At 40.7% G+C, this 44810-nt stretch carries 42 protein-coding genes, 1 pseudogene and 2 riboswitches; of the genes and pseudogenes, 32 read left to right on the forward strand and 11 right to left on the reverse strand.

Annotated elements, in window-relative coordinates; genetic code table 11:
- The first annotated feature begins 240 nt into the window (after window positions 1-240).
- Genes tsaE through tsaD form a run of 4 tightly spaced genes read left to right on the forward strand, consistent with a single transcriptional unit; the run spans window position 241 to window position 2862 of the window.
- Window positions 241-696, forward strand: coding sequence for a tRNA (adenosine(37)-N6)-threonylcarbamoyltransferase complex ATPase subunit type 1 TsaE (gene tsaE / locus Q1B03_RS21535; RefSeq protein ID WP_299746769.1), 456 nt, complete (start codon window positions 241-243; stop codon window positions 694-696).
- Window positions 693-1388 carry a tRNA (adenosine(37)-N6)-threonylcarbamoyltransferase complex dimerization subunit type 1 TsaB gene (tsaB, locus tag Q1B03_RS21540; protein ID WP_299746771.1) on the forward strand — a complete coding sequence of 232 codons (696 nt, stop codon included), beginning with the start codon at window positions 693-695 and terminating at the stop codon, window positions 1386-1388. The genes tsaE and tsaB overlap by 4 nt, the downstream gene beginning before the upstream one ends.
- 23 nt (window positions 1389-1411) lie before the next feature.
- Complete coding sequence (rimI, locus tag Q1B03_RS21545; RefSeq protein WP_299746774.1) at window positions 1412-1849, forward strand: ribosomal protein S18-alanine N-acetyltransferase; 438 nt, start codon at window positions 1412-1414, stop codon at window positions 1847-1849.
- The gene (gene tsaD / locus Q1B03_RS21550) at window positions 1846-2862 is read left to right on the forward strand and encodes a tRNA (adenosine(37)-N6)-threonylcarbamoyltransferase complex transferase subunit TsaD (protein ID WP_299746777.1); all 1017 of its coding nucleotides are present in this window, start codon (window positions 1846-1848) and stop codon (window positions 2860-2862) included. The genes rimI and tsaD overlap by 4 nt, the downstream gene beginning before the upstream one ends.
- A 398-nt stretch (window positions 2863-3260) precedes the next feature.
- Here the strand turns inward: tsaD and Q1B03_RS21555 are convergent, their stop codons facing one another.
- Complete coding sequence (locus tag Q1B03_RS21555) at window positions 3261-5204, reverse strand: ABC-F family ATP-binding cassette domain-containing protein (RefSeq protein ID WP_299746780.1); 1944 nt, start codon at window positions 5202-5204, stop codon at window positions 3261-3263.
- Window positions 5205-5393: 189 nt separating this feature from the next.
- On the opposite strand from Q1B03_RS21555, the gene Q1B03_RS21560 reads away from it, so the two are divergent.
- The 3 genes from Q1B03_RS21560 to tatC are packed head-to-tail and all read left to right on the forward strand — an operon-like array spanning window position 5394 to window position 7085.
- On the forward strand, window positions 5394-6071 hold the full coding sequence (locus Q1B03_RS21560; RefSeq protein WP_299746783.1) for a redox-sensing transcriptional repressor Rex: 678 nt from the start codon (window positions 5394-5396) through the stop codon (window positions 6069-6071).
- Window positions 6072-6125: 54 nt separating this feature from the next.
- Window positions 6126-6296, forward strand: a complete 171-nt coding sequence (locus tag Q1B03_RS21565) for a twin-arginine translocase TatA/TatE family subunit (RefSeq protein ID WP_044340658.1) — start codon at window positions 6126-6128, stop codon at window positions 6294-6296.
- Between the two features lie 15 nt (window positions 6297-6311).
- Window positions 6312-7085 (forward strand): twin-arginine translocase subunit TatC, encoded by a 774-nt coding sequence (gene tatC / locus Q1B03_RS21570; protein ID WP_299746788.1) that lies wholly within the window; start codon window positions 6312-6314, stop codon window positions 7083-7085.
- A 15-nt stretch (window positions 7086-7100) separates the two neighbouring features.
- Here tatC and Q1B03_RS21575 read toward each other — a convergent pair whose 3' ends face one another.
- Complete coding sequence (locus Q1B03_RS21575) at window positions 7101-7307, reverse strand: YdiK family protein (protein ID WP_044340660.1); 207 nt, start codon at window positions 7305-7307, stop codon at window positions 7101-7103.
- On the reverse strand, window positions 7304-8047 hold the full coding sequence (locus Q1B03_RS21580; RefSeq protein ID WP_299746793.1) for a CPBP family intramembrane glutamic endopeptidase: 744 nt from the start codon (window positions 8045-8047) through the stop codon (window positions 7304-7306). Before Q1B03_RS21580 ends, Q1B03_RS21575 begins: the two co-directional genes overlap by 4 nt.
- A gap of 327 nt (window positions 8048-8374) precedes the next feature.
- On the opposite strand from Q1B03_RS21580, the gene groES reads away from it, so the two are divergent.
- Window positions 8375-8662: a co-chaperone GroES gene (gene groES, locus Q1B03_RS21585; RefSeq protein ID WP_034766060.1), complete on the forward strand. Its 288-nt coding sequence runs from the start codon at window positions 8375-8377 to the stop codon at window positions 8660-8662.
- Window positions 8663-8715: 53 nt separating this feature from the next.
- Window positions 8716-10350 (forward strand): chaperonin GroEL, encoded by a 1635-nt coding sequence (gene groL, locus Q1B03_RS21590; protein ID WP_034766062.1) that lies wholly within the window; start codon window positions 8716-8718, stop codon window positions 10348-10350.
- An 82-nt stretch (window positions 10351-10432) separates the two neighbouring features.
- Here the strand turns inward: groL and Q1B03_RS21595 are convergent, their stop codons facing one another.
- A complete protein-coding gene (locus tag Q1B03_RS21595) occupies window positions 10433-10663 on the reverse strand; it encodes a tyrosine-type recombinase/integrase (protein WP_341357257.1) in 231 nt (76 codons plus the stop codon).
- A gap of 235 nt (window positions 10664-10898) precedes the next feature.
- Here Q1B03_RS21595 and Q1B03_RS21600 point away from each other — a divergent pair, with 235 nt between their 5' ends.
- A complete protein-coding gene (locus tag Q1B03_RS21600; protein WP_299746803.1) occupies window positions 10899-11054 on the forward strand; it encodes a hypothetical protein in 156 nt (51 codons plus the stop codon).
- The gene (locus Q1B03_RS21605) at window positions 11047-11430 is read left to right on the forward strand and encodes a Mu transposase domain-containing protein (RefSeq protein WP_299746806.1); all 384 of its coding nucleotides are present in this window, start codon (window positions 11047-11049) and stop codon (window positions 11428-11430) included. The genes Q1B03_RS21600 and Q1B03_RS21605 overlap by 8 nt, the downstream gene beginning before the upstream one ends.
- Window positions 11431-12067: 637 nt before the next feature.
- Here Q1B03_RS21605 and Q1B03_RS22210 read toward each other — a convergent pair.
- Window positions 12068-12192, reverse strand: a pseudogene (locus Q1B03_RS22210) (site-specific integrase); the annotation flags it as partial.
- 535 nt (window positions 12193-12727) lie between these two features.
- On the opposite strand from Q1B03_RS22210, the gene Q1B03_RS21610 reads away from it, so the two are divergent.
- Both Q1B03_RS21610 and Q1B03_RS21615 read left to right on the forward strand, forming a co-directional pair.
- Entirely contained in the window at window positions 12728-13156 is a 429-nt protein-coding gene (locus Q1B03_RS21610; RefSeq protein ID WP_250800583.1) for a 2-oxoglutarate dehydrogenase E1, read from the forward strand.
- Window positions 13157-14418: 1262 nt separating this feature from the next.
- Window positions 14419-14928, forward strand: a complete 510-nt coding sequence (locus Q1B03_RS21615; protein ID WP_299746815.1) for a CBO0543 family protein — start codon at window positions 14419-14421, stop codon at window positions 14926-14928.
- Window positions 14929-15483: 555 nt separating this feature from the next.
- On the opposite strand, the gene Q1B03_RS21620 is transcribed toward Q1B03_RS21615, so the two are convergent.
- Together Q1B03_RS21620 and Q1B03_RS21625 are read right to left on the reverse strand one after the other, a co-directional pair.
- Window positions 15484-16512: a zinc-binding alcohol dehydrogenase family protein gene (locus Q1B03_RS21620; protein WP_299746818.1), complete on the reverse strand. Its 1029-nt coding sequence runs from the start codon at window positions 16510-16512 to the stop codon at window positions 15484-15486.
- 269 nt (window positions 16513-16781) lie between these two features.
- Complete coding sequence (locus tag Q1B03_RS21625) at window positions 16782-17171, reverse strand: helix-turn-helix domain-containing protein (RefSeq protein ID WP_031537027.1); 390 nt, start codon at window positions 17169-17171, stop codon at window positions 16782-16784.
- A 148-nt stretch (window positions 17172-17319) separates the two neighbouring features.
- On the opposite strand from Q1B03_RS21625, the gene Q1B03_RS21630 reads away from it, so the two are divergent.
- The 8 genes from Q1B03_RS21630 to Q1B03_RS21665 all read left to right on the forward strand — a co-directional run bounded on the left by Q1B03_RS21630 (window position 17320) and on the right by Q1B03_RS21665 (window position 23041).
- Window positions 17320-17838, forward strand: coding sequence for a DJ-1/PfpI family protein (locus Q1B03_RS21630; RefSeq protein ID WP_299746833.1), 519 nt, complete (start codon window positions 17320-17322; stop codon window positions 17836-17838).
- A gap of 369 nt (window positions 17839-18207) precedes the next feature.
- Window positions 18208-18555, forward strand: coding sequence for a helix-turn-helix transcriptional regulator (locus Q1B03_RS21635; RefSeq protein ID WP_299746905.1), 348 nt, complete (start codon window positions 18208-18210; stop codon window positions 18553-18555).
- Between the two features lie 104 nt (window positions 18556-18659).
- Window positions 18660-18782 carry a hypothetical protein gene (locus tag Q1B03_RS21640; RefSeq protein WP_299746836.1) on the forward strand — a complete coding sequence of 41 codons (123 nt, stop codon included), beginning with the start codon at window positions 18660-18662 and terminating at the stop codon, window positions 18780-18782.
- 335 nt (window positions 18783-19117) lie between these two features.
- Entirely contained in the window at window positions 19118-20140 is a 1023-nt protein-coding gene (locus Q1B03_RS21645) for an LLM class flavin-dependent oxidoreductase (protein WP_299746839.1), read from the forward strand.
- 143 nt (window positions 20141-20283) lie between these two features.
- The gene (locus tag Q1B03_RS21650; RefSeq protein WP_299746842.1) at window positions 20284-20583 is read left to right on the forward strand and encodes an iron-sulfur cluster assembly accessory protein; all 300 of its coding nucleotides are present in this window, start codon (window positions 20284-20286) and stop codon (window positions 20581-20583) included.
- An 82-nt stretch (window positions 20584-20665) separates the two neighbouring features.
- Window positions 20666-21178, forward strand: coding sequence for a type 1 glutamine amidotransferase domain-containing protein (locus Q1B03_RS21655; RefSeq protein WP_025727351.1), 513 nt, complete (start codon window positions 20666-20668; stop codon window positions 21176-21178).
- Between the two features lie 71 nt (window positions 21179-21249).
- Window positions 21250-21966: an SDR family oxidoreductase gene (locus tag Q1B03_RS21660; RefSeq protein ID WP_299746850.1), complete on the forward strand. Its 717-nt coding sequence runs from the start codon at window positions 21250-21252 to the stop codon at window positions 21964-21966.
- 175 nt (window positions 21967-22141) lie between these two features.
- Window positions 22142-23041 (forward strand): aldo/keto reductase, encoded by a 900-nt coding sequence (locus Q1B03_RS21665; protein ID WP_299746852.1) that lies wholly within the window; start codon window positions 22142-22144, stop codon window positions 23039-23041.
- A 279-nt stretch (window positions 23042-23320) separates the two neighbouring features.
- Here the strand turns inward: Q1B03_RS21665 and Q1B03_RS21670 are convergent, their stop codons facing one another.
- The 4 genes from Q1B03_RS21670 to Q1B03_RS21685 form a co-directional block, all read right to left on the reverse strand.
- On the reverse strand, window positions 23321-24418 hold the full coding sequence (locus Q1B03_RS21670) for an L-dopachrome tautomerase-related protein (protein ID WP_299746855.1): 1098 nt from the start codon (window positions 24416-24418) through the stop codon (window positions 23321-23323).
- 634 nt (window positions 24419-25052) lie between these two features.
- A complete protein-coding gene (locus Q1B03_RS21675) occupies window positions 25053-25454 on the reverse strand; it encodes a hypothetical protein (protein ID WP_299746857.1) in 402 nt (133 codons plus the stop codon).
- 158 nt (window positions 25455-25612) lie between these two features.
- Window positions 25613-25789 (reverse strand): hypothetical protein, encoded by a 177-nt coding sequence (locus Q1B03_RS21680; protein WP_299746860.1) that lies wholly within the window; start codon window positions 25787-25789, stop codon window positions 25613-25615.
- Between the two features lie 503 nt (window positions 25790-26292).
- Window positions 26293-27411 carry a glycoside hydrolase domain-containing protein gene (locus tag Q1B03_RS21685; protein ID WP_299746863.1) on the reverse strand — a complete coding sequence of 373 codons (1119 nt, stop codon included), beginning with the start codon at window positions 27409-27411 and terminating at the stop codon, window positions 26293-26295.
- 201 nt (window positions 27412-27612) lie between these two features.
- Here Q1B03_RS21685 and Q1B03_RS21690 point away from each other — a divergent pair, with 201 nt between their 5' ends.
- The 11 genes from Q1B03_RS21690 (at window position 27613) to ptsG (ending at window position 44324) form a co-directional block, all read left to right on the forward strand.
- The gene (locus Q1B03_RS21690) at window positions 27613-27768 is read left to right on the forward strand and encodes a hypothetical protein (protein ID WP_299746865.1); all 156 of its coding nucleotides are present in this window, start codon (window positions 27613-27615) and stop codon (window positions 27766-27768) included.
- A gap of 64 nt (window positions 27769-27832) precedes the next feature.
- The gene (locus Q1B03_RS21695; RefSeq protein WP_299746868.1) at window positions 27833-29029 is read left to right on the forward strand and encodes a DHHA1 domain-containing protein; all 1197 of its coding nucleotides are present in this window, start codon (window positions 27833-27835) and stop codon (window positions 29027-29029) included.
- Between the two features lie 331 nt (window positions 29030-29360).
- Entirely contained in the window at window positions 29361-30830 is a 1470-nt protein-coding gene (locus Q1B03_RS21700; protein ID WP_299746871.1) for a nicotinate phosphoribosyltransferase, read from the forward strand.
- A gap of 730 nt (window positions 30831-31560) precedes the next feature.
- Entirely contained in the window at window positions 31561-32388 is an 828-nt protein-coding gene (gene nadE / locus Q1B03_RS21705) for an ammonia-dependent NAD(+) synthetase (RefSeq protein ID WP_299746874.1), read from the forward strand.
- Between the two features lie 193 nt (window positions 32389-32581).
- On the forward strand, window positions 32582-33538 hold the full coding sequence (locus Q1B03_RS21710) for a MoxR family ATPase (protein ID WP_299746876.1): 957 nt from the start codon (window positions 32582-32584) through the stop codon (window positions 33536-33538).
- A 1-nt stretch (window position 33539) separates the two neighbouring features.
- Window positions 33540-34757: a DUF58 domain-containing protein gene (locus Q1B03_RS21715; protein ID WP_299746878.1), complete on the forward strand. Its 1218-nt coding sequence runs from the start codon at window positions 33540-33542 to the stop codon at window positions 34755-34757.
- The gene (locus tag Q1B03_RS21720) at window positions 34754-36967 is read left to right on the forward strand and encodes a transglutaminaseTgpA domain-containing protein (RefSeq protein ID WP_299746880.1); all 2214 of its coding nucleotides are present in this window, start codon (window positions 34754-34756) and stop codon (window positions 36965-36967) included. Before Q1B03_RS21715 ends, Q1B03_RS21720 begins: the two co-directional genes overlap by 4 nt.
- A 40-nt stretch (window positions 36968-37007) precedes the next feature.
- Window positions 37008-37109: riboswitch (purine riboswitch) on the forward strand.
- Window positions 37110-37267: 158 nt separating this feature from the next.
- Window positions 37268-38821, forward strand: a complete 1554-nt coding sequence (guaA, locus tag Q1B03_RS21725; RefSeq protein WP_299746882.1) for a glutamine-hydrolyzing GMP synthase — start codon at window positions 37268-37270, stop codon at window positions 38819-38821.
- 197 nt (window positions 38822-39018) lie between these two features.
- Window positions 39019-39120: riboswitch (purine riboswitch) on the forward strand.
- A gap of 133 nt (window positions 39121-39253) precedes the next feature.
- Window positions 39254-40588, forward strand: a complete 1335-nt coding sequence (locus tag Q1B03_RS21730; protein WP_044340671.1) for an NCS2 family permease — start codon at window positions 39254-39256, stop codon at window positions 40586-40588.
- Window positions 40589-41224: 636 nt separating this feature from the next.
- Window positions 41225-42067 carry a glucose PTS transporter transcription antiterminator GlcT gene (locus Q1B03_RS21735; protein WP_299746892.1) on the forward strand — a complete coding sequence of 281 codons (843 nt, stop codon included), beginning with the start codon at window positions 41225-41227 and terminating at the stop codon, window positions 42065-42067.
- Between the two features lie 181 nt (window positions 42068-42248).
- Entirely contained in the window at window positions 42249-44324 is a 2076-nt protein-coding gene (gene ptsG, locus Q1B03_RS21740; RefSeq protein WP_299746899.1) for a glucose-specific PTS transporter subunit IIBC, read from the forward strand.
- Window positions 44325-44810 lie beyond the last annotated feature (486 nt).

The following is a 44810-nucleotide window of genomic DNA, read 5'->3' on the forward strand; positions in this document are numbered from 1 at the left end:
CGGTAGTTCAGTTGGTTAGAATGCCTGCCTGTCACGCAGGAGGTCGCGGGTTCGAGTCCCGTCCGGACCGCCAGATTTGTTTATTCAAACGAAACCTTTGTTTCGTTTTTTTTATTGCCTATTATCATTAACTTTACTCATATACCCTAAAAAGGGTAAACTACATATATACATTTTCCCTTAGGGTAACAAACGATCCTAAGGGTTTTTTATACTTTATTTACAATAGAGGAGATTAACATGAATCAGTATGAGTTAATAACCGCTAGTCCGGAAGAGACTGGAGCGTTTGCCGAGAAGCTGGCAGCATACCTCCAGCCTGGGGATGTGTTAACATTAGAAGGTGATCTTGGAGCGGGAAAAACGACGTTTACTAAGGGATTGGCAAAAGGCCTAGGTATTTCGAAGAACGTAAACAGTCCAACCTTCACAATCATAAAAGAATATCGGGGGCGTTTGCCTCTTTATCATATGGATGTTTATCGGCTGGATGATTCCTTTGAAGACTTGGGATTCGATGAATATTTTGAGGGGGAAGGTGTGACTGTCGTTGAGTGGGCTCACTTGATTCAAGATCAACTTCCGAAAGAAATATTGGGTTTATCGATTTTCCGGGAAGGTGATTCAGCAAGAAGAATCGTGTTGAAACCTTTTGGAGAAAGATATAGAGAGCTGTGTAAGGAGGTTGTTTCATGACGATATTATCCATCGATACCTCTAATTATCCTTTAGGTGTTGCCCTGATTGAAGAGGATAAGGTGATTGGAGAGTATATTACCTATATTAAAAAAAATCATTCTGTAAGGGCGATGCCGGCCATTGAACAATTAATGAAGGATTGTGGGATAGAGGCTAAGGACTTAACGAAGATTGTGGTAGCAAATGGCCCCGGTTCTTATACAGGTGTTCGCATTGGAGTTACGTTAGCAAAGACGCTGGCTTGGTCATTGAATATTCCTCTTATACCCGTTTCAAGTCTTGCGACACTGGCTTCGTCTGGACGATATTTTCCCGGTTATATTGTTCCTTTGTTTGATGCGAGAAGAGGACAGGTGTACACAGGACTGTATGAATTCCAGGACGATCAACTAACGTGTGTTGAGGAAGATTGTAATATAATGCTTGATAAGTGGGTCACTACGTTAAAAGAGTTAAATAAAGATATCTTGTTCGTAGGTAATGATGTAACGATTCACGAAAGCACCATTAAAGAGATACTAGGAGATCAAGCGAAGATTGCTCCGTTTGTCAGTCATAATCCACGTCCTTCTGAGCTCGCTTTCATAGGGGCAGGGTTCCCTGAGACTTCAGCTCATGAGGTACTCCCTAATTATATTCGAATGGCTGAAGCAGAAGTGAAATGGCTGGAATCTCAAAAAAATTCTTAATAGAGATAGAGGATCGTTAGAAAATGGACATTCGATTTATGACGGTGGATGATTTAGATGCTGTAATGGACATTGAAATGAAATCTTTTAGCATTCCTTGGAGTCGAGACGCTTTCTTGAATGAGATTGAACATAACCATCTATCTACTTACCTTGTTGTCGAGGATGGCGACCATGTCGCGGGATATTGTGGGGTGTGGCTTGTGGTGGATGAGGCTCATATCACCAATGTAGCAGTGCTTCCCGAATACCGGGGACAGGGACTGGGTGAAAGTCTTATGCGTAAGATCATGGGCATTGCCACCAAGTTTGGAGCTCGTGTGATGACTCTTGAAGTCAGAGTATCCAATTTAGCTGCGCAGCATTTATATAGAAAGCTTGGGTTTCAAGATGGCGGAATTCGGAAGCGGTATTATTCGGATAATCAAGAAGATGCTTTAGTAATGTGGGTGAATTTATGAATAAAGATATGTTTGTATTGGGAATTGAGACGAGCTGTGATGAAACAGCCGTTGCAATCATAAAAAATGGAACTGAGATTGTGACGAATGTGGTTTCCTCTCAGATTGAAAGTCATAAGCGATTCGGTGGAGTGGTACCTGAAATTGCTTCTCGTCATCACGTGGAGCAAGTTACGTATGTGTTAGAGGAAGCACTTCAACAAGCCGGGATGACGATGGTGGAGATTGATTGTGTGGCCGTGACGGAAGGTCCAGGTTTAGTAGGTGCTCTTCTGATTGGGGTAAACGCAGCAAAGGCACTTGCTTTTGCTCACAACAAACCTTTAGTGGGTGTCCATCATATTGCAGGGCATATCTATGCGAATCGACTAGTGAAAGAGATGAAGTTTCCTCTCCTTTCTTTGGTCGTATCCGGGGGACATACGGAGCTTGTGTTAATGAAAGAGCACGGTTCGTTTCAAGTAATTGGAGAAACACGGGACGACGCTGCCGGGGAGGCCTATGATAAGGTAGCTCGAACATTGAGTCTTCCTTATCCAGGTGGACCCCATATCGATCGGCTTGCTCAAGAAGGAGAAGCTACCCTTGATTTGCCAAGGGCATGGCTGGAAGAAGGTTCTTTTGATTTCAGCTTTAGTGGATTGAAATCTGCCGTTATTAACACGCTCCACAATGCTAAGCAAAAAGGAGTAACCATTCATCCACAAGACCTGGCAGCCAGTTTTCAGGCTAGTGTGATTGACGTGTTAGTAACCAAGACCATTAAAGCTGTGAAGGAATTTCAAGTCGAACAGGTTTTACTAGCTGGAGGTGTAGCGGCAAATAAAGGGTTGCGTGCGGCTCTACAAGAAGCGTTTGAGGGAGTGGACGCCGAGCTGGTCATCCCTCCGTTATCTCTTTGTACAGATAATGCCGCTATGATTGCAGCGGCAGGAACGGTTTTATTCGAACAAGGAAAAAGAGGCGGCATGGATATGAATGCACATCCTGGGCTTGATATAGAGAATTTCTAATAGTGAAAGCTTAAACGTTAACTTCGTTTAAGCTTTTTTCTCTTTTTAGCTCTGTTAATCGATGTCGTTAATAGACGGAGGAAAATGTGAATATCTTGTGGTTAACGTATACCAAATAAGGTAGCATGAAAGAAAAAAAGAACGAACATACGTTTTATCAACAGGTTGTGGATAATTTGTTAATAACTTTGTATAAGTTGTGTACACTATGTGAAAAAGACCTGGGATAAATAGCCTATTTTCTGGAATGGACTGTGGATAACCAAGAGTTTGAATGTGGATAATGTGGAAAAGTTGTGTGAATAACGATTGTTTAGGATTTTGAATGTGGATAATAATGTGGAATAAGAAAAGGGTGGGGAGCAAGTTAATCGAATACTTATCCCCAACCCTGTGGATTATTGTTCTCCTTGAAGAAGTTCTTCAAGTTCTGTCCATTCTTCCAATAGAGATTCAAGCTCTTCTTTTTCTTTTGTCAGTGCTTCATTGATGTCTTGGACTTTTTCATGATCTTGAAAGATCTCCGGGTCACAAAGGAGGTCTTCTTTTTCTTGAATGTTTTCTTCCAGAGTTTCCATTTTGTTTTCAATTTCTTCAACTCTTCGTTTTCGTTGACGCTCAAGTTTTTTTGCTTCTTTATCGATTTTATGAGATTGCTTTTGAGTAGTGACTTGTGAAACAGGCTCTCCTTGTTCCATCCGCTCGAGTGCGGCCAGTTCTTCCTGCTGTTGCAATTTCTCTACATAATAATCATAATCGCCAAGATATTCTGTTGAACCCTTTCTGGAAAGTTCAACAACCTTTGTGGCGATGCGATTGATGAAATAACGATCATGGGACACAAAGAGAATCGTTCCTGGATAGTCAATCAAGGCATTCTCCAACACTTCTTTACTGTCCAAGTCAAGATGGTTTGTCGGCTCGTCCAGGATGAGGACATTCCCTTTTTCCATCATAAGCTTGGACAGTGCCAGTCGGGCTTTCTCTCCGCCACTAAGTGTTGAAACCGGCTTTAAGACATCTTCCCCTGAGAATAAGAAGTTTCCGAGTACGGTTCGGATTTCTTTTTCCATCTTCATTGGGTACTCGTCCCACAGTTCGTTTAAGACGGTCTTATTAGAAGACAGTTCAGCTTGTTCTTGATCATAGTAACTAATCGAAACATTTGATCCAAATTTAATTGCTCCGTCAAGTGGTTGGAGTTTATTCACTAATGTTTTCAATAGGGTGGACTTACCAATGCCGTTAGGACCTACAAGGGCGATGCTGTCGCCTTTTTTAACAGCGAAGTCGATGTGAGATGAAATTCTTTCGCCTTTTCCATATCCGATGGTAAGATCTTGGACGTGAAGAACATCATTTCCGCTTGGACGATCAATTTGAAAAGCAAAGTTGGCGGATTTCTCATCACCCAGAGGTCTGTCCATTATATCCATTCGTTCTAATTTTTTTCTGCGGCTTTGGGCCATCTTGGTAGTAGAAGCCCGGGCTATATTTCGTTGGATAAAGTCTTCGAGTTTCGCGACCTCCTGTTGCTGGCGCTCGAACATCTTGAGATCCTTTTCGTAGTCTTCTGCTTTTTGTTCAAGGTATTTACTGTAGTTACCCAGGTATTTTTTGCTTCGATTTCGTGAAATTTCATACACTTGATTGACGACGCTATCCAAGAAGTAGCGGTCATGGGAAACGATCAAGACAGCTCCTTCATAGCTTTGAAGGTACGTCTCAAGCCACGACAAAGTCTCAATATCAAGATGGTTGGTAGGCTCATCCAGAATGAGGATGTCAGGCTTGGTCAATAGAAGCTTACCAAGAGCCAGACGGGTTTTCTGGCCACCGCTTAAAGTAGAGATCTTCGTTTCATAATCAAAGTCGGCAAAGTTCAATCCATGCAGGACTGAACGAATATCTGCTTCATATTGATAGCCGCCGGAATCTTTAAAACGTACTTGAAGTTCATCATATTCCTTTAATACGCGTTGGTATAAATCTTCTTGCTCATAAACAGAAGGATCGGCCATTTGTTTCTCAAGTTTTCTTAATTGTTTTTCTTGAGTTTGTAATTCTTCAAATACGGTCAGCATTTCTGACCAAATGGAAAGCTCAGATTCCAAGCCTGTATTTTGCGCGAGGTATCCAATGGAGACCCCTTTTGGCTTCGTGATATCTCCTGAATCATAAGAGAGATGACCTGCAATTATTTTTAAAAGAGTCGATTTTCCTGCCCCGTTGCGTCCGACGAGAGCCACGCGATCTCTTGTCTGTATTTCAAGCTTAATATTTGATAGGATATTATCGGCACCAAAGTTTTTCGTTAGTTGATTCACTTGTAATAGAATCATGACGTTTCACCTCTATTTCATAGTGCTAGTGTACCGTATTTGGGAGGGGAACGGCAATAAATCGACTATTAATCTTCGTACACTTAGGATAAAATATAGTGTATGATGGGTAGTAGAGTTTTAAATTCTGTCTGCTTTCTATTTTGGAAGCGGTATCAGAGGTTTTGAATAGATGTGGGGGAATACAATATGAACCAGGATACAACGAAAATTCCACAGGCAACGGCTAAGCGCCTTCCGCTATATTATCGCTTTATCAAGAATCTGTACTCATCGGGAAAGCAGAGGGTTTCATCGAAAGAATTGAGTGAAGCGGTGAAGGTTGATTCTGCCACGATACGCAGAGATTTTTCTTATTTTGGCGCGTTGGGTAAAAAGGGATATGGATATAATGTCAATTACCTTCTATCCTTTTTCCGTAAGACATTGGATCAGGATGCCATTACGAAGGTTGTGCTGATAGGTGTAGGGAATCTCGGTACAGCTTTTCTTCATTATAATTTTATAAAGAATAATAATACAAAGATTGAAATGGCTTTTGAAGTGGATGAAAAAAAGGTTGGGACACAAATCAGCGATGTACCCGTTTTTCATTTAAATGATTTAGAAGAGAGTCTTGAGGGGCATGATATTGAGGTGGCCATTCTGACAGTTCCGGCATCTTCTGCTCAAAATATCACAGACCGATTGGTTTCTTCTAATATTAAGGGGATCCTGAATTTCACTCCTGCGAGATTGACGGTGCCGGACCATATCCGCGTCCATCATATTGATTTGGCAGTTGAACTTCAGTCACTGGTCTACTTCTTAAAGCATTATTCAGGGGATGACACGGAAATGTCACAAGATGGAATCATATCCGAATAGAAAATGATTCGTATTTACGTTATGATAGAATGGTAAAAGAGGAGGTGTCTCATTATGTTAGGTGCAGGTAGTATCGTATTGATAACGGTTGTTGCTTTACTGATATTTGGACCAAAGAAATTGCCTGAGTTAGGAAAAGCAGCTGGGAATACATTACGTGAGTTTAAGAATGCAACAAAGGGCTTAGCAGATGATGAGGACGATAATAGTAAAAAAGCTAAGTAGGGTAGGATGAACGCCATGAGTCAAAGTCAAAGAGACATGACAGTCTATGAACATATAGGAGAATTGCAAAAACGACTCATGTTTGTAGTCGTTTTCTTCTTGTTAGCGGTAATTGTAAGCTTTTTTCTTGCGGAGCCGTTGATTCGATATTTGCAGCACGCGGATGAAGCGAAAGAATTAACCATGAACGCCTTTCGGATTACAGACCCTCTCAAAATCTATATGGAAATGATCATGTTTATTGCGATCATCATGACATCACCCATCATTCTATTTCAAGTATGGTCGTTCGTGAGTCCAGGCTTATATGAGAAAGAGAGAAAGGTAACGCTCAGTTACATACCTATTTCTGTCCTTCTTTTCTTAGGTGGATTGTCATTTTCATATTTTATTTTGTTTCCATATGTCGTGAAATTCATGATGGGTTTATCAACCAATCTGAATATCCAGCAAGTGATTGGAATTAATGAATACTTTCATTTCCTGTTTCAAATAACCATCCCATTTGGATTTCTATTTCAACTGCCGGTTATTATGCTGTTTCTGACACGTTTGGGGATTATTACGCCGATGTTATTGGCACAAATGAGAAAAGTGGCTTACTTCATATTGTTAGTCATAGCCGCTTTCATCACACCGCCGGACATCGTCTCGCATTTAATGGTAACCGTTCCTTTGCTCCTTCTTTATGAAATCAGCATTTGGATCTCTAAGATCGGATATAAGAAGGTTTTAGAAGCAGAACAAAAGCTTGAAATGGAACAGTTCGAGGATATAAATAAGGATTGATCAAAAGATCAATCCTTATTTTTTATTCTCTATTTTCTTTTTGATCTTGAAATGCAGCATCACCATCCGCAACCCGGAACCAAAATCAAGGGTTGCCAGAAAGACGAGCATATAAGTGAAAAATCCCCAACCATCATCCTGTACATTTTGCACAGCAAAGTATGTGAAGAGCACACCGAGAAGGAGATAAATCACGCCTGAAAATAGTGGTGATCTCCTCATAGAAATAATCCTCCAATAAATCCTTGTATTTGTTCAGCTTCGTTCATCATTTTTTCAATTTCATCCTTATAGATAGATTGCATTAGAACGACCGTTGTATTCATGGCAACGTGAGCAAATATTGGAACCAGTATCCGCTTCGTTTTGACATAAAGGAACGCAAAGGTAAAGCCCATTGCAGAGTACAAGATCACATGCTCAGGCTCAAAGTGCGCGAGAGCGAATATAACAGAGCTGATTAACGCGGCGAAGAAGAAATTCATCTTTTCATAAAGAACACCGAAGATAATCTTTCTGAATACAATCTCTTCTAAAATAGGGCCAATGATCGCAGCTACCATCATCGATAGAGGTACCTTTTCAATAATCCCAATAATCATCTGCGTATTTTCAGATCCCATTTGGATACCTAAGGCATACTCAATCTGTATCGCGATGGATTGAGCGATGAACGCCATGAAAATCCCGACTACAGCCCACACAATTGAACTTCCTGCATTCATAGGAGCGGACCGTTCAAGGTTGGTGCTTGTCTCGCTCTTTCTAAGAATGCCCCAGACGACGAGGAGAGTTAATGTAAAGCTAATCACAAGCCAGTATCCAGGAACAACATTTCGTACGGTCTGCTCTGGAATCGCAAGGACATCAACACCAATCTTAAATAAAAGGGGTATCCCGACAACACTGGAAAGCTGCATCACGATATAGGCAATTAAGATAAATCCGAAATGTTTTTTCAACGTTTGATCTCCTTTAACACCTGTTAGATGAAGAACGAATAGGATTCGTCCTGAACATACTCCTGTACAATTCTACTAAGAAAAGAGAAAGTGTTCAAATTTAAGGGGTTTGTAAGAATTGCCACTCTTCCATTGATTTAAGAATAAAGGCATATGGGGAGGCATAGGATAGGAGGGTGTGAAAAAAAGAGAAATATGACGAAAAAAATTTTAGGCAGGACTCTTGCAAAATGAAAACGAATTAATTAATATAATAGTTGTGTTAGCACTCACAATAAGCGAGTGCTAATAAATATCATTTACATAATTTCAAGGAGGTTGTTTCACTTGTTAAAACCACTAGGTGATCGCGTCGTTATCGAGCTAGTTGAGTCAGAAGAAAAAACAGCAAGCGGTATTGTGCTACCGGATTCCGCAAAGGAAAAGCCACAAGAAGGTAAAGTGATGGCTGTAGGTACTGGTCGCATTCTTGACAACGGTGAGCGCGTTGCTCTTGAGGTAGCTGTCGGCGATCGAATCATTTTCTCTAAATACGCTGGTACAGAAGTGAAATACCAAGGCACAGAATACCTGATCCTTCGTGATAGCGATATTCTGGCTGTAGTTGGCGAATAATCAAACTTCGTATATAAACAATACTTTACTTAAATAAGAGGAGGACTTTATCAATGGCTAAAGATATTAAATTCAGCGAAGAAGCACGCCGTTCCATGCTTCGCGGTGTAGATCAATTAGCAAATGCAGTAAAAGTAACTCTTGGACCAAAAGGACGTAACGTGGTACTTGAGAAAAAATTCGGTTCACCACTTATTACAAATGATGGTGTAACGATTGCAAAAGAAATTGAATTAGAAGATGCATTCGAAAACATGGGTGCAAAACTGGTTGCTGAAGTAGCAAGCAAAACAAACGAAATCGCCGGTGACGGTACAACGACTGCAACGGTCCTTGCTCAAGCGATGATCCGTGAAGGTCTTAAAAACGTAACAGCTGGCGCTAACCCTGTTGGCGTTCGTAAAGGTATCGAAAAAGCGGTTCAAGCTGCCATCGAAGAATTAAAAGTGATCTCTAAGCCGATCGAAGGCAAAGATTCCATCGCTCAAGTTGCGGCAATCTCAGCGGCTGACGAAGAAGTGGGTCAACTGATTGCAGAAGCAATGGAGCGCGTTGGGAACGACGGCGTTATCACCATTGAAGAATCGAAAGGTTTCACAACAGAGCTTGACGTGGTGGAAGGAATGCAATTCGACCGTGGATATGCGTCTCCATACATGGTGACAGATTCTGATAAGATGGAAGCTGTTCTTGAAAATCCATATATTTTAATCACTGACAAGAAAATCGGAAACATCCAGGAAGTACTTCCTGTTCTTGAGCAAGTTGTACAACAAGGTAAGCCACTATTAATGGTAGCTGAAGATGTTGAAGGTGAAGCTCTTGCAACACTTGTTGTGAACAAACTTCGCGGAACATTCAACGCTGTTGCTGTCAAAGCCCCTGGCTTCGGTGACCGTCGTAAAGCAATGCTTGAAGACTTAGCAGTACTTACTGGTGGAGAAGTGATCACAGAGGATCTTGGATTGGATCTTAAATCTGCGAACATCACTCAACTTGGCCGCGCAGCGAAAGTAGTCGTAACGAAAGAAAACACGACTGTCGTTGAAGGTTCTGGAGATCCGGAAAAAATCGCAGCCCGCGTAAACCAAATCCGTGCTCAATTAGAAGAGTCCACTTCTGAATTTGATAAAGAAAAATTACAAGAGCGCCTTGCAAAGCTTGCAGGTGGAGTAGCAGTCGTGAAAGTTGGAGCTGCAACTGAAACTGAGCTTAAAGAGCGTAAACTTCGCATCGAAGACGCATTGAACTCTACTCGTGCAGCAGTGGAAGAAGGTATCGTATCCGGTGGTGGTACGGCACTAGTGAACGTATACAACAAAGTAGCATCAATTGAAGCGGATGCAGATGTAGCAACAGGTATCAACATCGTGCTGCGTGCTCTTGAAGAGCCAATCCGTCAAATCGCTCACAACGCAGGACTCGAAGGTTCTATCATCGTAGAACGTCTGAAGAAGGAAGAAGTAGGTGTCGGTTTCAACGCAGCTACTGGTGAGTGGGTAAACATGATCGAAAAAGGTATCGTAGATCCAACGAAAGTAACTCGTTCTGCACTACAAAACGCAGCGTCTGTAGCAGCAATGTTCCTGACTACTGAAGCGGTAGTTGCTGACATTCCTGAAGAAGGCGGCGGCATGCCTGATATGTCTGGAATGGGCGGAATGGGTGGAATGGGCGGCATGATGTAATAAGCTGCCTCAACCCTTGATATGACTGGATTTGTTGGTAAGGTGAGAGTGGTTTGCTAACATTTTGCTAACATTGAGGTTTTTAACGGAGGCTTCTCATGAGTTCAGCGAACTTTTGAGAGGCTTCTTTTTTCATGTCTTCCGTGACATGGAGGTACACGTTTTTTGTAATTTGATCGTCTGTATGACCGAGGCGGTCCATGATTTGTTCGAGTGAGACACCTGCCTTCGCAAGAAGCGACGTATGAGTATGTCGCAAACTATGTGGAGTCAACTCTTCATTTAGACCTGCAATTTTAAGTAATCTTTTCATTCGATCTCGCACATTTTTAACCACGATGGGATAACCGTATTGTCTTTCCATTTTGGCCAAAAAAATCTTTGTTATAGTAATCTGGACCTATACGTTTATTGAGCCAGTCATTGCGGAGTAAAAAGCCATCCTTTGCGGAGTGCAGTACCACTATAAATAGAATAAAGAAAAGACTCCTGTATAATTATCCTTGCATGCCAGCAAGCATGACATTATTATACAGGAGGCTTTTTTTATGATTAATTACCGAAAGATTCTGGAACTTCACCTTGAAGAAGTCAGACAAAGAACGATTAGTTCTAGCACTGGACATTCAAGGAATACAGTTTCAGATATCGTTCAACGCGCCAAAAATCTTGGTGTGGGAAAGCTTGGACGACACCATGACTAATCCCTGGCTAGAATACCTTCAAGATTTAAATCAGAAAATCTTTGAAAACCTAGAAGAAATCAACACCACTGAATTTCAAAAGCGACCCGGTTCGCGCAAAAAGGTGTTTGAGGAAGAAGAGAAATCCTACCTTCAACAGCTTCCTCAAACAAGGTTTAAACTTGCGGAATGGAGAACAGCAAAAGTTCAACTGAACTACTACAACCAAGTTGAACGAATGTATTACTCCGTTCCATATGATTATGTCCGAGAGAATGTCGATATACGACTAACCACGGATTTAATTGAAGTTTACTTCAAAGAAGTACGAATTGCATCCCATAAACGATTGTATGGTGAAATTGGCCCTTGCCCTCGCACTCACTGGCTCAGATGACCGCAAATAGTGGCTCAATTTACCGCACTAATGGCTCAATCTGTTCGCAATACTCAATTCATAGAATGGAATTTCGTTTAATTTACAAATATATTGCTTTTCATAGTGATTACAGCCAACGAAATGTACCATTCTTGACATATTTCCTACCACTGAATGACAAAAAGTGTACCATAGAATGACAGACTGTTTACCACTTCAAAACTTCTGGTGATAATAGTTGTTATACAAATTTGATTGATTTTCAATAAGATTCTGCAAACGGGACATATTGTTGAAGATTGAATTTATTTATTGAGAGAAATTGCTATATCTATCTGCAACATATCTATTTATAAAAGTGGTATGTCAACACTAAACTAGACAATTTTTTTAAGGTGTTCTTTTTTATATTCTTGACAAACGAACTCAAAACAAACTAAAAAACGCGCGCCAATTGAATATCGGCACGCGCTAACTGAATAGTTTTTTTACATTGTCTACTTGATGGGAACAAGACCATTATTATTTTAAAGTGTTTTTTTATTTTACATCTACGTAGACTTGCTGGTGTCTTCTCAGAATGAACCTTATCATAAATTTTTAGATAGCCCGAAAACAAATGGTGTTAATTTGGATAAATAGTTTACTAATCTATCAAATTGGCATGTCCTAGCCGCTGTTGTATCTCTTTAATACCAACTCCAGCTTCAATCAATGAATAAATGAGTGTGGAGTAATGTTCTTATCTATTTCTGCTTTTTTCAGAAGCCTTTTAAGCCTGAACGAAGGTATTGTAGCAAGATATGAGGATGAAACAGAGCTAGATGTTTGGTATCACAATCTAAAGGCGACATATATATATCTGGAAGAGAAGGTAAAGCTGCCAAATACGCAGGAACCTGTTTTGAAAAGATGGAAATCTTGAAGCTTGGGAAAAAAATGTACTTAAACTTACTGAGCAGTTTAGTTTATAAGTGGAGTTAAATTCTTGTTTAACATTTCTATTAATAGATAAATTAGTTTAGGATTAATAGTGGTGAACCGTATCATAAATAACGGTAAACCCCAAGCATGTTTACTAATTATCCCTAGGACTATTCAAAGAAAAATCACATGCAGTTTTGTGTTACAGAATATAAAAAATTTTCTTAGGAGATTTCATACAATAGTTAGAAGGAAAATAAAACAAGTAAATCCTTTTTGTTATGAATTATAATTCTGGTTTCCGAATTCCAATTAAACCTTTTTGCTAATAATATTCTTCTCTATGGACACGATAAGAGAAACGAAACTTTATAGATTGGTGGCCGGGAGAATGAAGGTATTATCTATGATTCAGCCTTGGGCAAGTCTTTTTGTCCTTCGAGAGAATGAATTTGAAACAAGGTCATGGAAAACAAACTATCGCGGGCCGCTTGCCATTCATACAAGTAAAAAAATAGATAAGGCTGTCTGCAGGCATGTGGCCATCCGTTCGCTGCTCGGTAAGCATGGATATACAGAAGAGACCCTTCCGACCGGAATGATCATTGCTGTAGGCCGGCTTGAAAATTGTCTGAAGATAACTGAAAAAAATCAGACATCAGCAGTCCTGGAAAATGGACAAATCGTATCAGGAAATGATTATTTTTTAGGAGACTTTAATGTGGGAGGATATGCTTGGGAGGTTCAAGACATGAAGATCTTGAATGAACGTATTCCAGCAAAAGGCCAGCTTGGGTTATGGGAAACTGATTTATTATGAAAGGCGATGGAGATAAGCAGTATTTCACTTGTACATAGGAATAACAGATTAATTTTTATACTGAGGTGACTTTAATGGAGAGGGAGATTTAGTGATCTTTGGATTTTACAAAGACTTTCCGCCGAGTGAAGCGAGAAAGTTCGTGGAAGGCATAAATTTTAATAACTCAACTTTCGCACACTCAAATAGGCCGGTAGACTTTGTTTTAGTTAGGTAAGCCTACAATCCAGTGTGGTAGTTGACTTTGAATTAACTTTTGGATCTTTTTGTTGCTTTCTTTTAGGACATCTTGAAGAAGCTCGATTAGCTGCCCAAGTGCGATAGCCCAATCAAGATCACTGATTTCATCACATAGATCATAAGAACCGTCCCCTGCTTCCCTTTGGCTTGTATTGATTCTCGCTTAAGAAAGATAAAGCTCTTCGTTTAGCCGTAAAATTGGTTTAAGGCTACAAAACGTTTAAAGAGGTTTATGATAAAAAAAGCGAAGGAAAATCACATAAGGTAGTAATTATGGCAAATGCTAGCAAGCTTATCCAGTCGATTTATGCTGTATTAACGCATAAAGAGCCTTTCGTAATTTAGAAGGAAAATAGGTGAAAAGAAAAAAACCTTCCATTTATCCAGGAAAGGTTATTTGCTATGTTCATTTTTAATTATAGCATCATGCATAAGATTTTCTATTCCTCAAAAGTTGTAGTATAAAGAATAACATTTAGATGCAGTATTTTTTGACATTATATGTACAAAATAATGTAGATGAAAATAAAAAAGGTGGCTAATATGAAAATATTGTGGCTTTTTCTAATTTTAGCGATATTATCCTTTACTTCCTTATACATCTTGATGAAGAAAATGAACGTCACTAACATCTTGGGCTGTTATTTTTTCTCCAATATTCTTATTACGAATACAGGTCTAATCATTAATTTAAATTTAGAACTTACAAAGCAAGATCCAAGTCAGTTAATTTTTTGGACACAAAAAATTCCTGAGTTGTCACTCAAGCCAGCGTTACTTTTATGGGTTATTTATATTTTGTTCTCTAAAAGAACTATTTTTAGTAAACTTATTCATCTCTTCATCTTCTTAACAGCACTCATTTCAATTGAAGAATTTTTCGTTCATTTTGGATATTTGGAATGGGTAAATTGGAATGTATTTTATTCATATTTGAGATACACTCTGATTATTTTATTATTGGCTATTTACTCTTTTTATTTAGAGAAACTTATTTATAGAGACAAAGTGGTGAATACGTCATGATGTTACCTTTTCCTGAGAAATTTGATTCAAATGAAATATTTATTATCTTTTCCACAGTACTTACTTGGGGCCTCATGTTTATATTACCTAGACGCTTGCCTGCTGCTACCATCACTATTATTTGGACTTTTAATGTTTTTCTTGCTTTGTTAGCTGATATTACCCTTAGTGTAAAACCATATGAATTATACTTTACGATTGATCATAAAAAGCATGAATTATTTGATGTATTATTGCACTTTGTAACTTACCCTACTCTTTCTTACTTTGTAGTAAACTTCTATCAATATAAAAAACCAAAAGGCTTAAAGTATCTATTTTATATTATTTTTTGGGCTGGGGTAGCGATTGCTCTAGAATGGATTGCAGTAAAGTTTCAAGTTTTTACATATACAGGTTGGAAATTGTATTTATCCTTTATCACTTATTTGGTTGTATTTGCTGCTACCATTTGGCTTTCGAACTTTATTGAAAAGAAAGACCCTTACAAAATGGACTTCAACTAATTGATTCGATTAAAACACCATTATTTGTCGATGAACATTTTCCTATAAAATAAGGAAATATTTGGATGTTGAGTTTCATCCATAAACGTTAGGATTTGTAGTCAAAAAGATTTTCATCCACCATCATTGATAGATGAAGTAGAGGTAATGGACTTATTATTAATCGGAACAAAAGGTAGACCAAGGATAATGTACGGAGTTGGTAATGAAAGCGAGCTCTATTATGAACAAATTGTTTCTGAAACCATTTGTTTGATTCTTTTCAATTACAGTTAAGACTTCAAAGGGAAACCTAGGGATTAACGGAATTCTTAGAATGATTTTATGATTGAATTCGGGTATGATTATAGAATTTAATGAAAGGATAGTTACGTAAAAAATCTACTCTCAATAAAATAAAAAGACCTGATTTAGATATATCTCGATGAACCATATCATAAGTAAAAGAAAGTTTCTTTGTGTAATTAAAGCCGGCTGCGATCAGCAGTCTGCTTTATATTTATATCTAATTGCAATTATCGGATCACCAATTTATCGCTCTCTGTAATCAGGTTTTTAAACAAAACCTTCCAGGACAATTTTACCAATCGCCCTGTTACTCTCCAAAAATTTGTGGGCTTGACGGAGATTTTCTGCTGAGATCGGTCCAAGGACTTCGGCCAGTGTTGTCTTTAATTTTTGATGGTCCACAGCATCAGCAATATGATTAAGCAATAGATGCTGCTCAATCATATCATCTGTTTCGTAAACAGGGCGAGTAAACATAAACTCCCACACGAAGGTGACGCTTTTTTGCTTAAGCAATTTGAGGTCCAGCGGAGAGGTTGGATCATCAATAGCGCACACAACTCCTTGCGGAGAAATAGCTTCGCTAATACCGGACCAGTGTTTTTCCAAAGCATTCAGGCAAAAAATGTACGGAACGTTTGTAAATCCAATTGCTTGAAGTTGTGGAAGGAGCGGGTCATGGTGATTAATGGTATAGTCCGCGCCCATTGATTTAACCCAACTAACAGTTTCCGGTCGGGAAGCAGTTCCGATTACAGTAAGCCCCGCTTGTTTTGCAAGCTGAGTGGCAATGGAACCCACACCCCCGGCTGCACCAATGATCAGCAGAGCCTTTCCTTTGTTAGTCCCAGGATCTTGGGAAATAGACATACGGGTAAATAACGCTTCCCAAGCTGTAATGGAGGTTAGGGGAAGAGCTGCGGCTTCCACAAAACTTAAGGAAACAGGTTTGCGCCCAACGATTCGTTCATCGACCAGATGGTATTCACTGTTTCCGCCTTGTCGTGCAATACTGCCAGCATAAAAAACTTCATCTCCCGGACGAAACAATGAACAGTCCGGTCCTGTCTCTTCGACGACTCCTGCTACATCCCAACCTAGAATTTTAGGAACTTCCTCAACTTTTTCCTTAGGAGCTCGTACCTTTGTATCAACAGGATTGACCGATATGGCCACAACTTTGACCAAAATGTCACGACCCGTTGCTTTTGGTTTTTCTACAACTACGTCCACCAGACTTTGGGGATTATCAATTGGAAGGTAACGAGTTAATCCTATCGCCTTCATAGTATTCATGATGAACCACTTCCTTTCCATATTAGTATACCCGTTATTAGTAACAGCTTAAAATAATTACTATTAGCACTATAGTTTCTAAGCATCAGTGAAATTTATCAAGCATCATTAATAAAATGGATTAATAATACCTTGGTTTAGTCGTGTTGGACCCTTCGAACATTTTAATTTTTTCATGATGGGTAGAAAAAAAGCACCTTCCATACAGTTAAGTGAAGGTGCTTCTTTTCTAATAGGTTTTGTAAAGCAACGTAAATGTAAGCTTATGCTTAATTGTTTAATTCCGAAATATCCATTTCTTTTATGATTTCTGCTATCCGATTTTTGCCCCATTCATACATCATTTCAACGATAGGAAGTAAAGTCATCCCCAATTCAGTCATGGAATATTCCACTTTCGGTGGAACTTCTGGATAAACCTCGCGATGAACTATTCCATCTTCCATCAGTTCTCTTAATTGATTCGTTAATATTTTATGAGATATTTTTGGAAAAAGCCTTTGGAGATCACTGAATCGATGTGGTCCTTCTACCCCTAAATGCCATAAAATAACAATTTTCCATTTACCACTTATAATTGATAAGGTAAGTTCTTTTTCACAATTATAATCACCATTTATGATCTTTTCTTTAACTTCATCTCTAAATGTATCTGGCATACATTCTTACCTCCTTATTTGTCTCAATTGTAACCTGTCGGTAACCTCCTTACAAAAAAGTGCATTCTTCACAGTGAAGAAAACAAGCAGTAGAATGAAATAGTCGTCTTATCGGCAAATCTTTTTCATTAATGAGGAGGAACTACAAATGAGTAAAAAAGCACTTTTAATTATACCACCAGAACGTTTCAATGAAGACGAATTATTTCAACCAAAAGCGGAATTGGAAAGCAACGGAATTGATGTGACAATTGCAAGTACAAAAACAGGTGAAATCATAGGGGATTATGAAGGTAAAGCAACTGCTGAGGTCATTTTTTCAGACGTTTTTGCTTCTGACTATGATGTTGTATCTGTTATTGGTGGATCTGGTACGAACGATCATCTATGGGAAAATAAAGAATTACAAGACTACTTGAAACAAGCGTATACTAATAAAGTTCTTGTAACAGGAATTTGTGCAGGTGCGGTTACTGTAGCTAAAACGGGTTTACTTACTGGAAGAGATGCAACTTGCTATCCAGTAGATGTACAAAAAGACCAATTAAAAGCGAATAAAGTAACATATGTTGAAAAACATGTTGTTGCTCATGATGATATTATCACTGGTGATGGTCCAGATGGCGCTAAAGAATTTGGGGAAGCTTTAGTAAAAGCCTTAAGCTAATTCCACATTTCCTCCCTGAATTTTCATATAATCGAAAGCCTACGGAATGAATTCTGTAGGCTTTTGGCTATCCAAAGTAAGATCTTGCAGACCTTGCATCAAATAGAGAAGTGTATAAGCTGAAAATAATGGAATAAGTTTAAAGATGGAGTGGCGGAATCGTCGAAAAAACCTGTTATTTGCAGGTTTTTTAGTGGTCTATTTTAAGATGGGAGCTTTTAGCCGTATCTCCTTCGAAGCAAATCACTTGATTTGGAAGGACCAGACGGCTACTATATTAATATCGGGAATTCCCGATTTAGCATGATGCTTTCAGATCATCTATCCAGCTTCCATTGGGATAGTGATAATCGATATAGAAAGAGGCTGATGACATTGAAGCAGGAATTGGAACGCTTAAATGATGAACAAGCCGTTGAAATTTTTAAGGCATTGTCGAACCAGACGAGGGTGGGCATTCTTCAAATGTTAAAAGATCCCGACAGTCATTTTTCACCGCAAGCCCATATTATTGCGGATGAAGGATTTGAAGGCGGGGTTTGCGTAGGGGATATCCGAAGCAAGGCGGGGATTTCGCAATCCACTACTTCACAGTATTTATCGATTCTGCTGCAAAGCAGACTTGTTGAAATAAAGCGAATCGGACAATGGACGTATTATCGCCGTAATGAGGAGACGATCAAAAAGTTCGAAAAATACATTGGTACAAAAATTTAAGAGAATTGAAGTAAGTTTATTACAGCATCGAGCATATAACAGGTTGTACCAAAAGGATAAAATGAGTAGGCGTCATCGATGGAACGGATATGAGAATGACCCCCATGCCTTTTTCTTCGATTCCGACCATGGTGACAGGGTTTAGCGATCAATCGATTGAATGGATCGCCCAGAATGGTGACTGCTCGATCCATCACCTGAGGATTATCCACAACAAACTCAATTGATTAACGACTATCGCGAGTTATCGGAAGTTCACACCACAGAAGTGTTTAAGCCTTTCACTCAGACATTATATATCGATTTATCGGAAAATACCGATGTATTTCCTATTCCGATTCCTTTAGGATTTCGTGTAGGACACAAACAGTTATTAGAAATTTTATATCAATTCCAATCCATAGGTGTCAATCACCTGGCATTTGTATTGTATTTTTCAAAGCGCCCTCCCGAGGAAGTCATACAGAGCTTGGAGAGTTTGTGCGGCCTTACTTTCCGACTCATGAAATTCCAGTATGAGATTAGTTTTTAATAAAATTAGATAAGGGAAGAAGATGAACTTATGTCTAAACATGCAATTAAAATAAACGAAATTCCATTCTCGGTGCTGGATCTTTCACCGATAACAGCCGGAAGTACTCCTGCTGATTCTTTCCGCCATACATTGGAACTCGCACAGCATGCTGAAAAACTTGGCTACAACCGTTTTTGGCTCGCTGAACACCACAATATGCCGTTTATCGCCAGTTCCGCCACTTCTGTGGTGATGTCCCATGTGGCAGCCGGTACATCACAAATCCGGATTGGTTCAGGAGGAATCATGCTGCCGAATCACGCTCCGCTCGTCATCGCTGAGCAGTTTGGCACTCTTGAATCCTTATATCCTGGGCGAATTGACCTTGGTCTGGGGCGGGCACCCGGTACAGATCAGGGGACCGCTCGTGCATTGAGACGCGACTTGAGAAGTACTGGAGATGACTTTCCTGAGCAATTAGCGGAACTCCGCGGTTACTTTGATCCATCCTTGGCCCAAGGAAACCCAATAAAAGCGATTCCAGGTGAAGGTTTGAATATTCCAATCTGGCTGCTGGGTTCAAGCGGCTTCAGTGCGCAGCTGGCCGGAGAACTGGGTTTGCCATTCGCGTTTGCCTCCCATTTCTCGCCACTTAACACTCTGGGTGCTCTACAGATCTATCGCAAGGCGTTTCAGCCTTCGAATGTTCTCGATAAGCCGTATGCGATGGTGGCATTGAATATCATTGCAGCAGAAACGGATAAAGAGGCAAAACACCTTTTCACAACCCTGCAGCAGCAATTTTTGAATCTGATGAGCGGCAACCTTACAAAGCTTCAACCACCGGTAGATAACATATCCGAAGTGGCCAGCGGCTACCAATTAAAGGCTCTCGAGCAGCAATTAGGCACATCGATTGTTGGCAGCCAGCAGACGGTAAAGGACAAGCTGCATACATTTTTGAAGGAGAGCCAGGCTGATGAAATCATGGCCATTGCCCAAGTTTACGACCACAAAGCTCGCCTGCATTCATACGAGCTTCTGGCAGAAATTATAAAAAATGAAAGGTAAAAAGGAGAACATCAGCAAGGAAACCTTCCTGATGATTGTTCTTAGGCATTGAATATGGAGCAAACCATGAGATCAGGTTATGAGGTTGTTTACAGGATTCCTTAATTAAAAAGATAAGAGTCGTTAGAATAGGAGACAATGATATGAACTGCAAAATTAACCGAAATGCTGCTAAAGTGCTTAAACAACTGTTGGAAAGTGAAGATTCTGAAGGGAAAATGGTTCGTGTCTACGTTACATTGAACCATGGGGACCATGCCCATTATGATGTAAAACTTGATACGCCAACGGTCCATGATGAAATTGTGAAAACAGACAAAGGCATTGATGTTTTACTTGATAAAAGGGAACCGTTTTTAGATGGGGTTTGGATCAAGTATTTCTATGTGCCGCAAGCAGGATTTGACATCACGAATTCTTCCAAAATCCATCACCATCATTAAACGCGTGACTGAGCGATACTAATTGTTTTTATAATCCCATATATCTAGCAGTAACAAATACTAAGCACGGAGGCTTATCATTATGAGCAAAAAAATCGCTACACTAATAACAGACTTATTTGAAGATGTAGAATTCACAGAACCAGCACAAGCATTTAAAGATGCTGGGCATCAAGTGATCACAATCGACATACAGGCTGGAAAAGATATTACTGGTAAGAAAGGTGAAACAGTAAAAATAGATAAAGGAATTGGGGAAGTTAATCCTCAAGACTTTGATGCTTTACTAATCCCTGGCGGCTTCTCTCCTGACTTATTACGTGAAGATGACCGTTTTGGTGAATTCGCAAAAGTATTTATACAAGAAGGTAAACCTGTTTTTGCCATTTGCCATGGCCCACAAGTATTAATTGATACAGACCTATTAAAAGGGGTCGACATAACAGGTTTCAAATCAATAAGGAACGATCTCAAAAATGCAGGTGCTAACTACAAAGATGAAGAAGTTGTGGTAAGCAATAATATTGTAACAAGCCGTTTTCCGGATGATATTCCTGCCTTTAATCGTGAATCCTTAAAATTATTAGCTGAATAATATCGTTTTAGAAATAAATTTCACAATGAATGATCAATACAAAAAAGGTTTTAGGAAGGAAGGGCTTTACTATGTCATTAAATGGTAAACGAGTAGTTGTTTTAGGGGGTACTTCTGGTATTGGTTTAGCAACTGCTAAAGCGTTTCTAGATCATTCTGCTCAAGTGATCATTGCCAGCCGTTCTGTTTCCAAATTAAATGAAGCAAAACAAGTTCTTCGTGGCAGTGTAGAAGCAATTGAAATCGATTTTCGAAGCGAAGAAAAAGTAGCAGAATTTTTCAGTAAGGTTGGAAAATTTGACCACCTTGTGGTTACAGCAGGTGAAGGCGCAATGGGGCACTTTAGCGAACTGCCTGTGGCAAGTGCTAAAGAGGCGTTTGATAGTAAATTCTGGGGGCAATATATTACTGTCCGTTCAGCACTTCCATATTTAAGCAATGAGAGCTCAATCACCCTAACCTCTGGTGTATATGGCGTTCGTCCTCCTCAAGGCGCTACTACGTTAGCAGCAATCAATTCAGCCATTGAAGGATTGGTTCGAGGACTTTCCGTAGACCTAGCCCCTATTAGGGTAAACGTGGTTTCACCTGGAATTGTAGACACTCCAATCTATGCTGGAATGTCAGATGATCAGAGGCAAGCACTGTTCAACGGCCTTGCACAACAGCTCCCTGTTGGACGGATTGCAAAGCCGGAAGACATAGCTGAAACCTATGTATATCTTGCTAAAAATGGTTTTACTACTGGGACGGCTGTTCTTATTGATGGTGGTGCTCACTTAGTATAATGCCTAAATGGATGTTGAACCGAAGCTTACCACCCTACCAAGCAGCAGTTCTAACTAAAATGGAAATAAGGTAAGAATAGAGTGATTTACTAGTGGCAATACTGCAAAAGAGTATTGCCACCTTTTTTGTTCAATGAGTACATAAAAAGATACAAAAGGAAGTGTTGAATTTTTAATGAGTGTACAGGACGAAAATAAATTAACAAAAATAAGAAATTCCCTTGAAAGTTCTGTAGTTACATTGCCTGATGGAACTTCTCTACCAGGAATAGGACAAGGAACTTGGTACATGGGAGAAAAACCTCAAATGAGAGAAAGGGAAATCAAAGCTTTACAACTCGGAATAGAATTAGGCATGAAACTAATAGATACGGCGGAATTGTATGGTGATGGCGATTCTGAACGCTTAGTAGGTGAAGCAATTAAAGGACGTAGAGATGACGTCTTTTTAGTATCAAAGGTATATCCTCATCATGCAGGATTAGATATGATTGACAAAGCGTGTGAAAACAGTCTAAAAAGGCTGGGAACCGATCATCTTGATTTGTACCTTTTACACTGGCGAGGACGTGTGCCATTAGCAGAAACCATTGAAGGAATGGAAAAGCTACGCAAGGAAGGAAAAATAGAAAGGTGGGGAGTTTCCAATTTTGATACCGATGATATGAAAGAGTTATGGAACACCACTAACGGAAGAAATTGTATGACTAATCAAGTGTTATATCATCTTGGTTCAAGGGGTATAGATTATGATCTCTTACCATGGCAGAGAGATCATCACATGCCTATTATGGCATATAGCCCGCTAGCTCAAGGAGGTTTATTAAGAAGACAATTATTAACGGATCCAACCATTAAAGAGATTGCAGAAAAATATGCTGTACACCCCTTACAAATCGCTCTCGCTTGGACAATCCGTTCTAACGATTGTCTAGCTATTCCAAAAGCTGTTCAAGAAGAACATGTACTAGCAAATGCGAAAGCTACTATCATTGAATTAACAAAAGAGGATTTAAATAGACTTGATGAGGTATTTCCACAGCCAACTAGAAAAATGCCTTTGGACATTATATAGAAATTTTAGAGGATAGACAAAGAGAAAGGGGATCGAACGTGTATGATATGTATTGGAATAGTTATTCCGATTGAGGCTAAAAGTGGAAACTTACCTAATCTATAAAAATATTTAGGAACAGTTTAATTTCCAATGAAACTGTCCCTGAAAACCATTTTTTTGTGAAATGGTCGGAAAGATATGAGTTTAAGAATGAAGGTAGACCCGTCAGCTAATTCCTGGATAAAAACCGATTAAACCTCACCTGATGTAATGTATAAATTATTCAACTATTTTTTATTACGAAAAGGTAGAAGCAGGGAATTCATCAATTTTCATACGAAGTAAACTATACGGTTTTTGTCGCAGGTCTTTTCCATAATGAAACCTTGCCTGCCGATGTAATTGGTTCACAATGACATACAAGTATTGATCCGGCCCAATTGAAAAAGTATCCGGCCATAAAATTCTCGGATCATGAGCGATTGTTTCCATTATGCCATTCGGCAATATCTTTCGAATACTGTTGTTTTCATAGTCTCCGGCATAAATGGTTCCTTTTGCCCCAGTGATCATTCCATCAGACGCACCTTTTTCTCCCCAGTACTCGACCCGATAAGGTAAATCAGTGTCCGGTATCGTTCGGTCTCTTAGAGCTTCTGTTGAGATTGAATACAAATGCCGGCTGGAAAGTGGACAATAAAATAAAACCTTTCCATCAGGAGAAATTGCTATACCATCAGACGCCAATCTAAATGGAGATGTTGAGCCATCTTTGTTTCGGTTCATCAAAATCTCTCCTTCTACTTTCGGTAAAAAATAACGGTCGGGTGAAGTTGAATTTGCTCCATTTAGCCGTCTGAACGCGTTTCCATTTTCTAGATCTACAACGATAATAGCTCCTGGTCCTTTGGAAGATGAATCCGTTATATAGGCATAACCCGCTTTTCCAACACGAAAATCAAAACGGACATCATTCAGATAAGTTGTTGGCAGGACAACATCTTCTGTAAAGGTATATACTTTTCTTATTGTATTAGTTTTTAAATCAACAGCGACTAATTTTGCCCCTCCTATAATTGGTACAGAAAAATTCGGTGCCGCTGTATCTAATACCCAAAGTGTTCCCCTTCCATCCGCAACTACACTTTGGACACTGATGAAAGACATTGTGATATTACCTTGACTACCCAAATTAGCTTCTAAACTGGGATAAGGCTGCAAAGTGTCTCCAATAATTTCCGCCACTGTGAATTTAACGTCGTCTCCCCATTTCGGAAAGCAAATGAAAATACGACCGGTTTCTGATACACTAACGCCTGTGGGCATAGCCCCATAAAATTCATAGACTAGCTCTAACTTACCGAAATATTTTTCCATAGGTAACATAGGTTTCATGATCTCCTCCTCAAAAATTTCGCACGGGGATATCACCTATATATGATTTAAATTTTTTTTAGTTCCTGGTTTTTAATTGGCTAAAAAATTGCACATCATCCAAACGGACGTATGTACGTCGTTATTGGCTAAAAGCGGATAGCAAAAATGGACTCAAAGCATTCCCGAATGATGGACGTGAGCCTTTTTATGACTTATCAAGATATTTCGTCATTTTATGTTTCACTTGAATAACCAAGAAGAGAAAAGGGATATAAACATATAAAGGAAGGTACTGAAAAAACTGTGTCCAGAGGGTCATTGGTCTTTTTTTATGTAGGTTGAGCAAGTTTTCGACTAGCCCCATATATTATGTGTCCAGGTATTTCTTGAGTGGATTATCATTAACCGTTACAATCCTTAATCGACAAATTCATTAAAGATATAGCTCCGGAGAGTTCGCAAAAAGAGCAGGAAGAAACTTAGACATTTAAAAAAATGCTTAAACTGGGAAAAGGTAAAACTTCTCCATTGCTCTGCTCTAATAAATGGATTGACGTGGGAATTATCGGAAAGAGAAAAAGAAGCTTCCCATTAGTCAACCAAACTGTTGAAAAGCTTCTTCTTACAATTCTTGTGATTGAATATTAATAAACTAACTACTTTTTTTGCTTTTTTTAAATAATTTCGGGTTGTGTTCTTTTAAGGATTGCCATTCTTTAGTTAACTCTGAAATTTCCTTAGCGATCGTATCAATTTTCTGAGAAAAAGAAGAAATCTGCTTTGCTAAACTCTCATGCATCTTGATTAGAGAAGTAACTTTATCTTCTTGTTCTTCTACATCGATAGAAACTGGATTTTTTGGGTTTTTAAGACTTCCATTGGATTCTATGGAATTTAGTAGAGAGTCATTTTTAAGAAAAGTTGTTGCAAGGTTCATAAGAGAACCCATAGATTTTTCGTTTTTTAATAAATTGCCAGCCAGGTTCTTGAAAGCGTCATGGTCTACAGAACCCCCGCTCTTTTCGATACTCTTTTCATTGTTATTTTCATTCATAAAATTAACCACCTTTTTAGTCGATAATAAGCATGCAGAATTTCACTGTTTTAGTAAACGGACATAAGATATTAAAAGAAGCACTCTTGTTTAGATTAAAAAACCTAGAAGATGAATAACTAATCTTCTAGGTTTATTGCTATACAGGCTTTTCACAATTAACAGCCTTCACTAGCAATACTATCAGCGAGCTCTCTAATCATATCTCCAGTGGCTGTGTTGATTAATAGGTCTGCAAGTAGAGCTACAACAATTAAAAGAAGATACACTAAGAATCTTCCAAGTAGACAAAGTAGAGTACCAAGAGTATCCGTTTGTTGAACAGAAACATCCATTTGAATTTCCCTCCTTCTTTTATTTCGTTTTTATAAGAGGCCTCTTATATAGTAATCATATGTATTAAAAGAAAAATGATATAAGCGAACATAACATGGATATAAAAAAGGGGCTGTCCAAATTTTTAACTAGATTGAAACCTATAGATATATTTAATCGATCAATGCCTGTCTTACTTTTGCAAATACACTACTGAAGCAGTAGTGCATCCCTGAAGAAAATACTGAGGTATCCGCCATTTTAATCATTAATGCACAAGGGTTTGTATACAAGGTAAGTAAGAGTGGTTTACAAATATTTTGCTGACATTTCGTTTATTGGGGGACAGTGGCTTATCATATTTGGAAAAGGAAAGAATGCCTGGGGAGACCTGATAAATCTAGTGATTCAGATCTAGATTTACTTGTGAAAGCATTTACCATCACGAATCATTCCAATCCGTCGATTATAGCTTGACCAAACAAAAGACTACCTCCTGAAAAATAGGTGGTAGTCTTTTTAGTTATGAGCCAGGCTTCCATAATACCTTTAACAGTTCACCATCGAAAAGGTTTGTATCAATGTTACACGTGTCTGCGTCGATTCCATATTGCCAAGCAAGAGCCAGGGAGCCTTCCGGTGCTTCTGGATTGAATTCTGGTGCCTCGGCCTGAGTTGTGATTCCGACATTTGGTGAAGCGGTCCAGATGTAATTCTCTTCCAGTATGGCGTTATTACTCTGAACGGCTGCGTTATAGGATTGATATAAAGCTCTTTGCGGATCGAAGATTCCATAGATCCCTGATTCATAAGAGGACGCAGAAATCGTTTCAAACCATCCTCTGATAAATTCCGCATCTACCGGATAGGTTGGTTCAATATCGGCAAATAGGGCGACACCAGAGGGAATCCCGAGATCCTGGGCATACCCAATCGCTTCTCTTGCTTCATTAACTCCATTTTCATAGCCAGTGGCATCGTTAAAATTGTTAAAGATAGGGAGGATATAGTCTCCTTTTGAATGGATCAAAGAAACCTGCTGGGGTGTAAGCCCTCTGGAGATGTTCTCCCTTGTCTCAAGATAGCGTCCAAAAACGGTCGGGTCCCCAAAGTTTTCTCTTACACAGGCATAAAAGCTCTCCGTTGTTTCACTGGCGGAATCGATACCCCACATAACTTCGGGGGACGGTGACGGTGGATCTCCATCAGTCCCGCTTGCCTTATTTTCTACCGTATTACGTACATTGATATCAGCTTCGTCACCGAGCTCGTTTTGGGTGGAATTTGAAAACCTGTAATTTCCATCTCCTTCAACGGAGTTTGTAATATTGTTTTTTAGGTCCCCGGAGGTTTTATTAACATCATTTTCGATAGAACTACTGATTTCTCCGTTCCCATCTCCGTTGCCATTGTTCATTATATTGTTTTCCAAATTGGCAGTCCCGTTCGACACCTGATTAGAGATGACGGTATCCACTTTTCCAACACTGCCGTAGATGTTATTTTCAACCGTATTGGTGATGATTATAGTGGCTTTATTGTCCATGGAGTTGTTTTTACCAATGTTATAAAAGGAAATAAAGCCTGAGATCGCCATAATGAGAACAGCAAATAGAATGGTATATCCTGGTGTAACCCTCATATTCTCACCTATTCTTTCAGATTAAGAGTCATTTTCACTCCATAATATGAAGAAAGAGATGATTGGTGTGGGCCAGTAGAGAGTTTGTAGGCCTTATGGATGTTTAAGGAGTGAATGGAATAGGTAAAAAGTAGTATAAAAGATCAATAATATACAAAGCTTCCTCCACCATTCATTGAAAATGAAAAAGAGGGTGATGAGATGAATTATACTACGATGGTACTAAGGGAATTAGTTGAAAGAATCATTGCCGGAGACGGACGGGCAAAAGCGGAATTTGAACGGAGATGGGAAATTCCCTGGGAACAGGTAGGGACGGTACCGATTTCGATAGAGAAGAAGGACATGAAGGACTGAATGGTTCTCTCCACCGCCTATGTGATAAAGTAGTGTGAGAACAGTTGAGAAAGAGGTTTTAACGATGACAATGAAGCAGTACTATCAAGATGCTTATACTAAAACATTTCAAACATCGATTCAAGATCAGCGACAGGATGAACACGGAGGCTGGTACGTCGTGCTCGAAGAAACGTCATTCTACCCGACAGGCGGAGGTCAGCCCCATGATACTGGAACGTTAAATCACCACCGGGTCATCAATGTGGAAGAAGTGAACGGAGAAATCCGTCATTACATAGAAGAACCATTTGAGGATATCTCAGGGGAGATAGAAGGACAGATCGATTGGGACAGACGCTTTGATCATATGCAACAGCACGCAGGGCAGCATATTTTATCTGCCGCTTTTGTGGAAGCCTTCCAATATGAGACGATCAGTTTTCACTTAGGGAAGGAGATTTTAACCATCGATTTGGACGTCATGGATATAACTGAATCGGAGGCTCTGGAAGCAGAGGCATTAGCGAACCTTGTCATTCAAGAGAGCAGACTGATTGAAACAAGATGGATAACAGAAGCGGAATTGTCCCACTATCCATTAAGAAAGCAGCCGACCGTCACTGACGATATCCGATTAGTGATCATCCCGGATTTTGATTACAACGGATGCGGAGGTACCCATCCCCGTTCTACCAGTGAAGTAGGAGCGATTAAGATACTCGATTGGGAAAAGCATAAAGGGCATATTCGATTGCAATTTGTGTGTGGGAATCGGGTGCTTGAGCAGTTGCACCGAAAACATGGTCTCTTAAGAGAATTGACGGGGGTATTGCAGGCTCCTGAAGAAAATATGAGACCGGTCGTCGATCGGTTAATGGCAAAACAAAAAGACCAGGAAAAGGCACTGGAGGGACTGAAGGAAGTTCTTTTGACGTATGAAGCGGAGAGTTTACTTGGCGAAGGAATTCTGCAAGAAGGACATACATTGATTAAGAAAGCGTACGCAGAGCGTCCCATCCAAGAGCTACAGAAAATCGCTCAACACCTCGTCTCTAAGAGAGAAGATATGCTTGTGTTATTGGTTGTGCAAAATGATTCAAAACTTCAGCTCGTAGCGGCGAAGGGGTCTACTCCAAGTGTTAACTTAAGGGAGCTTGGTCAAAAAGTCTTTCCTATGATTAACGGGAAAGGCGGAGGAAAGGAGTCGTTTGTGCAAGGTGGGGGAGAGGCTCTTATGAGTAAGGAAGAGCTTCTTGAAACACTGGTACAACAAATATAGAAAAGGCTAAATATCCACCCTGTATGGCCGGGTGGATATAATCTTTTTTGTTATTGAATGCAATTTAAACAAACGTTTGTTTAGGATGAAATTTTATGGCTTTGTTTTCTGATAGAACTGACAGCGACGCCATATCAGTCCTTGCCCCAATGCTTCATATGTGGTTAATCAAACGTTTGTTTAATGCGGAAACTGTTTAAGATCCCTTAAAAAGAATGGAGATCTCCTTCCCGCGCCAACCCTAAACATTCGATATCCCACCCAAAATTGGTTAAAATAGAAAAGACACACACTGTTCGACAAATGGCTACAGCTTAAAGGAGAGAAATACATGACGAACTATGCGGATGATAGTTTAGCTTTACATACAGATTTGTATCAGATTAATATGACGAAGGCGTATTGGGATGATGATTTCCATAATCGAAAGGCTGTTTTTGAAGTGTTCTTTCGAAAGCTGCCTTTTGGGAATGGATATGCGGTGTTTGCCGGGCTTGAACGGATCATTGAATATGTGAAAAAGTTTCATTTCTCTGAAAGTGATATTGAGTATTTAAGGGAATTGGGTTATGAAGAGGAGTTCCTTCAGTACTTAGCGGACCTTCGATTTACGGGGACGATCCGTTCGATGCAGGAAGGGGAGATCGCGTTCGGGAATGTTCCTCTTATCCGTGTCGAGGCTCCTTTGGCCCAGGCTCAGATACTGGAGACAGCGATCTTAAATATCGTGAACTATCAAACCCTGATTGCGACGAAGGCGAACCGGATCAAGCAAGTGGTCCAGGATGAAGTCGTGATGGAGTTTGGGACGAGACGGGCCCATGAACTGGATGCTGCCATTTGGGGGACGCGTGCGGCTTATATTGGCGGCTTTGATGCGACAAGTAATGTTCGGGCGGGTAAGTTATTTGGGATACCGGTATCAGGAACCCATGCCCATTCAATGGTTCAGGCATATCAGGATGACTATCAGGCCTTCCATAAATACGCTGAGAGCCATAAGGACTGTGTGTTTTTAGTGGATACTTACGATACATTGAAATCCGGTGTACCTACGGCCATCAGAGTAGCAAAAGAGCTTGGCGACCGGATTCATTTCAAGGGTATTCGTCTGGACAGCGGTGATATGGCTTACTTATCCAAGAAAGCCCGTAAAATGCTTGATGAAGCAGGTTTTACCGAAACAAAGATCATTGCGTCAAATGACCTGGATGAATATACGATACTGAATTTAAAAGCCCAAGGGGCCCGGATTGATGTGTGGGGTGTGGGGACGAAGCTGATCACCGCCTATGATCAACCAGCTTTAGGTGCTGTATATAAACTCGCTTCCATTGAAAACGAGTCGGGGGAAATGGAAGATACCATTAAAATATCGAGTAATGCCGAGAAGGTTTCAACTCCTGGACTCAAAAAGGTTTATCGTATCATCAATACGGTTAATCATAAATCAGAAGGGGAATATATTGCCCTGGAGCATGAAAATCCTCAAAATGAAAGCCGACTGAAAATGTTTCATCCTGTGCACACCTATATCAGTAAATTCATCACCAATTTCGAAGCGAGAGAGCTTCACGAGGATATTTTTAAAGATGGGGACCTGGTTTATGAATCTCCGTCACTTGAATCAATGAGATCCTTTGTGAATGAAAACCTCGACCTGTTGTGGGACGAGTATAAACGTTCCATGAACCCAGAGGGATATCCCGTGGATTTAAGTGAAGAATGCTGGACAAACAAAATGAATCTGATTCAAAAGGTTAAGGAAGAGGTAAAAGAGAAATTCAACAAAACGATGTAAACCCGATAAAAAAGATGGGGAAAATAATCAGATCAAAAGGCTTTCGTAAAGATTGTTGCTTTTAACATAAGGGTCTGCTTGAGCTCTGCCAATCGGTATGTGCTGGATGGTAAGGTGAACTGCTCCGCTTTCAGGGGACGTTCGGGCGAGCCTACTCAGCTTAGCCGAACGGGGTCTCGGCACGCCCGAACTTCCGCAAGAGTCTACGCAGTTACCCACACCATCTTTAAAAGATTTTTTGTGGCAGAGCTTAAGGTGTCTGAGAAAAACAATGTAACTAAAAATAGAATGCTTCTTCTTTAAAAAGAGAATAATCTTTCCTCACCTTATATGAGGTTGTTTGCTAAAAATTCTTGTTTTTCTCTCTTTCTAATTAGGATTTATGCTCAGAAAGTTGATTCTCGCTGCAGGATGATCGACTCCTGCGGGAATAGCTGGACAGTACTAAAAGCGGAGGGGCTTTGCCCAGGGGCGACAAGCATAAGACGAGTCTGCCGGAAAGGCGCTCTTTGCCTTTTTGGCAGACTTGGCTTATGACCTCGAGCCCCTAAGCCCCGTAGCTGGACAGGTGAGACCCCGGAGGCGCAGCAGAGGAGGCTCACCGCCAGCCCCGCGGAAAGCGAGCATCCTGGAGCGGAAATCAACTACTACATTCTTCCTTAAGATAACCACAAACTTTGCGAAAAGTGGCAATCAAAATAATGATAAAACCTAAATGGAGTGTGAAAACATGGATTCTCTTCAAAAGCAAATTGTAGAAGAAATGATGGTAACCCCGGAAATCGATCCGCAAAAAGAAATACGTCGCAGTGTTGATTTTATGAAATCGTATTTGAAAAAGCATTCATTTTTGAAAAGCCTGGTCCTTGGCATTTCAGGTGGCCAGGATTCTACTTTATTAGGAAAACTTGCACAGATGGCGATTAACGAGATGAACGAGGAATCAGGGTCATCGGATTATGCCTTTTACGCAGTGAGACTTCCATACGGTGAGCAGGGAGATGCCGAGGACGCCATTGATGCGGTCGAGTTCATCAGTCCATCCGTTTCTTTGACGGTTAATATCCAGCCGGCGGTTGATGCCAGTGTTGAAACATTAAGTAAAAATGGGATTCATCTTTCCGACTTTGTAAAAGGCAACGAAAAAGCTCGGGAGCGGATGAAGGTTCAATTCGCCATTGCTGCCATGAAGGATGGTGTTGTCCTGGGTACCGATCATTCTGCTGAAGCGGTTACCGGCTTCTATACGAAGTATGGTGATGGAGCGGCAGACCTGGTTCCACTTTTCCGACTTAATAAACGACAAGGGAAGATGCTCTTAATGGAGCTGGGTTGTCCGGAACACTTGTACAACAAGAAACCAACGGCAGACCTTGAGGAAGACCGTCCGCAACTTCCGGATGAAGAGGCACTTGGCGTCACATACGATCAGCTGGATGATTACTTAGAAGGTAAAGAAGTACCTCTTGAAGCGAAGAAAGCCATTGAAGGTCATTATTTGAAAACGCAGCATAAACGTCATCTGCCTGTTACGGTGTTTGATGATTTTTGGAAATAATCAGTGAAAAAGCCGATTCTCACATTGTTGAGGATTGGCTCTTTTTTTATGATTTTCAAGGTGACCGTTATCTACAACACCTTATATCCTACCAATTTCCTAAAAATTCTGTATGAATGTGCCATTTTTTAGAGGAATTTCGACTTTTAAAACGAAAGTAATAATAGTTAAAGATGATTTCAGGAGGGGTAAGATGTCATACGAAATGGTGAATCCGAAGTTGCAAAGTATCATTGATAATATAGAAAAGGTCATGATCGGAAAGAGGAAGGTAGCGGAGTTGAGCGTGGTGTCACTGTTAGCTGGTGGCCATGTACTGCTTGAGGACGTTCCGGGTGTCGGGAAAACGATGATGGTCCGGGCACTCGCTAAGTCGGTGGGGGCGAGCTTTAAGCGAATTCAGTTTACACCGGATTTATTGCCTTCCGATGTTATTGGTGTCTCGATTTATAACCCGAAGGAAATGGAATTCACGTTCAGGCCGGGGCCGATCATGGGGAACATCATCTTGGCGGATGAAATTAATCGGACGTCACCCAAGACACAATCCGCATTACTCGAAGGGATGGAAGAAAGCAGTGTAACGATAGATGGGATGACCAGAAAGCTTGATAAACCTTTCTTCGTTATGGCGACCCAAAATCCGATCGAGTATGAGGGGACGTATCCTCTGCCTGAGGCGCAGCTTGACCGCTTCTTATTAAAGATGAAAATGGGATATCCTGAACCGGAAGAAGAGATGGAGGTTCTGCATCGTGCCCAGAAAAACCCGCCGATCGATGAGTTGGAGCCTGTGATGACCCTTGAGGAATTGAGGTATATTCAAGGAGAAGTGAAGGATGTATTGGTCGATGACACCATCAAGAAATACATTGTCGAAATCGCGAATCGAACTCGGATTCACGCCAATGTTTATTTAGGAGCGAGTCCACGTGGTTCGATTGCGTTAATGAAGGCATGTCAGGCTTATGCATTTTTAAGAGGGAGGGATTATGTGGTCCCAGACGATGTTCAATACTTGGCTCCGTTTGTTTTCTCTCACCGAATCATTATGAAGTCAGAAGCGAGATATGAAGGCATCACTCCGGAAGAAGTAGTGGAGAGAGTGATGGCGCGTATCCCGGTTCCCGTACAAAGGCTTGTGAGATAGGATGAAGACGAAATTTCAATTTATTAAACCACTTGGGAAGTTCATACTGCTGCTCATCCTGGTAGGGATCTCGTTTTCGTATGCGATGTTCCAGGGTGGATTTGTCAGCTGGTTTTTGTTTTATAGCTTTCTACCGTTTGCTCTCTATGCTGTTCTCGTATTCTTATATCCTCTTTCGGAGTTTTATGTAGAGAGGGGGTTCGAATCGAATGAGTACAAAGCCGGGGATGAGTTGAAGGTTACGATCACCCTTTCCCGAAAAATACCCTTTCCCTTATTTTACATGGTGTTAGAGGATGTGGTAACGGATTCCGTGTTTCATCATTCCGGTTTTCAAAAGGCGAAAGCGATGATTCACCCTGGATTCAGGAAACGAATCAAGCTTACGTATTACATAGAAAAGCTGCCTCGTGGAGAGCATATTTTCTCCGCTGCACGGCTCCGTACAGGTGATTTCTTTGGCGTATTTGAAAAGGAAGCAACGGTGGAGTGTACCAATAAGCTCTTGGTCTATCCGTCGTTTGTGGATGTACCTTACCGTCCTTTAGAAAATCGCTATGATCAAGGGATGACCACTTCAAATGTGAAGATTCAAAAAGACACCACCATGGCAACGGGTATACGTGACTATCAACCAGGGGACCGCTTCTCATGGATTCATTGGAAAACCTTTGCCAGAACAAATGAACTGATGACGAAAGAGTTTGAGGAGCGTCAATCCCATGATGTTCTGATTGTATTGGACCGGGAGGCGTCGTCTGCTTTTGAAGAAATGGTGACGTTCACGGCTTCTATGATTCGCTCCATTTTGAAAAAAGGGGCTCAAGTCGGCCTTGTCTCAATCGGGGAAGATCATGTCTCATTTCCGATTCGCGGTGGGGAAGAACACCAAAGCCAGCTTTATTATCATTTAGCGAAAGTCAGGCAGGACAGCCCTTACGCTTTAGGAAAAATCCTTCAAGGAGAGGGCTTGAATTACTCTCAATCTGCCGCAGTGCTGTTTGTAACTTCATCTGTTTCGAAGAAGATGATTATGAGTGCGAATGAATATGCGAAGCGGAATAGTTCGGTTGTCATCTTTTTAGTGAAGCGAAAAGGGGACGTTTATACGGCTGAGGAGAAATCATTGAAAGCCTATGCTTCCTCCCGTGGTATTCGAATGAAGGTATGCTTTGAAGGGGACTTCTCTTCAGCCTTTATGGAGGTGAAACGGGCATGAGTATTGAAACACCGAAACACCGGGTTTTTACGGTTATGATTTATCTGTTTGGATTCCTGCTTCTATGGGAGTGGTTGAAGCCCCTTCAGGTTGTGACGGATACAGGGAGTTTGACGTACTTCATCGTATTTATTGCTCTATCCCTCGTCCTGTCGTATTTAAGAATTCATTATTTCATAACGGCACCGGTTAAAATCCTTTTTATTTTGTTTAGCCTTCATGGGTTGTACTATCATACAGGATCTTTCTTTTCTCTTACGTGGCTGAAAGAGTTTGGGAATGATTTGTGGCTGAATATCGGATTGACGCTTGGGCGCGAGTGGCCAAGCCTTTCATTTGAGTACAGGAGCTTATTATTCTTTATTTTGCTATGGCTGATGACGTACTTGATTTATTACTGGTTAGCTGTACGAAAAACGATTCTTCTCTTTTATGTGATGACTGTAACATATGTTTGCCTTATTGATACCTTCACCATATATGAAGGGGATAAAGCGATTATCCGAGTGGTCATTTTCGGCTTTCTCTTAATGGGACTGTTGGCACTTGAACGACTGGTTCAGAAGGAGAATCTGCTTGGAGCCAAGATGAGCCGTCACCGCTGGATTGTGCCCCTTACCGTTATGCTTGGGTTGAGCTCGATTGTCGCTTTTGCAGCTCCTAAAGCGGATCCCATCTGGCCGGACCCCGTTCCATATATTCAATCCTTTGCTGAGGGAGCCGGGGGCAGCGGAGTGAACAAAATAGGTTATGATGAAGATGATTCAGAGCTTGGGGGTCCCTTTGTCGGTGATCCTACTGTCATTTTTAATGCTGAAGTCACGAGAGAACACTACTGGAGAATTGAAACGAAGGATTTATATACAGGCAAGGGCTGGGAGCAATCCATTCCTGATGGCCAGCAGGCTGCCACCACTTTTGAATCAGAGGAAATGGTTCCCTTTACAACCAACGAACCGGATGGAGAACGGAAATTGGAAACAGAGAGGGTAATGGTGGAACGAACCTATTCTCATGTTGTCTATCCTTATGGGATAGAAAGAATAATCGGAAATGAAGAAGGTTATTTCTCCTTTGATCCCGTTAACGAAAAGGTTACAAGTTATGAAGGGGAAGACGAAACCATTAAATTAGAGGATTATGAACTTTCCTACCGTTCACCTTCTTATTCTCAAAAGAAGATGAAAGCAGCTAATGAAGGTCAGGAAATCATGCAGAATCCTGAATTTGTGGACCGCTATACACAACTTCCGGAAACGACTCCCCAGCGTGTGAAGGACTTGGCTTTTGAGATTACATCGGGAGAAGATAATTGGTACGACAAAGTCAGGGCGATCGAGAATTATTTTTCGAAAGAAGCTTATGTGTATGACCAATTTGACGTTCCGGTTCCTGAGGAAGGACAGGATTACGTTGATCAGTTCTTATTTGAAACCCAGAGAGGATACTGTGATAACTTCTCTACTTCCATGGTTGTGTTAGTCCGGGCTCTTGGCATTCCGGCAAGATGGGCAAAGGGATATACAGAAGGGGAATACAGTAGACAAGTGGATACGACGTATAAGCTGTATGAAGTGTCCAATAATAATGCTCACTCCTGGGTGGAGGTATTCTTCCCTGAGGTAGGTTGGGTTCCGTTTGAGCCTACTGTTGGATTCAGTAATAACGTATCATATCAGTATGACCTGGATGTACCTGAGGCGGATAACGGCGAAGTCCCTGTTCCGGAGAAAGAGGAAACACCGAAACAGCCGATTCAACCTGAAGAGGATGATTCTCGAGCGGCTGGAAGCGGTTTTTCTCTGTCGAAGCTTTGGGATGACATGCAAACATTCTTTGTGGAAAACTGGGGCAAGCTTGTCATGGGATTCATACTCCTGCTTATCATAGCAATCGCATTGTACGTTGTAAGAAGACGCTGGATGCCGTATGTCCTGATTTTCTATTATCGCAGAAAATCATCGGATAGCGCATTTTCCGAAGCCTATCTTTCTTTAATCAAACAGCTTGAAAGATACGGACTGAAAATGGATGACGGACAAACATTAAGAGGCTATTCGAGATATATCGACTCATTCTTCGGTACCCATGAAATGACGAGCCTGACCAATAATTATGAACGTATTTTATATGGTCAGAGGCAAGCGGAAGAAGATTGGCCGAAGATGAGAGAATTATGGGAAAATTTAATTAAAAGGACAACTGGTTGACCCTTTTGAAAACAAGGTATAAAATGATGTCAAATTCATAATAGCGTTCGTTAGCATCCTTCGTATATCCTCGATAATACGGTTCGAAAGTATCTACCCGGTCACCTTAAATGACTGGACTATGAAGGCAGTGTTCTAATTTGACATACGTGTATGCAAAAAAACTAGAATTCTGCCTTTTTTAAGGCGGAGTCTGGTTTTTTTTATTTTTTTAGGAATGCTAACAACATCAGGTACTATAAGGGTGGATGAAGACTTTAGCCCATCCTTGCCCAAGAAAAAACTAATGAGGTGAACTGAATGCTTGGTAAAGAAGAATTGCACAATCAAGAAATGATCGTCGTTTTAGACTTTGGAAGTCAATACAATCAATTAATCACACGAAGAATTCGTGAATTTGGTGTTTACAGTGAGCTCCACCCGCATACAGTTACCCTGGAAGAGATTAAGGAAATGAACCCGACAGGTATCATTTTCTCCGGCGGTCCGAACAGTGTCTATGGTGAAGACGCGTTCCGTTGTGATGAGCGCATCTTTGATTTGGACATCCCGATTCTTGGTATTTGCTATGGAATGCAGCTAATGACGATGCACTTTGGCGGTAAGGTAGAACGCGCGAAGCACCGTGAATACGGGAAAGCGGCTATCAATATTGAAAAGCAGTCCAAGCTATTTTCTAACCTTCCCGAGGAGCAAGTCGTATGGATGAGTCATGGAGATCTTGTTGTAGAAGCTCCTGAAGGCTTTGATGTGAATGCAACAAACCCTTCTTGTCCGATTGCTTCCATGAGTAACGAAGAAAAAGGCTTGTATGCTGTTCAGTTCCATCCTGAGGTTCGTCACTCAGTGCACGGAAATGAAATGCTGAAAAACTTCGTATTCGAAGTGTGCGGCTGTGCAGGCGACTGGTCCATGGAGAATTTCATCGAAATTGAAATGGAGAAGATCCGTCAAACAGTTGGAGATAAAAAAGTCCTTTGCGCATTAAGCGGAGGAGTGGATTCTTCTGTTGTTGCCGTTTTAATCCATAAAGCGATCGGCGATCAATTAACATGTATCTTCGTCGACCACGGTCTTCTTCGTAAAGGTGAAGCGGACAGCGTAATGAAGACATTCGCTGATGGCTTTAACATGAATGTGATTAAAGTAGATGCTCAAGATCGTTTCTTAAATAAACTTAAAGGTATTTCCGACCCTGAGCAAAAACGTAAAATCATCGGGAATGAATTTATTTACGTGTTTGATGATGAAGCAACTAAGTTAAAGGGTATCGAGTATCTTGCTCAAGGTACCTTATATACAGACATCATTGAAAGTGGAACAGCCACTGCCCAGACAATCAAATCTCACCACAATGTTGGTGGGCTGCCTGAAGACATGCAGTTCACACTTATTGAGCCATTGAACACGTTATTCAAAGATGAAGTGCGCGCATTGGGATCTGAACTGGGTATTCCAGATGAAATCGTATGGCGTCAACCATTCCCTGGTCCTGGTCTTGGCATTCGTGTACTTGGTGAAATTTCTGAGCAGAAGCTTGAAATCGTTCGTGAGTCTGATTACATCCTCCGTGATGAAATCAAGAAAGCGGGACTTGATCGAGACATCTGGCAATACTTCACTGTGCTCCCTGACATCAGAAGCGTCGGAGTAATGGGAGATGCCAGAACATATGACTACACGATTGGAATCCGTGCTGTAACATCCATTGATGGTATGACCTCAGATTGGGCTCGTATCCCTTGGGATGTACTGGAGAAAATCTCGACGCGTATCGTAAACGAGGTCGATCATATCAACCGCGTCGTGTATGATGTGACGAGTAAGCCACCTGCAACGATTGAGTGGGAATAGAAATGAAAACGTAATGACAGGCACCATCCGTAAAGTGTCGAATCTTCTATGGGTAACATTTAAGATTCGACAGAAATCGGAAGGTGCCTGTCATTTTGTGTATAAAACGAACATTCAAATAAAAAATATATATAATGTTCGTATTTGTGTTGACGGTCATGGATCTGGTTGGTACAATAGTACTGTAATTATAACAAAACATTATAAAAGTATTACGTCGTATAATTTCGGGAATAGGGCCCGAGCGTTTCTACCAAGCTACCGTAAATGGCTTGACTACGAGGTGATTGAGAATAGGACCGGGGAACATTTTTTATCTCCATTTACCTATTCATCATGATCTTAACAGTCAAAGCCTTGAACTCTGGTAGTTCGAGGCTTTTTTTATTGAAATGTCAGATTCTACGACGACTCTATAGGAGGAGTGCAAGAATGAAAAATTTCTTTCAGTTCGATCAGTTGGGAACCACTTACAGAAGGGAAATCATCGGGGGATTAACAACGTTCCTTTCAATGGCTTATATTTTAATTGTTAATCCACTTACGTTAACCCTTCAGTCTGTACCGGATCTGCCGGATAGCATGAGAATGGATTATGGAGCAGTATTTGTCGCTACGGCATTGGCTGCTGCCATCGGCTCGTTGATCATGGGCTTGATTGCGAAATATCCCATTGCTTTAGCTCCAGGTATGGGATTGAACGCATTCTTCGCATACACGGTGGTGTTAACGATGGGTGTACCATGGCAATCAGCTTTAACAGGAGTATTGATTTCAGGTTTGATTTTTATCGTACTCACATTATCAGGTATCAGGGAAAAAATTATTAACTCAATCCCGGCAGAATTGAAATATGCCGTGGGAGCGGGTATCGGACTTTTCATTACCTTTATCGGGTTTCAAAATGCAGGAATTATTGTGAATAACGATGCAGTATTAGTGGGTCTTGGCGATTTAACGAATGGTTCGACTCTTCTTGCGATCTTTGGAATTATCATTACCGTTATTCTTATGACAAGAGGCGTTAAAGGCGGTATATTCATCGGGATGGTTGTTACGGCAATCGTCGGAATGATCGTTGGGTTAATCGACACGCCGGAAAAAGTAGTAGACGCCGCACCAAGTCTTGCTCCTACGTTTGGAGCAGCACTAGATCCTTTATTCAATGATGCAGGCAGTATTTTCACCATACAAATGCTTGTTGTAATTCTAACATTCTTATTCGTTGATTTCTTTGATACGGCGGGCACCCTTGTAGCGGTAGCCAATCAGGCAGGATTAATGAAGGAAAATAAATTACCACGCGCTGGTAAAGCTTTATTTGCCGATTCTTGTGCAACAGTAGTGGGAGCGATCCTGGGTACTTCAACGACAACGTCTTATATCGAATCTTCTGCCGGGGTAGCAGCAGGAGCGAGAACAGGATTTGCTTCAGTGGTAACAGCGGTACTATTCTTACTCTCTATTTTCTTCTTCCCGCTCCTTGCCGTCATTACATCGGCAGTGACAGCTCCAGCACTTATCATTGTAGGGGTGTTGATGGTTTCGTCACTGGGTGAAATTGATTGGAAGAAGTTTGAGGTAGCTGTGCCGGCATTCTTAACGATTGTGGCCATGCCATTAACGTACAGCATCGCGACAGGTATCGCCATCGGATTTATCTTCTACCCTATTACGATGATCATGAAGGGTCGCGTAAAGGAAATCCATCCGATCATGTATTTCTTGTTTGTTATCTTCGTTATGTATTTTATATTCTTAGTTTAAAATAAAAAATTCTTTAAGCTGGTCTCTCGCAGATCAGCTTTTTCTTATTCGCTCTTTTCTCAAAGCTTGTTGCTTTTAACATAAGTTCTGCAAGGCTCTGTCAATTAGCGTGTGCTAGATGGTGAGGGGAACTGCTCCGCTTTCCGCGGACGTTCGGCCGAGCCTCCTCAGCTACGCTTCCGGGGTCTCGGCACGCCCGTACTTCCGCAGGAGTCTGCGCAGTTCCCCTCACCATCTTTAACAGAATCTATGTGACAGAGCTTCAAGGTGTACCATAAAACAAAATAACTAGTAAAAATAATTCTTCTTCCTTAAGACAAACAATCTCTCTTTAACTTAAATGAGATTGTTTGCTAGAAAGCTTCTTATAATTGTTTTCGATTAAGGATTCATGCTCAGAAAGTTGATTGGAGCGGAAAACAACTAGTACTTTCTCTTCTACAATAGCAAAAACTTTACGAAAAGAGCCTTCTTATTTAATAAAGGAAAAGTGTGAAACATAAATAGAGGAGTCGGAGGGAGATTTAGAGAAGATATACGTATAGAGTAAGTATGAATTGAAAAAAGTGAGGGTTTTCGTTAAAATCATGAAATCGGATAGTGTCGAAAATGGTCGAAATTATGGGGAGAATGACGATGTCTACTTTAAATGTGAAAAAAGCGTTAAATAACAATGTATTGATTGCAGATCACGAGAACTACGGTGAAGTCGTGCTGATCGGAAAAGGAATAGGGTTCAACCGCAAAAAAGGGGACCCCATCCAGAATGATATTGCAGAAAAGATGTTTGTGTTAAAAGGAGAGAAAGAGCAGGAGCAATACAAAAACCTCCTTCCTTTCTTAAATGATGATATGTCAAACGTCATTATTTCTGCCATCGAGTTAATCAGAAAAAGAACCAACTCTTTTCTTAATGAGCATATTCACATCGCCCTGACCGACCATATCCTGTTTGCGATTAACCGATTGATGAGAGGGATGGAAATCCGTAATCCGTTTCTGGTAGAAACGAGGACACTCTATCCATTCGAATACGAAATAGCCAGAGAAGTGGTAAGTATGATCAATGAAATGACAGATGTTCATTTGCCGGAAGGGGAAGTAGGGTTTATTGCCCTCCATATCCATAGTGCCATGATGAACAAGGATCTGTCTGAAGTGAATCAACACTCCCAGTTGATTGGACGCCTGACCGGGATGATCGAACAGCAGCTGGATGTGAAAATTAACAAGGAAAGCGTCGATTATATGAGGCTTGTACGCCATATTCGATATACAATAGAACGTGTACTCCGGGAAGAAAGAGTGGAAGAACCAGAAAAAATCGCAAAACTGTTGAAAGAGGAATACCCTCTCTGCTATAATTTATCTTGGAAGCTGATCAAGATGATGCAGCAAACATTACAAAAACCCGTCTACGATGCAGAGGCTGTTTACTTAACCATGCATTTGCAGCGTATTCAGAGTAAAGTTAAATAAAGCACTTATCTTTCTTACGTGTTACTGATACGATCAGGCATGAGTGAAGAAGATGATTGAAACGTATATTTTGGGGAAGTCTATCCTTATACGTTCATTATCCTCTTTTCTCATGCCTTTTTTGTTTGCAATCATCATCTAATTAGTTGAAAAAAAGAACGAAATAAAAGGAGGAAACTTCATGTTTAAAAAGGCTTTTGGCGTTTTACAAAAAGTCGGTAAAGCTCTTATGCTGCCTGTAGCGATCTTGCCAGCAGCGGGACTATTGCTTGCATTCGGTAATGCATTGCAAAATCCGACATTATTAGAAATTGCTCCATTCCTTTCAAACGGCGGCGTTGAAATGGTCGCAAGTGTCATGGAACAAGCAGGTGGAATTATCTTCGGAAACTTAGCCCTGTTATTCGCAGTGGGTGTAGCCATCGGTTTAGCTGGTGGGGAAGGGGTCGCTGGTTTAGCGGCTATCGTTGGTTTCTTGATTATGAACGTAACAATGGGAACAGTTGAAGGACTGGGAATCGGAGATGTAACAGGTGATGGTGTAGATCCTGCATACGCACTTGTCCTGGGGATTCCTACCCTTCAAACCGGGGTATTCGGTGGTATTATCGTCGGGATACTCGCGGCGGCAATGTACAATCGTTTCTTCCAAATCGAACTCCCTTCATATCTGGGATTCTTCGCGGGTAAACGATTTGTTCCAATCGCAACGGCAGCGTCTGCTGTTGTACTAGGACTATTAATGTTATTAATCTGGCCTCCGATTCAAAATGGCCTTAATGCATTCTCTAACTTTATGCTTGGTGAAAACAGAGCATTTGCTGCATTCATATTCGGTGTAATCGAACGTGCTCTTATACCATTTGGACTTCACCATATTTTCTATTCACCCTTCTGGTTCGAATTCGGTTCGTATACTTCAGAAGCAGGGAATATCGTCCGTGGAGATCAGGCGATCTTCATGAAGCAGATTCAAGATGGTGTTCAGGATCTGACTGCAGGTACCTTCATGACTGGTAAATTCCCATTCATGATGTTTGGTCTTCCGGCAGCGGCATTAGCGATCTACCATGAAGCAAAACCTGAAAGAAAAGCAGTTGTAGCAGGTATCATGGGATCTGCAGCTTTAACATCTTTCTTAACAGGTATCACAGAACCAATCGAATTCTCATTCTTATTCGTAGCACCGGTACTATTTGGTATCCATACAATCTTTGCAGGTTTATCTTTCTTAACCATGCATCTATTAGATGTTAAAATCGGTATGACATTCTCAGGTGGATTAATTGACTACATCCTATTCGGATTGATCAACCCACAAACAAACGCATGGATCGTTATTCCGGTAGGGGCAGTATTTGCTGTCATTTACTACTTCGGATTCCGTTTCGCTATCCGTAAGTTCAATCTCATGACTCCTGGTCGTGAAGATGTGGACGAAGATGACGATGGATCACCGGCGAGTTCAGCTGGAGACCTTCCTTACAACATCCTGGAAGCAATGGGTGGACAAGAAAACATCGCTCACTTAGACGCATGTATCACTCGTCTCCGTGTTTCTGTAAATGATGTGAAAAATGTTGATAAGAATCGCCTGAAAAAATTAGGTGCTTCAGGTGTACTTGAAGTTGGAGATAATATTCAAGCAATCTTCGGACCTAAATCCGACACAATCAAATCGCAAATGCAAGACATCATCCGTGGAAAAGCTCCACGCAGAGTAGAAACAAGCGCAAATGAAGAAGTTGAGCAACAAATTGAAGAAGTGAACCCAGAAGCACTTCAAACAACAGAAGAACAAAAGAACGAAAAGTTCGTAGCACCAATTACAGGAGAAATCAAAGACATCACGGAAGTTCCTGACCAAGTATTCTCAGGGAAAATGATGGGTGATGGTTTCGCGATCGTACCGACAGAAGGAACAATCGTTTCTCCTATCACGGGTAAAGTCGTGAACGTATTCCCGACGAAGCATGCCATCGGACTAGAGTCCAAAGCAGGCCGTGAAGTTCTGATCCACGTAGGAATCGATACGGTTAAATTAGAAGGTAAAGGATTTGAAGCGCTAGTAAAAGAAGGAGACCAAGTAGAAGCAGGTCAACCATTACTAGAAGTAGATCTTGACTACATCAAAGAAAACGCGCCTTCAATCATGACACCGATTGTATTCACGAACCTTAAAGAAGGTCAGCAAGTAACGATCGAGAAGTCAGGTAAGGTAAACCGTAACGACGAAAACATCATCAAGATCGATTAATGAATAATCAAAAACCATTTCCATCCTCTTACTATGAGGGTGGAAATGGTTTTTTTGTTAGTATTTGAACTTTTACTAGAGGGAGTGGGTGAAGTATAGCTGCTTAATATATAGAAGGAAAATAGCAGAGAGTCTCTGCTTCAAAGCCAAGAATGTCAGTTTCCAGCCTGTGTTGTGGGGGGTGTGGTCGTAATGAAAAATAAATAATAGAAAGACTAAAGGAAGTTTCTCGAAAAAAAGTCTCTCAAAAGTATTGACGTATGTCTGATAGATTGATATACTTTAAAAACCGTCGCAAGAGAGCAGCGAGTACATAACAACTTCAAAACAGGAATTTAAAACATCGTGAAAAAAGTTGTTGACAAACATACTGCATTCTTGATATGATGGTCAAGTCGCTTCAAACAGAAGCACTTACACATTGAACCTTGAAAACTGAACAAAACAAGACAATACGTCAACGTTAATTCTAGATTTATTTTTAAA

It is taken from the genome of uncultured Rossellomorea sp. (assembly GCF_947488365.1).
Lineage (GTDB): Bacteria > Bacillota > Bacilli > Bacillales > Bacillaceae_B > Rossellomorea.

Excerpts from the sequence above, each read along its gene's own strand:
- Q1B03_RS21620 (WP_299746818.1), bottom strand. The coding sequence starts at position 16,512 with ATGAATACTATGAAGGCGATAGGATTAACTCGTTACCTTCCAATTGAT.
- Q1B03_RS21695 (WP_299746868.1), top strand. The coding sequence starts at position 27,833 with ATGACAATGAAGCAGTACTATCAAGATGCTTATACTAAAACATTTCAA.
- Q1B03_RS21630 (WP_299746833.1), top strand. The coding sequence starts at position 17,320 with ATGAGTAAAAAAGCACTTTTAATTATACCACCAGAACGTTTCAATGAA.
- Q1B03_RS21710 (WP_299746876.1), top strand. The coding sequence starts at position 32,582 with ATGTCATACGAAATGGTGAATCCGAAGTTGCAAAGTATCATTGATAAT.
- tatC (WP_299746788.1), top strand. The coding sequence starts at position 6,312 with ATGAGTCAAAGTCAAAGAGACATGACAGTCTATGAACATATAGGAGAA.
- Q1B03_RS21675 (WP_299746857.1), bottom strand. The coding sequence starts at position 25,454 with ATGAATGAAAATAACAATGAAAAGAGTATCGAAAAGAGCGGGGGTTCT.
- tsaE (WP_299746769.1), top strand. The coding sequence starts at position 241 with ATGAATCAGTATGAGTTAATAACCGCTAGTCCGGAAGAGACTGGAGCG.
- Q1B03_RS21640 (WP_299746836.1), top strand. The coding sequence starts at position 18,660 with ATGCCTTTTTCTTCGATTCCGACCATGGTGACAGGGTTTAGCGATCAA.
- Q1B03_RS21565 (WP_044340658.1), top strand. The coding sequence starts at position 6,126 with ATGTTAGGTGCAGGTAGTATCGTATTGATAACGGTTGTTGCTTTACTG.
- tsaD (WP_299746777.1), top strand. The coding sequence starts at position 1,846 with ATGAATAAAGATATGTTTGTATTGGGAATTGAGACGAGCTGTGATGAA.
- Q1B03_RS21715 (WP_299746878.1), top strand. The coding sequence starts at position 33,540 with ATGAAGACGAAATTTCAATTTATTAAACCACTTGGGAAGTTCATACTG.
- Q1B03_RS21690 (WP_299746865.1), top strand. The coding sequence starts at position 27,613 with ATGAATTATACTACGATGGTACTAAGGGAATTAGTTGAAAGAATCATT.
- Q1B03_RS21650 (WP_299746842.1), top strand. The coding sequence starts at position 20,284 with ATGAACTGCAAAATTAACCGAAATGCTGCTAAAGTGCTTAAACAACTG.
- Q1B03_RS21560 (WP_299746783.1), top strand. The coding sequence starts at position 5,394 with ATGAACCAGGATACAACGAAAATTCCACAGGCAACGGCTAAGCGCCTT.
- Q1B03_RS21730 (WP_044340671.1), top strand. The coding sequence starts at position 39,254 with ATGAAAAATTTCTTTCAGTTCGATCAGTTGGGAACCACTTACAGAAGG.
- Q1B03_RS21685 (WP_299746863.1), bottom strand. The coding sequence starts at position 27,411 with ATGAGGGTTACACCAGGATATACCATTCTATTTGCTGTTCTCATTATG.
- guaA (WP_299746882.1), top strand. The coding sequence starts at position 37,268 with ATGCTTGGTAAAGAAGAATTGCACAATCAAGAAATGATCGTCGTTTTA.
- Q1B03_RS21735 (WP_299746892.1), top strand. The coding sequence starts at position 41,225 with ATGTCTACTTTAAATGTGAAAAAAGCGTTAAATAACAATGTATTGATT.
- Q1B03_RS21665 (WP_299746852.1), top strand. The coding sequence starts at position 22,142 with ATGAGTGTACAGGACGAAAATAAATTAACAAAAATAAGAAATTCCCTT.
- Q1B03_RS21625 (WP_031537027.1), bottom strand. The coding sequence starts at position 17,171 with ATGCCAGATACATTTAGAGATGAAGTTAAAGAAAAGATCATAAATGGT.
- Q1B03_RS21635 (WP_299746905.1), top strand. The coding sequence starts at position 18,208 with ATGACATTGAAGCAGGAATTGGAACGCTTAAATGATGAACAAGCCGTT.
- groL (WP_034766062.1), top strand. The coding sequence starts at position 8,716 with ATGGCTAAAGATATTAAATTCAGCGAAGAAGCACGCCGTTCCATGCTT.
- Q1B03_RS21700 (WP_299746871.1), top strand. The coding sequence starts at position 29,361 with ATGACGAACTATGCGGATGATAGTTTAGCTTTACATACAGATTTGTAT.
- Q1B03_RS21670 (WP_299746855.1), bottom strand. The coding sequence starts at position 24,418 with ATGAAACCTATGTTACCTATGGAAAAATATTTCGGTAAGTTAGAGCTA.
- ptsG (WP_299746899.1), top strand. The coding sequence starts at position 42,249 with ATGTTTAAAAAGGCTTTTGGCGTTTTACAAAAAGTCGGTAAAGCTCTT.
- Q1B03_RS21595 (WP_341357257.1), bottom strand. The coding sequence starts at position 10,663 with ATGAAAAGATTACTTAAAATTGCAGGTCTAAATGAAGAGTTGACTCCA.
- Q1B03_RS21575 (WP_044340660.1), bottom strand. The coding sequence starts at position 7,307 with ATGAGGAGATCACCACTATTTTCAGGCGTGATTTATCTCCTTCTCGGT.
- Q1B03_RS21555 (WP_299746780.1), bottom strand. The coding sequence starts at position 5,204 with ATGATTCTATTACAAGTGAATCAACTAACGAAAAACTTTGGTGCCGAT.
- rimI (WP_299746774.1), top strand. The coding sequence starts at position 1,412 with ATGGACATTCGATTTATGACGGTGGATGATTTAGATGCTGTAATGGAC.
- Q1B03_RS21655 (WP_025727351.1), top strand. The coding sequence starts at position 20,666 with ATGAGCAAAAAAATCGCTACACTAATAACAGACTTATTTGAAGATGTA.
- Q1B03_RS21660 (WP_299746850.1), top strand. The coding sequence starts at position 21,250 with ATGTCATTAAATGGTAAACGAGTAGTTGTTTTAGGGGGTACTTCTGGT.
- Q1B03_RS21605 (WP_299746806.1), top strand. The coding sequence starts at position 11,047 with ATGACTAATCCCTGGCTAGAATACCTTCAAGATTTAAATCAGAAAATC.
- Q1B03_RS21720 (WP_299746880.1), top strand. The coding sequence starts at position 34,754 with ATGAGTATTGAAACACCGAAACACCGGGTTTTTACGGTTATGATTTAT.
- Q1B03_RS21615 (WP_299746815.1), top strand. The coding sequence starts at position 14,419 with ATGATGTTACCTTTTCCTGAGAAATTTGATTCAAATGAAATATTTATT.
- Q1B03_RS21645 (WP_299746839.1), top strand. The coding sequence starts at position 19,118 with ATGTCTAAACATGCAATTAAAATAAACGAAATTCCATTCTCGGTGCTG.
- Q1B03_RS21610 (WP_250800583.1), top strand. The coding sequence starts at position 12,728 with ATGAAGGTATTATCTATGATTCAGCCTTGGGCAAGTCTTTTTGTCCTT.
- Q1B03_RS21680 (WP_299746860.1), bottom strand. The coding sequence starts at position 25,789 with ATGGATGTTTCTGTTCAACAAACGGATACTCTTGGTACTCTACTTTGT.
- Q1B03_RS21600 (WP_299746803.1), top strand. The coding sequence starts at position 10,899 with ATGATTAATTACCGAAAGATTCTGGAACTTCACCTTGAAGAAGTCAGA.
- nadE (WP_299746874.1), top strand. The coding sequence starts at position 31,561 with ATGGATTCTCTTCAAAAGCAAATTGTAGAAGAAATGATGGTAACCCCG.
- tsaB (WP_299746771.1), top strand. The coding sequence starts at position 693 with ATGACGATATTATCCATCGATACCTCTAATTATCCTTTAGGTGTTGCC.